Here is a 57,671-nt window from a genome sequence, read left to right on the forward strand (position 1 = left end):
CCTGTTAATTTGACTATTAAAGACGACCAGAATACTGGTAGATATATTACAAAAGTTGAAAGTAAGGCTTATTATGATGTGGAAACAGAAATAGTTAATCCCGAATTTCCTTATACAATGGATCTGCGTCGCTACAAGAAAAAGGGATTTTAATATAAAGAATTGGAACTAGTTCAATTAGGACAAATGATTGAATCATATCTTACAGAAAGGATGTTCAATAATGCGCCATTTCTAGATGAAATGGCCACCGATCAAGGCAAAATCCAACCGCATTGGGAAAGAATAGCTAAATATTACGAGCAGATAGGTGCGGAGAAAATGAGGCAATTTCAGGAAGAAGTTAGCCGACAACTCCGTGAAAATGGAGTAACATATAATGTTTATGGTGATCCTGACGGAATGAACCGCCCCTGGATTTTGGATCCAGTTCCACTGATTTTTGATACTCAGGAATGGGAAGGTATAGAAAAAGGTTTAATTCAAAGGACGGAACTTTTAAACCTGATATTGAATGACTTATATGGTTCCCAAACTTTGATTAAAGAAGGTTTATTACCTTTTGAATTGATATATAATCACCGGGGATTTCTAAGACAGGCACAAGATATTAAGTTGGAGGGTGATCAGCAATTGATCCAATATTCCTCTGATTTAGCGAGAGGCCCTAATGGAAAGATGTGGGTTTTGCATGATCGTACTGATGCACCTTCTGGCTCAGGTTATACTTTTGAGAATAGAGCTGCGATGACTCGGGTTTTTCCTGAATTGATTCGAGAAAATCATGTTCGTAAAATCACCTCTTATTATCAGACTTTTAAAAACACTTTAACAAGCCTAACTAATAATAAGGAAAATCCAAGAGTAGTATTGCTCTCTCCAGGGCCGACTAATGAAACTTTTTTTGAGCATGCCTATATATCTTCATTTATGGGTTTTACGCTGGCTTTTGGGGAAGATTTAACGGTCAGTGAAGGATATGTTTGGCTAAAAACCATTAAGGGTCTTGAAAAAGTAGATGTAATTATCCGCCGTGTGGATGATGTCTTCTGTGATCCACTTGAATTTAAAAGTAATTCCCATTTAGGTGTTGTTGGATTAATGGAAGCGGTTAGACAGAAAAAAGTTTTAGTGATCAATCCCCTAGGGTGTAGAATTCTTGAGAATCCCGGCATCATGGCGTTTTTACCTAAAATCTCAAGACACTTGCTTGGTGAGGAACTAAAATTGCCATCTGTTGCAACTTGGTGGTGTGGGCAGCCAAAGGAATTGACTTATGTCTTTGATAACATTGAGTCTCTGGTTATCCGAAATATATATAGAGGTACAAATCATAAATCACTATTCGGGGGTGATTTATCGAAAGAGAAAATTAAAGCCCTTAAAAAAGAGATTCAGCGTAACCCATCAATGTTTGTTGGTCAGGAGATGGTTGATTTTTCCACTTCTCCTTCTTGGATTAATAATAAACTGGAAGCTAGAAATGCTGTGTTTAGAAGTTATGTAGTAGCAGATTCAGAGCATAAAAGCTATAAAGTAATGCCTGGAGGGCTTGCAAGGAGTTCTCCGGAAAAAGGAGCGTTTTTAGTATCCAATCAATCTGGAGGAATTAGTAAAGACACTTGGGTTTTAGGAAAGTCAAAAGAGATTGTTTCAACTTTTACCAAACCAGTGAAAGTTCAGCCTTTAGTTCGAAATGTTTTGCCAAGTCGGACAGGTGAAAGGTTATTTTGGCTTGGTAGATATTTAGAAAGGTCTGCTTATGCGGTTCGATTGATGCGGATGACGCTTCTTTCTTACAATGAAGCAGATGAGGATATCCATGTGCACGAGTCCCCAGTTTTAAGTTCTTTATTAAAAACACTTACCAAAATGACAGGGACTTTACCAGGATTTATGGAAAAGGGCCATCTGATGAACCCGGAACCTGAGCTATTAGACCTTGTTCACAATGTGGAAAAACCGGGAAGTATTGCTTATTCGATTCAATCTTTTTTAACCAATGCCTATGCAGTCAGAGATCGTCTGAGTTTAGATACGTGGAGGATTCTAGATAATATTACTGAAGAGTTGACAAACATGCGTCAATCGAATACCTCCTTAACAAAAGCTTACCATAGTCTGGATAATATGGTGGTAAAATTAATGGCATTTTATGGTTTGAATATAGATAACATGACTCGGGAACCTACCTGGCATTTATTAAATATTGGAAGGTTTATTGAGTCTGCTGCGAATAATTGTACGATACTGAGAGGCATGTTAAGTCAATCTTTTGACTCGGAATCTAATAAGGAGCTGATGGAAGACACATTACGATGTAATGAAAGTCTGGTTACATACCGATATCGATATAGATCTAATTTGGAAATGCCTGGAGTGCTCAGCCTGTTGATTTTACATGAAGACAATCCAAGATCCTTGATTTTCCAACTATTGGAAATTGACCATCATTTGAAAGCTTTACCAATAAAAGATGATCATGAAATGTTTGGTTTCGAAAGGAAAAAGCTGTTAGAGGCAATTACAAAAATAAGACTTTGTGATATCGACCAACTTTCAGTGCCAAACCCTTTAACACAAGAATTTGATAATCTCATAGCTTTATTGGACCAAATAATTGAGCTCTTGCATGATACATCAGATTTGATTTATGAAAAATATTTTAGTCATACTGGATCGGAGTACAGCATGATTCAAACTTCAGTAATTCCAGAAATATGAAATATCAGATTATTCATATTACAGATTATATCTACAAGTTTCCGGCGAGGCTTTGTCATAATTTGATGTTTCAGATTCCACAAGATTCAGAATTTCAAAATGTTGAGAAATATCTTTGTGAAATAAGTCCAAAACCAAGTTCGGAAGTAGAGAGAATTGATTTCTTTGGAAATAAGTATTTGTATTTCTCTGTTGAAAGGTCTCATAAAAAGTTGACAGTGACTTCTCAGAGCATTTTGGAACTGCGATCCCCTTCATGGATGAAAGTCAATCCAAAATTAACCAAACCTTGGGAGCAAGTGGTAAATTGGTTGCACAGTACAAATGCGCCTAATGAGGTACGTCAATACTATTTGGAATCGAACCATGTGACATTTATTGACGGGATCAAGGAGTATGCTTTAAAATCATTCAAGCCTGGGCGACCAATTATGGAGGCAATGCAAGACTTAAATAGTAGAATCTTCCATGATTTTGCATTTACTCCAGGTTTTACTGATATCAGTACTCCATTGCAAAAAGTCTTTGACCACAAAAAAGGCGTTTGTCAGGATTTTGCACATTTTTCATTGGCTTGTTTGAGAGTTTTGGGTTTAGCAGCCAGATATGTCAGTGGATATATAGAAACTTTGCCTCCTCCAGGTAAACCAAAATTAATCGGTTCAGATGCATCCCATGCCTGGATTGCAATTTATATACCTGACCATGGTTGGGTAGAATTTGATGCCACAAATAATCTACTTGTAAATGATAAACATCTGAGAATAGCTATAGGCCGTGATTTCGCAGATATCACCCCTCTAAAAGGCATAGTTTACAGTGGAAGTGAACAGGAAATGAAAGTAAGTGTAGATGTTACTAAATTGGAAGAAGAAAGTGTTTTGTAGTTATTCTATGGTAATAGTAAAGGACTTTCTATCACGTTTTAATGGGGCAAGTTGAAGTATACCTTCTTTGTTTTTAAAATCGTGATTACTCTGTGAACTGTCTGCAATTCCAAGCCAAGGTTCAATACAAACAAATGGTGCTGCGGGTTTTGCCCAAATTCCAAGATATTCAAAGTCTTTAAATTCCAGAGATAAAATTGGGCCATTTATTACGTGATTCAATGACACTTTCTTTGATTTTAAATGCTTGAAAATCAAAGCATCATTATCAAATAAGTGTTTATTGAGGGTTAGTTTAGAACTATTGTCAAGAATCTTTTTTTGCTTATCACTAACCAAGCCATTTTCATCTAATAACCAAGTGCTATCAGTTTCTTTCTCGGGAAAAGACAAAAAGTAATCCTCGTATTTTTCTTCTGGGTGAAGTGGACAATTAAAAGCTGGATGCCCACCTACTGAGTAATACATGGTCTCTTCCCCAAGGTTTTCGATAATATGTTCAACCTTGATTGAATTGTCTGATAAAGTAAAAATCACATCAAATTGAAATTGAAAGGGATATTTTTGAAAAGTCTCCTCATCCCAGGAAAACCGAAATTGTAAGGTGTTTTCCGTGGAATGAATCAAATTGATTTTGTCAGAATTCCTGACAAGTCCATGCTTTGGAATAAAATATTTTTCTCCGTTTATCAAAGTATAGCAATCTTTCAAGATGCCAATGATTGGGAATAAAACCGGAGCATGACTAGCCCAAATTGTTGGATCTGCCTGCCAAATATATTCCAAACCGGTTTTTTTTGATTTAATAGAGCTAAGTTCTATTCCGATTTTTGTAATTTGAATACTTAGAGAATTGGACTGCAAAGAATATTTCATTCACGAAAATAATTAAAGGCAAGATTTATTATTGATCAATCTGCAAAGAATATTAAAAAGAATTTTCTTTAGTCTATCATTATTTTCGGTATGAAACAGTTAAACTGGCATGTCTTATGAACTAATATGTAAGAATCATCCTTGAAATGGGTTGGAATTATATATTATGCCTTTAATTATTAGAATAGTAAAATAAAAGAGGTAATGAGTTCAACAAAATGAGGATTTACTCAACAATTGAATGTTTTATAAGTATTGTATTAATCAATCAATACATCTAGTTAAAACCGAATACGAAAAATCAACTATAATTAAAATTTAATTTATGATGGGAATAAGAAATTTTAAAGCATTGCTTTTAGTAGCTTCAGCTTCTATTATACTTTTCTCTTGCGAAGAAAAAGAGGAAAGTCCTCAGTTTTCTCAAAGTGAGGTAAGTTTATTTGCAACTGTTGACTTTAGCTTTAACAATCCTGATCCAAATGCTAGAACAACTGATTTGGTTGTGAATAACTTTGCAGTAAAGGATGTAAAGCTTTCTATTGATAATGTTAAGCTTATACTAAGAGGAACAAATGAAGGAAGTAAAAAGCCAAGTATTGTTCAGATTAGAGAGAGAGACCCTCAATTATTACATTTGGTTAAAGATGGAGAGCCTCTAATGGCTCCTATAGGAACTGTAATGGCTTATGATGGGATTTATGGAAAACTTGACTTTGATTTAATTCAGGCAAAAGATGTCCCTGAAGATGATGAAATGTATGGTTTATCTGTAATTGCCAAGGTCGAATGGTCTGGTATTCCTGCGATCTTTTATTTAGATCTTGAAGATCAAGTTAGTTTGATGTTTAATAAAGGAATTGAAGTTGATGGTGCTCAGGACTTTATCCTTACCATGTATGTAGATAGATTCTTTGATGGACTTACCCCAGATATGGTGAAAAATGAAAATGGAGACGGAGTGATCGAAGTTGGCCCAAATAATCTGGACGGAAATCAAGCACTTTATGAGGCAGTTTCAGCAAATATTGCGTCTTCTTTAGACTTTAGAAATGGTAGCTTCAAAGAGTAGTTTTAATAATTAGAGTTAAAAATAACTTCTAAAAGCATCCGCTAAAATCACTAATTGGTTTTTACCGGATGCTTTTTTTTATGGTAGTTTTGTAAAGTCTATATCTGGAGCTACTCCGGTGGCAGGACGTTGGTGCATACTTTGTAATTCCGAATTTGTATCAAAAAAGCCGCCGTTTCTCAAATAGAATTTCCCTTCTAAAGCTCCACCGGCAAAATCTTTTCTATAACCTCGGTTCGCAATATCATCACCAGTAAATCTTGCTTCTGTTAGTTCAACCCATTCTCCTTGAGAACTTTTAGCCCATTGACTTTGATAAAAAACACTACGACCAATATTCCCATAGGAAGGATTGAAATTTTCTAAAAAGGAGTGAGGTCGTTTGTACCAAGTATCAGTTTTAGGTCTTAAAAAACTAGCAATCAATATCCATTCCCCAACCTCAGGATCTAAAAAATAGGCAGTATAGATTGTATTTCCATTTCCATCCGGTTCAACCGAGTTTAGAAATTTATAGGTTTGACCAGCTTTCCAGAAATATTTCAAGTAACTCTGCCCACCTGAACCTTCGTTTCCAAACTCTCCTGTGTAGACATTATGCCCTTTTTTTAATAACCTTATCTTTTCTTCTTCAGGTATTTCCTCTGGATTATCTGTGTTAAATGGACTCCATACAGAAAACAAAATCCTTCTTTCAATATCTGAATTTACCTGTATTCCAAAATATCCTTCACCAAATCCATTAGCCATAAAATAAGACCCAATTGGATCTTGACCTTCTGGAATAGTCATTTCATTATAAAACCATTTGAAATTCCTATCCTCTGGTAATGAATAACTTAAGTGAACCGATGGTCCTCTTCGCCCCCAATAGAACCTATTGTCTATATTATCTTTTACAAAGTCTAATTCTAGATCTCCATCGAATGAAATAATCAAGTTTTTAATCTTAGTAAAATCATTTCCTGATTTTTGAAGTCCCTTTAGTTTTATCTCATTGTAGCCGGAGGATAGATTCAATTCTGCTACTTCAACAATCCCAGTTTGTCCAGCATCTAGTTTAAATATTTCGGATTGATTGAGTTCAATTAAAATTTCTGCTTCATTCTTTTGGGGCAAAATTTCAAGAGAAAATAAAACATCCTTTGCCGTTCCAGATTTGAAATAAATACTGAATTCACTATCAGAATCAGCCCAAGACATGATTCCTTCATCACCGATTTTTTCTCTATAATCTCCTTTTGTCTGAAAAGTATTTCCTCCTATGGGAATGCTTATAGATTTTGAATAATTACTTCTTGGTTTATCTATGGTTGCAGAACAAGCCAGAAATAGACTCAAGGTAAATATCAAGATTAAAGGAAATTGATGTTTCATTGGTGTTTTGGATTTTAATCAAAGATAAATACCAAAACCAAATTGAGGTATTGAATCAAAAGTAAATCCCTAAATAATAGGATTTAGAAACTCCAACCTAATCCAAAGTATAAGGATTCTGGAAAACCCAAGCCAGTTCTGAGCATAAAATGTTTTCCTGGTCGCTGTAATCTATATCCAGCTGATGCAGCAATCACAGGAACTTCTGAAGAGTTTTCATTAAAGCCGAAATTTGGCCCAGCACTTATTTCAAAATGGCTAGCTTTTTTTCCAGTAAAGATTCCATATTGTGCATAAAAATAGTTCCCATTTCCTCCCCATACTCCATAGGCTCCCAGGCCGGCTCTCAGGTAAGTGGCAGTTACAAATTTACCTTTAGGAAAAGAAAGTATTCTCTCATAGTTTGAAGTTGCTGCCGCATATAAGCCAGCAAATCCTAATGTTCCCTGTAAAGAATTTTTATAAAATTCTGAACTAGTTTCTGTGTCTTGAGCTTTTGACTCAGAAAAGGAAGTAAAATAACAGATCGAAAAGATCATAAAACAGTAGTACAATTTCATGAGAAGGTTAGTTTGGGTGAATTTTTCTATTATTCTTCGAAAAAGTACAATAGTCTATGAAAAGTACAATAAAAATATAGTACTGCAACACTTATTTTTCTAATAAAAAAATTAAATATTAAAAGAATAATAAGTTGATTAAAATACTGATATGGCCTGTTTCTTTTCAAGAACCATTCATCAAATTCCGTATTCTTTATTGGGGTTCTTGGAAGTAAGTTCTTTTCGCTTTGATAATGATTATATTACTTTTATTAAAAATGTATTTGATAAAAAAGTCAACCAAAAATCGATTTAAAGTATTTAATTCTAGAATCTTATGAAGAAAATTTACCCTCTAATTTTACTTTTTATCATCAGTTTAATTTTTATTGGTTGTAGAAAAAATGAATATGGATTTACTAAAAAAGACATTCAAAGTGGTCAAAAGCTAATAGGTTTAAATTTTAAAAACCCTGAAATAGAAACCATGTATGGATATTTGGGAAGAAATAAAGCAGGGTATGATAGCTTAAGAAAGTTTCAAACTACTAATGAAACTTTCCCTGCTATGATGTTTGATCCACACCCATATGGTTTTGTGTTTCCTGAGAAAGGTGAGATTCCAAATTATTCTATTCCTGAAGGAATTGAATTGCCTGAAAATTTTCAAGAGATAGCTTTTTATACTATTCCCCAATTAGCATCCCTGATAAAGTATAAAAAAATAAGTTCTGAGGATTTGACTAAGTTTTTCATTTCAAGGATTAAAAAGTACGATGGAAAATTAGAATCCGTCATTACAATAACCGAAGATTTAGCTTTAAGTCAGGCCAGAAAAGCTGATCTTGAAATAGCTGAGGGTAATTACAAGGGGATTCTTCACGGTATTCCCTATGGTGTAAAAGATTTGATGGCTGTTGAGGGGTATCTGACCACATGGGGTGCAGCACCTTATCAGGATCAAGAAATAGCATACACAGCTTCAGTAGTGAAAAAGCTTGAAGATGAAGGTGCTGTATTAGTTGCAAAATTGGTTTCCGGATCTTTAGCCAGAGGAGATGTGTGGTTCGGAGGGAAAACAAAAAATCCATGGGATCTTTCACAAGGTGCTAGTGGATCATCTGCAGGGTCTGGCTCGGCCACTTCAGCTGGCTTAGTTCCTTTTGCTTTAGGTACAGAAACTTTGGGGTCCATCACCTCTCCAGCAACTAGAAATGGGGTTACGGGACTTCGTCCTACCTATGGGAGAGTAAGTCGCTATGGTGTGATGAGTTTAAGTTGGTCAATGGACAAAATTGGACCACTCGCAAGAAATGCAGAAGATTGCGAAATTATATTTTCAGCTATTTTGGGTAAAGATCCCAAAGATCCAAGTACCAATGATGTTCCATTTAACTATGTCTCAAGAAGTCCAAAGGAATTTAAAGTTGCTTTATTAAAAGATGATTTGGATTCTGATACAACCATCACTGGAGATAATCTCAGAGCTTCCTTGCAAATTTTTAAAGAAATGGGGATTGAACCAGATTCAATCTCATTACCGAAGGAATTCCCTTATGCCAGTTTTGATATTATTTTAAGATCAGAGGCAGGAGCATTTTTTGACGAGTTGGTTCGTTCTGGAAATGTGGACTTAATGGTAGAACAGAGTGAAGGATCTCGAGCAAACTCACTTAGACAATCAAGGTTTATCCCAGCTGTTGAATATTTGCAAGCAAATAGACAGCGAAGACAATTAATAGAAGAAGTAAACAAACTATTTAAAGAATATGATGTAATAATTGCTCCTAGTTATAGAAGTAGACAACTATTGATCACAAATTTAACTGGACATCCCGTCATTAGTGTTCCTAACGGCTTTGATAAAAAGGATCGTCCAACGAGTTTTACTTTGATCGGAAATCTATATGATGAAGGAAGCATTTTATCTTTGGCAAAAGCATTTCAAGATTCTACGGATTACGATGAAAAACATCCTCCAAAATTTATTGATTGAGATCAGTTAATTATAAATCATTGGGAAAAGTAATTTTTCACTTGATAGTGACTTCTTGTAAATTAAAAATATGCTCTCAAAAATTATAAGCGAAGGGCAAATTGAAAGTTTATATCCCATCAAGATACGAAAGCTTTCAAATACGCATTGGACCCCGGCAGACATTGCGAAAAAGGCAATTGAATTTTTAACTGAAGGCGGAAGGAAATCTGTTTTGGACTTGGGTTCTGGATCAGGTAAATTTTGTATAATAGCTTCTGCAAGTTCAGATGCTGAAATAGTAGGCGTGGAACAAAGAGAAAATTTGGTCCATTTATCTCGAAAAATCGCAAATATTCTTCAATTGGAGAATGTGAGATTTATTCATGCCGACTTATTAAATGTGAATTTCAATGATTATGATTCATTTTATTTTTTTAATGTATTCGAAGAGTTAATTAATTCAAAAGATAAACTTGACAAGTCTCAAGTTTTAGACGAAAATACTCGAGAGCAAAACATTCAAGTCATCAAACTAAAGTTTCATGAGAAATGCATAGGAACACGGATTGTCACTTATTGTGGAGAAAATGAAGAAATTCCCAACAGCTTTAGGTTATTAAAATCTGAGAATAAGGGGAATTTGAAATTTTGGGAAAAATTTTGCTGAGCTATTTTGGGGGTAAATCCAGAATTTAACTAGTTAGATCTACAAATGTCACAGATCGATGAAGCTTAAATCTAATTAAGTTTGAATTAGAGACTTCAACTATTCCATTGTTAGTTTAATTATTAGAAGGCAAATTCCTGTTTGAAATTTTCACTTATTAAAACTTTTCTCATTTAATAATTGTAATAAGTCGTATGAGAATCCTTTTCCTTTTGACTGTTTATTTAATGCTTTCAAATAATGAAGCATTTGGGCAAGAGGTGTTTTATGATTTAACTCCAAATGGAGAATACTTTTCCTCAAGAGATTATCAATACTTTGAAGTGGTGGATCAACGAAAAGATCGATCCAAAATAGGAGTGATGTTTGACTCTCAAGGGAAAAACCGAGCAGTCAAATTAAAAGGGTCTCTGGAAAAAGATATGCTTGAGCTTTTTCAGAAGAAAGTAAAATCCAATTCGAATACGCTACACCGGATACAAGTACATGTTGATGAATTAAAATTAAGTGAGAATTTTAATTCCGCTACAAAACTGTATGAAGGAGGTATTGAGATGAAATTGAGCTACTTTTTGATTGGTAGGGCAGACCCAATTGCTTTGGTGGATTATTCAGGCTCATTAAACTATCGGAGAACAGCTAATCGGAGTGATCAGGTCAGGTATGTAGTTAATGGGATTTTTCATAAATCCCTGGAATTTTTTGATTCCTGGGTTAGCGCCCAAAACCTTGGAAACCCAAGTTTAGCTAAGTCAGTTCGCTTGGAAATCACTGACATCAGGAGAGAAAGTACAAGTGATACCGTTTTTTATGATCCCGGACGACCCTTGAACTGGGGAGATTTTAAAGATTCTCCACAAGTCACCAGTAAATTCAATGCGACTATCTTCGCAAGTTTTTCAATGGCAGGAACATCAGTCATGGACAACGGTACCATTGTCCAGGGATTGGATTTCAAAGTATACATGCTTCCAAAACAATCATGGGTAAAGCATGCCAGTGATTATGGAATTGTACATGAACAATTACATTTTGATGCAGTGAGGATAGCGGTAGATCGATTGATCTACAGGCTAAAAAACATAGAATTAGACCCCGAATTTTTTCAGGCCACCTTGAATGAGGAATACCTCGATGCTTTAAGAGAACTTTCTAAAATTCAAGAATTATATGATGGACAGACCCAGCATGGATTGAATAAAGTCCAACAGGCCCAATGGGAAACGAGGATTAAAAAAGCTCTTGCTGGAGATTGGGAAGATCTTGAAAAGATATTGGACCAAAAAAAATAAACAAGCTCTTTGAAATCAATTCTTACTTTCTAATTCGTATAGAATTTAATAACTTCTTGAGTTCAACAAGAGATCTAATTAAAAGTACTCTTGTCAATTTTCGGACATCTTTTCACTACAAACCTTAATTTAAATGAAATACAATTTTATAGGAAATACAGGATTATTGGTCTCAGAACTCTGCTTTGGAACCATGACATTTGGAGGGCAAAATGCTGGGATGTGGGATAATATCGGAAAGCTTCAGCAAAAGGAAGTTAATGAAATGCTTTCTGCTGTAATAGAATCAGGAATCAACTTTATCGACACGGCAAATGTATATTCCTTTGGCCAATCTGAACAACTTTTAGGTCAAGGATTGATTGATCTTAAAGTAAAGCGAGAGGAAATTATCATTGCTACCAAGGTTTTGGCAAGAATGAATGAAAAGCCTAATAGTACTGGACTTTCCCGTTACCATATTTTTAATTCAGTAGAGGCCAGTTTGAAAAGACTTCAACTTGACTATGTTGACATCTTGTACGTTCATGGGGTGGATCCTGCAACCTCACTGGAAGAGACAGTTCGTGCTTTAAATGATATTGTCGAATCCGGAAAGGTTCGTTATATCTCCATTTGTAATTGGCCTGCATGGATGGTCGCCAAAGCTCAAGCAATCGCTCATTTCAATGGCTATCACAAGTTTATCGGTTTACAATATTACTATGCAGCTGTGAGCAGGGATATCGAACATGAACTGGTTCCCATGGCACAAGATCATAACTTGGCGATCTTCCCTTGGAGTCCCTTAGCAGGTGGATTTCTTACTGGGAAATTTACCAGAGAAGGAGCTGATTCAGGTTCAAGAAGAGCAAATTTTGATTTTCCTCCAATAGACAAGGAGAAAGCTTATGACTTGGTAGATGTCATGGCAGAAATAGCCAAAAGCCACAAAGCAAGTATAGCTCAAATAGCCTTGGCTTGGGTGAGACAACAGCCTGGAATTACCAGTACAATTATTGGTGCTAAAACTCTTGATCAATTACATGATAATATCGCTTCAACTGATATTCATTTGACTTCAGAGGATCTTTCCAAAATAGATGAAATCAGTCCATTGCCCATGCAATATCCTGGTTGGATGGTAGAAAGACAATCTGCGTATAGGAAATAAACTCTTGATCAAAAAAAAACAGCTGGTTTCTTATTCATTAGAAGCCAGCTGTTTTTTTATATAAATTGAATTTAGGATTCAATAGCCTATTTTTTCTCATATATCAGATGATATTTCCAAATTTATTTAAATCTCCCTTTCCAATGGTCTAGTTAAACAAGTCGGCCCTCCACAGCCTTTTTGACTTATTTCATGCCCTTCGTATTCAATTACTTGGCATCCAGCTTCTTTCAAACGAGCCACGCTAATAGGGTTTCCTTTTACTATCAGACAAGTTCTTGGTGCCAAAGCCAATACATTGCAACCCATAGAATCAAATTCATCTTCAAGACACTCAACCAAAGTGAAACCTCTTTTTATAAGTTCCTCTCTAAAATAAATGGGCATTAAAGGAGAATAAACCATTGCCAGATCTTTATCTAAAGGACTTATTATCGACATTAAATGAAAGACGTCTGATGGTCCCTTGTAATGAGGGAGTTCAACTTGTATAACTTCAATTCCTCTTGGTTCTAGGAAATTCCGAAGCTGCTTTATTCCTGACAAATTGGTTCGGTAGGTATGGCCAACTGCTAGAGTTTTCTCATCCAGCCAACACATATCTCCTCCTTCGCACGTTCCAGGTGCTTCAATTTTACCTAGAATCCTTATACCCTTTTTATTGCAATAGCTCTCAATGGCTAAAGGTTCTGTTCTTCTCGCCACCTTTCCCATATTACATAGGATTATTCCAAAGTCAGTGGCGAGGGCAGCATCTCGGCAATAGATGGAGTCCAGACTCGTCTTTGATGCTGGAAGCAAGTGAACTTCAGCCCCTAAATCTTCAAAATATTGTTGGAATGTAGAATACTCTTCTTTTGCTTTGGACAAAGAAACTGGAGAGAGGTAATTCAACTCTTCCCATTCTGAAGCTATTTTTTCGGTTGATTCAAAAGCAGATTCTGCTGGTTTGAGGATGACTTGTTTAATCAATCCGTAGTCAGAGTGGCAAGTTTTCATTTTTGCTGTCTTTTATTGTAAATATAAACTGGTACTCCCAATAGCATTCCGACAGTTCCCCATACTATCGCTTCAGTTCCCGAGCCAAAGAACACCCAAATACTAAATCCTAGTCCCAATACTGAAATGACTTTGCTTTTGAAGGTCCAAGTAAAACCCAGTTTTTCTCCGTAGGAAAAATAGGTGTAGACCAAGGCTGCAGATAAATAGAAAAACAGGGAAGTAATTGTGCTAAGTAAAATCATAAAAGAATATAGGCTGGCAAATCCCTTAGTCATATTTAAGATCAAAAGAATAGTTACAAAAATGCTGGAAACAATAATTCCTGTACTGGGTGAATTATTCTTATTTCTAAAAGCAAGAGCCTTTGGCAGTAATCCATCTTTTGCCATTGATTGCGCAATTTGTCCTTGGATCAAAATCCAACCATTTAGAGCACCAAAGGTGGAAATACAAGCTCCTGCTGCGACCCAGTATTTTGCTCCTCCTCCAAATATTCTGGTTGCAGCATCACTAAGAGGGGCTAGGCTTGTAGCTACTTCATTTGGGGGCAAGACACCAAACAAGGAGATAGAACTAAACATGTATAGAAACACGACCAATCCAACTCCGATAATAGTGCCTTTGGAGATATTTTTCTCTGGGATTTTAATATTATCTGCTGGGATCGTTGCTGCTTCAATACCGAGAAAAGCATAAAAGCAGAGTACGGAAGCACCTAAAACTGCTTGGGCAGAAGATGTCCTTGAAAGGTTAAAGGGTCGGAAATGTTCTAGATTGAAAAAGAAAACCCCACCAACTGCAACAACCAAAACAGGGATAATTTTCAAGGCAGTAGTGAGTACTTGTAAATTTCCCCCAGTTCGTATCGACTGGCTATTAATACCTGTAAGTAACCAAATCACAGCCAAACCAATGATTGGTGATAGATAAGCTGATTGACCTATAACTGGAAAGAAAACACTCAGATAGCCTGTGAAAGTTAAAGCTATAGCAACATTGGTACTCCAAAGCGAAAGCCAAAAACCCCAGGCAACCAAAAAAGCAGGGAAATCTCCGAATGCCCTTTTTGTATAGGCGTAGGATCCACCACTCTCAGGAACTACTTTGCTTAGCCTACCCATAATGTGTGCTAGAACTATCGCCCCGAGAGCCGCCACAATCCAACCCAAAATACTGATTCCTCCAAATTGAGCGAGGGCTGATGGGAGGGTGAAAATCCCTGAACCGATCATTCCACCGGCGACTAAGGATATGACTGTGATTAGTCCAAGTTGTCTTGGGGAGGAAGTTTTATTCAAAAGAAAAATATGGATTGGTGAGATTTAACTAATTTGTCAGATTGGAAAGTTAAAAATATATGTCGAAATCCTATACCATTAACCCTGATATCACCATCGCAGAAACACTTCCTTCCTCATTTTATCGATCGCAGGAAGTATTTGAGGCATTATTGGACAAAGTCTTTGCAAAGACTTGGCAATTTATTGGAGATAAGTCCATGGTAGGGCTTACACAACAAGTCAAACCAATTTCATTTTTGGAGTTTGGCTTAGAAGAACCTCTTTTACTTACAAATGAAGGAAATCAACTTTCCTGTATTTCTAATGTATGCACACATCGCGGCAATATCCTTTGTCATGACCCTTGTAAAACCAGACAAATTACCTGTGCTTACCATGGTAGAAGATTCAATCTAAAAGGGGAGTTTCAGCATATGCCTGAATTTAAAGAAGCGAAAGGTTTCCCTCGTAAGGAAGATGACTTGCATCGCTTCCCACTCAAACAGTGGGGGCCTTGGCTTTTTACAGCCTTAGACGATTCTTTAGACTTTCAATCAGTGCTGGATTTGATGCAGAGAAAAGTTGGCTTTTTACCTTTAGATGATTTCAAAGAAGATAAAAGTCGAAATAAGGACTATCTAGTTAATGCTCATTGGGCGCTATACTGTGATAATTACCTAGAGGGATTCCATATTCCTTTTGTTCATGATGGTTTAAATGCAGTTTTGGATTATAAAAAATACGAGACACAACTCTATCCATTTTGTAATCTACAAGTTGGTCATGTATCAGGAGGGGAGCATGTGTTTGACTTACCAAAAGATCATGAAGATTATGGACATCAGATTTCTGCCTACTACTTCTGGATTTTCCCAAATATCATGTTCAACTTTTATCCTTGGGGCTGCTCGATTAATGTAGTAAAGCCCATTTCTATCAATCGAACCAAAATAAGCTTTATCACTTATGTACTGGATGAGTCCAAACTTGATACTGGAGCGGGTGCTGCTCTAGACAAAGTTGAGCGCGAGGATGAATTTGTAGTAGAAGGGGTTTTTAAAGGAATGTCTTCAAGGGTTTATAAGACTGGTCGTTTTTCTCCAAAAATGGAAAAGGGAGTTCATCAGTTTCAAGGATTACTTGCGGAATTTCTAGGAAAGGAATAGAAAATTTAAGGTCATTTTAAGCTTGATTAGAATCATTTTTTTAAATGAGTGGAAGCTTCTCACTAGTAGCTTTTATCTTTAACAAACAATGCTCTATGTGACTTTAAATTATGAAATCGGGAGGCAAACAGCTGATATTAAATTTTAAAATTAAGAAAGTTACATCGACTGATATAATGAATTTCTAGTGATAGGTAAGGTTTCAATCGCCGCTTGTAGTTCCTCAGACAAATTTCCATACATGTCTCCCGAGAAATCTGAAATCTGAAAAATCTTTCCGAGCAATTCACCAACATTTGTAATATGTGCCAAAACTGCATCCGAATTCTTATAAGTTTCTAGAACATGACAAACAGTACCTTCTTCATTTAAATACCATTCATAGCGTTCAGCACCGGTTTCATTGGCTTTTACTCTAGCAATGCATTGAGGGATTAAATCTTTAAATTCTGACTCCTTTCCAGGATGAATATGGAACCTTGCAATTAGATGTATATTTTTCATGTTTTTTGGTGTTTGGTAGTCTTTAAGCTATTGAAAATAAAAAGGAAAAACAATGTTGTTTCTATTTATAATTGAAAGGTTTTTAAAAATTGAACAACCAATCCTTTATCAAAATAGTCAAGATAATCTTCCCGAATTTCTATTTATTTAATTCGTCTTTAAGCGCCTCGAATCCTGAAACCACATCAAAAAGTTCTTCATCAATCATGGATTGGCGGATGCTATGAAATTTATGATTCAGCGTATCTAATAATTCATCTATGTTTTTCTCTGCACGCTGCATTGCTGCCAATCGACTTGCATTTTCACTAGCCAAGGATTCAGCACTAGCTCTGAATAGACTTATGAATAAATATTCACGAATTAATGCAAGCAAAGTGGCTTTTTCACTTCCTGCTACTTGAGGGATTAGTTTACTAGGCCACTCAGTTTCAGATAAATTGGATTTCCAGTTTTCGACGATCGGAAACAATTGCTGAATTTTTTGAGAATAACCAGTTCCTTTCAGATTGGGTTGATTGTGAAAAATATATACATGATCGACATCGTTGACTTCTATACTTCCTTCACTTTTTAATAAAATTTGACTCACTAGTGGAGTAATAGCCTTGACAGATCCTGGAACAGAAAATAAAGCTTTGATGTCGAAGCCACGATCCTCTAAAACTGCTTTGATGCGATCTCCAACCGCCCAGATTATTTTTGTTCCTTTAATTTTATCGAGGTGTTCAGAAACGAAATCTGAAAGACTATTATTAAACTGTCCTACCAGTCCTTGATCTGAACCAAAAACGATGGCACAAGTAGATCTTCTTTCTTTTTCCGTGATTTTTTTCTCCTCCTGCCTCTCTTTGAAATAGGCAATAATTCCAAGGTTAATAGTCCGGTTATAATCTCCTAAAGAGTTAACAGCTTGTTCATATTGTCCAATATTTGATGCCGCCATGGCTTTCATGGTACGGACTACAGATTTAAGATCCTCAGCTCCTGTTAGTTTTCTCCGTATGTCAGCCAAAGTCTCCATTAATTTGATTCAATTGGGTCTGGTTTCTCCTGAAATGGCTCTAAAACTTTTTCTACCAGTTTTAATATTATTTCCTTATCCTCTTTGCTAATACTTTTTATAGATGCTAATCTTTCCAATACATCACTAGGTAGTTCAGAGCTTTTCCTTTGTAAGAATGTCTCCGCTTCCTGAATTTTATGAATAGGAATTGTATCAAAATAATCATTGGTTAAGGCCAATAGTACAATTATTTGCTCCGCTACAGACATGGGCTGAAGTTCCTGTTGAATCAACCAAGATCTGATTCGCTCTCCATGTATGATGGTTTTTCGGGTATCTTCATCCAACCGGGTACCAAAGCGAGCATAATTTTCCAACTCTTCAAATTGTGAATAGGCTAATTTCAGATTCCCTGTAACAGTGCGATAATCAGGTAATTGTGCCTTTCCACCTACACGGGAGACCGATTTGCCTACATCAACCGCAGGTAATATTCCTAATTCAAATAATTTGGGAGATAGATAGATCTGTCCATCCGTAATCGAAATCAGATTGGTAGGAATATAAGCTGATATATTTTGTGCTTCGGTTTCAATAATAGGTAATGCTGTTAAGGAACCTCCTCCGAGTTCCTTATTTAAATGAGTGGCTCTTTCCAATAACCTTGAATGGATATAGAAAATATCTCCTGGAAAAGCTTCCCGTCCAGGAGGCCTTCTGAGTAAAAGTGATAATTCTCGATAGGCTCTTGCATGATGCGTAAGATCATCATAGACAATTAATGCATCTTGGCCTTTTTCCATAAAATATTCAGCAATGCTAGTGGCTGCATAAGGTGCAATGTACTTGAGCCCTGGAGGGTCGTTTCCTTCTGTTACCACAACCACCGTATAGTCTAATGCTCCTTTTTCTTTTAGGTTAGCAATTACTTTTGCGACAGAAGAAGATCTTTGGCCAATAGCGCAATAAACACAGATAACATTTTTACCTTTTTGGTTGATTATGGTATCAAGAGCAATAGCAGATTTCCCAGTTTGCCTATCTCCAAGAATCAATTCTCGTTGACCCCGCCCTATAGGAATCAACGCATCAATTACTTTCAAACCTGTCTGTAAGGGAACAGTTACAGCATCTCTATCCATAATAGCTGTGGCTGGCCGCTCTATCGGTAGTCTGGTAGAACCTAGTGTTTCTTTTTTTCCATCTAATGGTTCCCCTAATGGATTAATGATCCTACCGATCAGAGGTTCTCCAACGGGAATATCCATCACTCGATTGGTCCGAGTTACTTCATCACCAACATTTATTAAAGATTCACTTCCTAGAAGAATGACCCCGATTTCATCCCTATCCAGATTGTATGCAATACCAAAAAGTCCACTTGAAAACCGTAATAACTCCTCATACCCAACCCCTGGAAGTCCTGAAACTTTTACAATTCCAGAAGACACACTTACCACCTTACCAACTTCACGTAGGCTGAAAGAAAACTTGTGATTTTCTCTACTCTCTTTAAGCTGGGAAAAAACGTCAGAATCAGTAGTATCTATCGATGTTTTATTCATGTGTCAAGAGGAAGTTTTCTCATCATTATTTTTCTCGCTTTTTTCAAAAATCTGGTCTTCCAAATCACTGAGAAACCCTGAAATTGACCAGGATATTTTATAATCCTTCGTACTTAATTCTATTCCGGCTATTAACTCAGGAGCAACTTCATATTGTATTTTAATCTTTGATTTGAGTAAATCATTTACTTGATTCTGAATTGCATTTTGTTGCTCTTTAGAAAGACTAAAAGCACTTTTCAATAAAACACCATTGTTTTTGAAGGCGGAAATGAAATCATCTAATTCCTTATTTTTTAGTGATTTTAAATTCTTGATAAAAGTAAGAGTTGCTTGTTGTTCTAAATCAGAACTTGCCAGTTCGCTGAGAGCTTTTCTAGAAACAGCGAATACTTCATCCTGAATCTTTAGCGAAATGGCAGCTTCTCTATTAATTAGCTTTTCTCTAGAAGACTTTTCCAATTTGTTTTTTAGAATTTCGGCTTCTTTTCTGGCTTTTTCCAGGAGTTCTTTCTTTTGCTCTTTAGATTCAGAAATGGCTTTATCAAGAAGGGCCTTCTTTTCTAAATCAAAATTTGTGATTTTTTCCCTATAAATTTTTTGTTCTTTCTGTGCTTCGGCCTCCTTTACTTCAGCATCCTTTAACTTGGCGACAATAGATTTTTCCCTTTTATCAATAGCATTTAAGATCGGTTTATATAAAAACCGCTTCAGGAGCCAAACCAATAAGAAAAAATTGAGTATTTGGGCGATAAATGTAAACCAGTTGATTTCCATTATGTCCTCTTATTGAGCTATGATGTAATTCCAAAAGGGATTGGCAAAAATGAGAATCATAGACACTACAAAACAGTAGATTGCTGTCGATTCTATCATGGCTAAACCTACAAATAAGGTTCTTGTAATAGTAGATGAAGCATCAGGCTGCTGCGCAATAGAACCCAAAGCACTTGAAACAGCCCTACCTTCTGCCAATGCCGGAAACATACAGCCAATTCCTGTTGTCAGGCCTGCTGTAATAATTGAAACGATCCCAATAATTGTTAAACTATCCATTTTAAATCTCCTCTAATTGTTTGTTATTGTTTTTTGATTTTTTATCACTCACCGCTGCAGCGATATAAACTGTCGCGAGAACACTGAAAATATATGCCTGTACAACTCCCGTTAGCAAACCAAGCGCTGTCATTATAACCGGGAAGAAAAAAGGTGCTACGCTTAGCAAAACTGCTACGATCATTCCCCCGCTCATGATGTTTCCAAATAACCTAACCGTCAATGCTAATGTCCTTGAAATCTCACTGATGATATTGAAAGGAAGCATAATAACTGTCGGTGAAAGATAGGTTTTTAAATAAGCCAAGAGACCACTTTCACTTATCCCAAAAAAGGGCACAGCTAAAAGCACAGAAACAGCTAAAGCACCAGTAGTAGATAGAGAGCCAGTTGGCGGGGAGTACCAAGGAATAATAATCAAGAAGTTTGAAACCAGAATAAATAGAAAAAGGGTCCCTATAAATCCTATGTATTTTTTAGGCTCTTTAATCCCGACCTCTTTGATTTGATTGCTAATTCCAAGCACAATAATCTCAAGAGCATATTGCCATCTTGAAATTTGAATGGAGGATTTCAATTTCCTAGTAATTAAAAAAGAAGTAATTACCAGCAATAGCATAATCGCCCAAGTTGTAACCAGGGTTAGATTAATGGTAATAAATCCATATTCCCAAAAAATCGTCTCATCAGGACTAAGCTCCATGAGTTATTTGTTTTTGTTTCGAATCAATCCTTTTAGTGAAGCGAATTACAAGGAACCTTGCAAGTATAAATCCTGATAGACAAACAAGCATTCGAATTAAATCACCCATACCAACGAAATAAAAACCTGTTAATACTACCATTAATCGTAGCGTCAGACTTCCAAAAAACCATAAAGCAGGTATTTTTATTTGGGTTGCTTTTCTTACAGTAAACCACAAGCCTCCGAAGAAAAAGATTCCCAAAATTACACCTACCAATAGTGCCAATATGATCCAAATCACTTCATTCATTTTTATCGCTTTTTTCGTTTATTTCATCATGTTCTTTTTTGATCCAGTTCCAGGCCATTAAACAACCTAGAAGAAGACCAGCCACCAATAGACTTAGGGTCCAAGAGAAAGATTGAGGATAACGAGAATCTAACCAAATCCCCAAAAGAGCACCGCTCATAGTTGGCACTACTACTGACCATCCTACAATCCCAAAAAGACCTAAACCTGCCCATACACTCCTTTTATCCTTTTGTGCAGCTATTTTTCTTCTTTCCTTGTCTGCTACTTGATGAGAAAGAGATGGCGTATTTTTTATATTCTTTTGGTCCATGTCATTTCTTGCCAAATTTCTCAAGTTGCATCATAAGCGAACTTTCCAGCTTTGCCATTACAGATCTGTTATTCTTCTCTGCTTCATCTATCTGCTTAAATTCTTTCTCAACGGATTCATGTAGCTTCCCTAAATCAGCACCACTTACAGCTTTTCTCACTGATACTAAAACTTCAGTTCCTGCCTTGATCAGAATTCCTTCATCTATTGCTAAATAATGCACCCGGTCTGTTTCATAGGTGAAAATTCCTGGAACTAACGCTGCTACACAATCCAATCGCTGAGGGAGTAGACCATATGACCCCCCACTTGTTTCCATTACTATTCTTTTGACATTTTTAATTTCTGTCAATACATGAAATGGAAGCAATATTTTTAGCGTCATCAGCATGTTACTTTTCTTCTGTTACTTCTTCCTTTGTTTTATCTGTATTAGCTTTTTGTATTGCTTCTTCAATATTCCCAATCATATAAAAGGCACTTTCAGGAAATTCCTTGAACTCATCAGACAGAATTCTTTCACATCCGTCCAATGCGTTTTCTAGGCTTACCTCTTTTCCTTCTATTCCACTAAATTTGGTCGTAGTGAAGAAGGGTTGGGTCAGGAAACGCTCCAACCTTCTAGCTCTATTGACAATGTTGTGATCTTCGGTTGATAATTGTTCCAAACCTAGCATAGCTATAATATCCTTAAGCTCTTCGTAATGAGCCAATGTTTTTCTTATTTTTTGTGCTAGTTCATAATGTCTTCTACCAATAATGCCAGGTGTTGCCATTTTTGAATTGGATTGCAATAAATCAATTGCAGGATATAGTCCTTCACTTGCTTTTTTCCTGGAGAGAACAATAGTCGCAGATAGGTGGGAAAAAGTATGAACTGCTGCTGGGTCTGTTAAATCATCGGCAGGTACATAAACTGCCTGAATTGAGGTGATTGCACCGGTAGTTGTGTTGGCTATCCGTTCTTCCAATTGTGATAATTCCGTACCCAGAGAGGGCTGATACCCTAAGCGTGAAGGCATTTGTCCAAGTAATCCCGAAACTTCCATTCCTGCTTGGATAAATCGGAAGATGTTATCAATTAATAATAAAACATCTTTGTTCTCCTCGTCACGAAAATATTCTGCCATAGTCAAAGCAGCATGGCCAACCCTAAATCTTGCTCCGGGAGGTTCATTCATTTGCCCAAAAAGCATCACCATATTATCCAGAACACCTGCAGTTTTCATATCCTGATAAAGCTCATGTCCTTCCCGGCATCTTTCACCAATCCCACAAAACATACTCACGCCTTCATTATGACCCACCATATTATGGATCATTTCGGTTAGCAGAACTGTTTTCCCAACACCAGCTCCTCCAAATAATCCCGCTTTTCCACCACGTTCTAAAGGTATTAATACATCAATCGCTTTTATTCCGGTAAGAAAGATTTCTGATTTTGTAGACCTGTTGTCCAGGGAAGGCGGTGCTTTATGGATTTTACTCCACTTTACATCTTTAAGCTCACCCTGATGATCGATTGTATTCCCAAAAACGTCAAACATTCTCCCCATGATGTTTTTTCCAACTGGAACCGTTAATTCACTTCCATCTGTTTCTACCAGCATTCCTCTGGTTAATCCTTGGGTGGGATTTAAGGCGATACCTCTTACTCTTCGGGCATCTAGCTGAGCTAAAACCTCAATAATGATTTTTTTATCTTTTCCTGTATGGAGAATCGTGTTTATAGGAGGCAAAAAGTCTTTAAAATCAATATCAACCACACTTCCACGTATGCTGGTGATTTCGCCTATTTTCACTTTTCCTTTCAATGCGATCTTCTGAATTAAATTTTTTTTATCTGAAATAAAAACATGTTAAACATCATTGAATTTTAAAACTACGCTCATTTAATAGTTTATTAGTTGAGTAAATCCAGTATAAAAAATGATTTATATCAGTTCTAATATTCAGTCTATTTGTGTTACATCCACTTTATCTAAAGTTAAAAAATTGAAAATAAATAAGCTTAAAGTAATAGGGTAAAGATTTCAATAAATCCCATTCTTTTAAATACATCAGGTAGAAAAAAAATACAGTTTATCTCTTTTGGTAGATAGTAAGTAAAAATCACGTTCCTGCCGTAACGCACTGTATTATTTAAAGTATTAGGTATTTAATCTAAGCTTTGGTCTCAGGTGATTTGAAATATATAAAATAGCCACATGTTTAAATTTTTCAGAAAAATTCGCCTCAAATTCATTGAAGAAGAAAATACAGGTAAATACCTTAAATATGCTATTGGAGAGATTATCCTGGTGGTTATCGGTATTCTTATCGCCTTGCAACTTAACAACTGGAATGTGGAGTTGAGCAACAAAAAGAAGCTGAAAAACAATGTGGCAATTCTTATCGAAAACCTACAACGAGATAGTAGTCAAATCGTGAGAGATCAGAGAAGAATGGAAAGAGATAGACTTGTTTTGGATGATTACGAAAAAAGAATTTCAGCTTCTCAGGCAAACCTCGATACACTCATCAAAATAGCAAGCAAAGAATATAGCCCTACAGTAAATACAATCGAATTCACCAATAAAAGTGCCTATACCACAATGGTTCAATCTGGAGAGATTAATCTTTTTGAAAAAGAATTACTTCAGGAAATTTATGCTGTCTATAGTTTCCAATCTCGTGTAGAGGTAGGAAGCGAAAATGCTTATGACATTTATATGTATGCTGTCAATGAGTACCGAAGTACCTATACTTTTAATACTGATATTGACATTGTTTCCAGTGGCAAGTTGTACAATAAAATATGGGAAAATATAGACCCAGCTGACTTTATTGCCAAGTTCAATACCATGGCTGCTGGGAAACGATTGAATTACAGACAGACTGAATTTGGGCTTCAAAGGGAGGCTGATGTGATCAATGGATTGCTTCCGAAGTTGAGGGAGATAATCAAGGAGTAAGAATTAGTAAATTTGTTGATCTCCAAATTGGATGAGATTCATTTTGCTATTCATAGCAGACAATTAAAGTTCTAATATTCAGTTTAAGAATACTGTGAACGAGATTTTTTTGTCAAAAACACATCCATTTACTCCTGTTTTTTCTGTTCTATTGACATATTTAGGGTATTACTAAGAACTCATGTATCATTTAGTGTTTGACCGTCTATTTTAAAATTGCCTTAACTTGTTTCAACCAAACATCAAACCATGCAACATTTAAAATTTTATTCTTTGTCCATTATTCTCTGGACGTTTATTATTTCGTCTTCTCTTGCCCAAAAAACAGATTTTACTACTGAAGATGCCATCAAAGTAAAAAGTCTAGGCAGTCAAGCCTTATCTGATGATGGAAAATACCTAGTAGGTATAATCAATGATCGAAGTGCAAGATTTGATACAGATCATTTTAGATTTCAGGACCCTAGTTACCACAATGTTTATCCAGGTGAATTAGTTATTATCGATACTGAGGATGCATCTGAATTAAGGCCCTATTCTGGGGAAGTTAGGGTTACGGCTATCGCTTGGGCCCCAAACAATATTGAAGTGGCTTTTTTGGAACAAAGGGATAATAAGCTCCATCTTATGGTCTATGATGCTTCCAGAAAAAAGCTTAAAGAAATAAAGATTTCTGGAGACCCATTGCTTGCTGATTCGGAACTCATCTGGATGAGCGATAGTAAATCACTACTCGTTCATACAAGAGAATCAAATTGGATGGAAAAGGCAATGGAGGTTTATAATGAGGCTACCAAAGGCCCAATCGTAGTTTATGATGGTTCTAAGCCATTCTTAAAGTGGGACGAAATCCGAAATTATAATAACCTCACGGAAATCCATCAGGTAAATTTATTAAATGGAAAATCCGAAAAGCTATTACCTGAATCATTCTATAATGGTATCCATTTAACTTCAGATGCGCAGTATCTTATTTTTAATGAAATCTTCCCTTTAAAAACTTCCTATGACAGGGATTCAGGAACTGAATATCAGATTGCTTATTTAAACCTAGAAACAACGGATTCTGCAAAAGTCATTTACCCTAGAAATGAAAAAAGACGGAATTTCAATTGGTCAGAAAGTAAAACCAAGTATGCATGGGTGGATTCTGGGTATGTCTACGTTCAATCATTAGGGGAAGAAGAAGCAAGAAACCTGACAAAAGGTAAGGCCTATTCGGATGAGGAGAATAAAAAGGAAGTTAAGTTTTCGGTTGAGGCGTGGAGTCCAAAAGAAGGTCAATTGGTTTTGAGTTCCGAAAAAGGATATTGGTTAGTAGATGCAATTGGAAATAACTTAGAAATGGTCTATGAATTTCCAGAGGATAAAGAAAAGGCTCCAGATTTAGACCTTCTCAACTGGTCGCCTGATGAGCGTTATCTATATTTTAGTTATTCAGAAAAAGATAAGTGGGCGAGAGGTTTTACAAGGTTTGATTTAGAGTCCAGACAAATGGAAGACCTCTTGATTGATAGTAATTTGTACACAGGTGTTCGATATTCAAAAGATGGGACTAAGGCAATAGTAAATGTTTCTGACGGAGATATGCCTTCAAATGTCATGGCCACTGATATGAATTTCAATTCGATGAAGCCCCTTACAGATCTTAATCCATGGATAGCGAATAAGAAGTTGACTCGCTCTGAATTAATAACCTATCGTGATACGGATGGCAAGGAACTCAAGGGTATATTATATTATCCGGTGGATTACGAACCCGGTAAAAAGTACCCGTTGGTTTGCGAGATTTATGAAACTTTTTTCAATAATGGCTTTAATCCAACTATGAATTTGATTGCCAATCATGGGTATTTCGCACTACGACCATCGGTAGATCTGGAGATAGGTTATCCAGGAGAGGCTTGGGTAAAAGGGATTACCTCAGCCATAAATAAATTGGTTGATGAAGGGAAAGTAGATAATGAAAAAGTAGGCGTACAGGGTGGAAGTTATGGTGGTTATGCAACTTCCTTATTGATAACTCAAACAGATCGATTTGCTGCGGCAATCAATATTTCCGGAAAAGTAAATATTATCAGCTTTTTGGGGGATAGTCCTAAAATAGGAACTCGAAATTATGCTGCGGCAGAAGTCGGCCAAGACCGAATCGGAGGGACGCTTTGGGATGATCCACTGAAATATTTTGCTACGACAGCCGTATTACATGCCGACCGAATCAAAACTCCCCACCTTATACTTACCGGAGAAGGAGATTGGAATGTACCAGGAACTAATTCCCGAGAACTATATTATGCGATGCGCCGATTGGGCAAAGATGTTGTTTGGGTGAATTACCTAAATGGAGGACATGGAGCAGGAGTGGCAAGTACCGAAAGCGATTTTCATGATCATATAAAACGCATCTTTGATTTCTATGAAAAACATTTTTCAGAAGAGAAGGAAAAAGCTGATTCTTCAGATGAGCCAAAGTAAGGTATTTGCCCGTCAATCAGGTAAAAGCATAGTCTAATTAGAAATAAAATAGGCTCTTTCATATCTAAAATGAAGGAGCCTATTCTCAAAATTGACCAGATTAAATTGGGCAATTCTAAAACACTAGGTAAAGTCTCTGAACTCTATTCTTAAATATTTAATAAGTGACTTTTAAAATTCTTAGAAATTAAACCTTGCTGAAAGAAGAACAATTCTTGTTTCCTGTTTTGAGTAGAAATCCTGTGAAAAGCTATTAGTTAAAGAATTTCCGGCATATCTTCTTGTGTCAAACACATCTCTAACACTTAGGGTAATACTTCCTCTTCTTTCCATAAAAGACTTTTGGATACTGCTATCGATATAATAAACAGCTAAACTTTTTCCCTGTGCCTGAATTTCAGGAGATTCGTAATTTGCAGCAATCTGAAAATTGAATCCTAATGGAAGCTTAAAGTCCTGATTCAGTTTTGCATTCCAAGTAAATCCTTCATTGGTAAATTCCTCACTGATATTAGATGCGTTCACTGCTATTCTTGAGAATGTCAATCCACCATTCAGAGAGTACCAATCTGCGATTTCTGCTGTTCCGATAAATTCCACTCCATACAATTCTGCGAAAAGTAAATTGTCTGGTTGAGAATAAGAGATCCCATCTTCCACAATAGTGATAAAGTCAATCTGATTATTGATTTTTCTGTAAAACAGATTTGTAGTCAAACTGGTCTTTTCAAAATTTGCCAAATGACCTAATTCAAATGAATTAATCATTTCTGGAATCAGGTTTGGATTACCTCTTCTGACATTCAAACTATCCGTAATATTAGGGAAGGGGTTTAATCTCCAAGCTCTTGGTCTATCAATTCTTCTGCTATAGGTAAACTTAATTCCGTGATTATCATTTAGGTTATACAATCCCTGTACACTTGGGAAAAGATTAAAATAGCGCTGCTGATTGGCTTCATCAGAATTATATAAATAGGTGTCTACCTGAGTAAACTCACCTCGAAGACCAAAGCCATATTCAAATTTTGACTTACTTCCAGAATATAAAAGATATCCAGCATGTATTTGATCTTGGTACAAAAATCTATTGCTCACAGTAGGGTCTGTGACAAAATCCTGACTTCCTTCGTCTAAGCGTTGATACTGAAAATCATTATCAAATTCCCTAATATTTGATTTCAATCCGGTTTCAAAGGTTCCGTTTTCCAAGGGTTTGATATAATCTGCCTGAACCACTGTCACATTTCTTACCTCATCGGTAAAAGCTCGTTCTCTTCCCGTTAAGTTTTCAGGTAATGGTTCGAGTGTATTATTAAAAATTTCAATGTTCTGCGTTTTAAATTGATTTCGATAGGAATGACTTGCAGTAGCTCGAAATAGATGTCCTTTTTCTTTAAAATTATGCTCAAAGATCAAGGCATTGTCCAAACCATCATCCGTTTCATTTTCGTCATTTCTTCGGACATATTCAAAATCCTGTCCATTCCGAAGTTGCTCCGCAAAAAGTGTATTCAGATCAAAACTTTCATTTGCTTGAAATACCCCTTCATAGCTTAAGGTATTGTTACCAAAGGTATAGTCCACCCCAAAATTCAGATTGTTACCAATTCTCAGATCTGAACTTTTTGTGTTTTGTTCAAGAGTTTCGTTATCCTCAAAAATATTTTGGGTAGAATTACGCTCGCCAACTCCTTTCCAATTTCTGTGATTGTAGCCAGCATAGAAATTGAATTTGAAATTTCTATGATTAATTCGTCCCCCTACATTGGATCTGTTCCTTGTGCCATATGTTCCTTCAAATCCCCCGTGGGTTCCTAATTCAATCCCTTTTTTCAAAACAATATCAATAACTCCCCCTTCTGCTTCAGCATCATAACGGGCATTTGGGTTATTAATGATTTTGATTTCTTCGACCACGCTTGCAGGTAGTTGATCTAAATTTTGAGTAAGAGAAGAGTTTCTACCATTGATTAAGATATTTGTATTGGAACTTCCTCTCAAGGAAATCCCTCCATCTTCGCTTACCGAAACAGATGGGGTATTTCTTAATATGTCTAATAAAGTTCCACCAGCATTTGCAAGGTTATTCTCGGGAGTGACAATCAATCCTTCCAAGCTAGTTCGAACGGGAAGTTTTGAGGTTTCAACTATTACTTCCTGCAGGTCCTGTCCTTCACTTATAAATGATAATTCTCCTAATTCCGTGGATCCATTTACTTGAATATCTGAAATGACCAGATCTTGATACCCTATGAAGAATGCTTTTAATACATATTTACCTGAGGAAACAGTTAATATAAATTCTCCACTTTCATTGGTATCTGAATAAGCTTCCGGAGTGGTGCTATCGGTTGATTCGAATAATGCTACTTGCGCATAACTTACAGGTTCATTTGTTTTGGAATCAATCAATTTGCCTGAAAGCTGAGAGCTTTGAGCATAAAGCTCTAAAGGATTGATAATCAGAAGAAAAAAAACTAAAATTAAGGAGTTAATAAAAGTCGACCTTTTACCAGAAAGAAATAAAATATTTTTCATTTTGCTGTAACTGTATTGTCATTCATTAACTTTTCTAATTGACAAATAGGTAACAAGCAGGTACTTTAGTTGTTTAATTTTTTTGATCAGTGGTAGATTATCTCAAAAAACATATTGAATAAAAGTGTCTATTGTTTTTTTTCTTAAAAACCTTAATCCAGAGCAACAAGCAAATATTATATTCTAGCATATAATTGATGCATTTCTGTTAAAAGTTTTAATCTGACCCTTTCAAATGAACGGCTCTATTTTTACGGTTGGTTGGCAAGTCAATCCAAGCATAACTAGTAATCCTGAAAAGACAGTCTTAAATTGCGTCTTTCGCATCTTCCAGATGTCTTTTTAAAATCACCAAATCAACATTGAAGTCCATGAATTTGAAACACGAGGTTAAATCTTTCCAGGAACTAACAATTGATGAACTTTACGAATTGCTAAAGTTGAGGAGTGAGGTGTTTGTGGTTGAGCAAAACTGTGTTTTTTTGGATCAGGATGATAAAGATCAAAAATGTCATCATCTGATGTTATTCTTGGATGATCAATTAGTAGGTTATAGTAGATTGGTACCTCCAGGTTTATCTTATCCAGAAATGGCAATCGGTAGGGTGGTTTCTTCTCCTGCTATGAGAGGAAAAGGTTTCGGCAGAAAAGTGATGGAGCTTTCCATTCAGAGTTGTGAAAAGCTTTTTGGAAAAGGAAATATCCGGATTGGGGCACAGACTTATGCGCTTGGTTTTTATTCTTCTTTGGGTTTTGTCTCAGATGGAGATCCATATGATGAAGATGGGATAGAGCATATTGAGATGGTAAGAAAGTCCATTTTACCTTAACCTTTCCTTTTTGCTTTATTTTCTTAAGAATCCCACTTCTGTTCTTCTTTTTTAAAAACTTGAAATTAATCTAAAATCATGAGTGATTAAGAGGAATCATGTTTGGGTGTTTCTTTAGTAAAACTGAATTTTTTATTGATGTTAGTTCGAATCACAAAATTATTTTCATTTTTCAATAAACATTTTATAACAATTTATTCACTCATGGGTTACAATTATTGAATAGCGTAATAGGGCAATAATTTTGTCCGAAGAAATAGATTTTAATGAGTACTAGAATAGCCAAAAAAACGAAATTTCATCCACTTTCTAGTTGGGATATTTCGAATCCTATATATAATTCCATCAGTAAAAAAACAGAAGATTTAGAAGTCCTTCGGAAGATTTCATTAATAAATAATTGGAATGTTGATTTCGCAAAAGAGTTAGCAATTCATTATGAAACATTAGTTCTTACTGATTTGGATCAGAAAATCTTATGGGTAAATAATGGTTTTGAAAAGATGACCGGTTATCCACCTGAATTTGCGATAGGGAAGAGGCCAGCTTTTCTTCAAGGCCCAAACACATCCGATGCTGTTAAGGCAAGAATTCGAAAGAAATTAAGTAATGGAGATAGGATTTCGGATATAGTTACCAACTATAAGAAAAATGGTAAAGAGTATGAATGCGAGATAACCATTATTCCTCTTTTCGATGCGGATCAAGTGATTACTCATTACTTAGCATTAGAACGAGAAGCAGCTTAAGAAATTTAAGAATTATATAATATTAGAGTAGGTTAGATTAAAGTTGAAATCACCATTATTTTTCCGCTTGTCTTTGGCAAGCGGAATTTTTTATTTGAAAACCAGTTTACAGTGAATTTTTTTATCCAAACTCATTAAAAATCTTAAGACAGTATTCAAGAGTCTTCGCCGTGATTTTTATTAGTTAGGTGTATTAACGAACTCCCTCAACGAAGTACATCTTCATATTTCCTTTATTCTTAACATAAATCTCGCCCCGATCCGAAAAATAAAATTTATCTAAAATCAATTGATGCGTGTCTTCTGAGATATTGATCTTTCCAACTTCTGAATTAGACTCCATCCTTGAGGCACAATTTACCGTGTCTCCCCAGATATCATAGGCAAATTTCTTTTTACCCACCACTCCAGCTACTACCTGACCAGAACTAATTCCAACTCTCATATCAAATCGAATGAGCTGATCATCTTTTATTTTTTTAGATTTTTCTACAAAATCAACCATTTCCAGTGCTGCTAAAACAATCCGTTCGGCATGGTCTTCTTGAGGAAAAGGAAGGCCTGAAGCACACATATAGGAATCACCCAAGGTTTTGATTTTTTCTAGTTCATACTTTTCTACAATTTGATCGAAATATGAAAAATAATAATCAAGGCTTTGGACCAGTACTTCTGGAGAAAGATGCTCTGCATGAATGGTGAAACTTTTAAAATCAGTGAACATGACTGACACAGAATCAAATCGTTGTGCTTTAACTTTTCCAAATTCTTTGAGCTCATTTACTGTTTCTACCGGCAAGATATTCTTCAATAAATGGTCAGATTTATTTCGCTCATCTTCTATGATAAGATTGGTTTTCTTAATAAAGGAGTTTTTTCTATAAAGTACCGCGGCAAGAATGCCTATCAGCATCAAAGCAAAAGCGGTAGAAAAAATAATGATTTTTTGATTTCGGTCTTTTTGGTTGTAAATCTGGTTTAAAAGATCTACCTCTTTTTGTTTCTGTGAAACTTCAAATTTTCGGGTTTCTTGTGCGATTTTTTCTATTTCTTCTAGATTTCTAATACTATCTCTAACCGCGATATATTTTAAATGGTAAAATAAGGCAGAGTCCCGATTACCGTATTTATTGTGAAGTTCGAAAAGCTTTAGGCTCGCATCCGCTGTTTCTTTTTTTAACTTATGTTTTTCGGCAAGATTTAGACTTTTTTGCGCATGAAATAAGGCTTTTTCAAGATTATTTTCTTCAATGTCAATATCGGACAAAAATAAATTGTAAACAGATACCGCATAGAAATCCTCATTTTTTTCAAGCATCTCATTCGCTTCATTTAGGGATTCTCTGGCTAAATCATTTTTTTGCTGCTTAGAATAAACCATCCCTAGATTTCCTAAGGAATACCCTATTCCTAATTCAAAATTCAATGAAGTGAATATTTCTTTAGCCTCTCTAAAATTTTGGATAGCCTTTTGGAGATTGTTAGCATAAAAATAACTGTCTCCAGTGTTTAAAAGCGCTTTTCCCAAGGATAAGGAGTCTTTTAAGTTTCGTATCTCTTGAATACCCTGATCATAATAATAATCCGAAGTTTCATAATCCTTTATATTGGAATATGTGTCTCCTATACTGATATATATTGCCCCAATTTTTTCGCCTTGATCAAATCTTTGGGCAAGTTCTATACTTGTGAAATAGGATTCTAATGCTTCTGAATAGTCTCCTTTTAACTTATAACCATTTCCTTTTTGCAAGAATCCACTTACTAAAAATTCTCCTACTGAATCTTTACTGGCTCTTTCGATCAGTTTATTGGAGTAGTAAATAACATCTTCTGGGCTTGATTGAGATATGGCTATTTCATCCAAGAGTCTAAGCTCATCTTCAAATTGGACACTACCATATACCCTTACTAAACTATCATAAACACTTACTAAACTATCAGCTTTTGCTTGTTCTTGAGCAAATCCTATTTGTTCCTTTTGCAAAAGGAAGAAGAAAATAAGGAAAAAATAAGGCCAAAATCTAAACATTGCTTGACTTTTAAGTCATTCTAAGTTTTGGATCAATTACATAGGTTTTAGAGTTCCGATAGTTATCAGTTATATTGAATATGATGTTGTATTTATAGATGTCATTCGGGCTACCTTTAGTTGGAGTGGCTAAAATCAAATTCCGGGTAGGTAGGAGTGGATCAAATTCAAAAAACTCACAGGGACTTGTTTTCTTTTCTGAAACACATATCAATTCCATGGTGTAGTCCCTTCTTTCAGTGTTGTCTTCATATTCAATTTGCCAAACTATAGCTCCTCCCATTTTTACATCTGTAGTAAAACTATTCTTAGGTTGACCATAATCTGAATCTCCACCTTGATCTTCAAGTTTAGTATTGTCGATAACTGCACATTCATCAGCAGGTGGATAACTAGCTTTAAATAAATCAGCAACCCTGACTGTAATTCTGATGACATTTCCAGCTTTTAAAAGTTGGTTTGGAGTAGATGATAACATAGGTATTAGAGTTTTTTTGGTGTAAAAAATGAATGTTTAAATGTTTTTTATAATTGATTGTTTTAAAAATCTGAAACATCAATTATTCCTATAAGACATAAATAAGATACAAAAAAAATATTATAAAAAAATTAAATGTGTATTACAAAGGTGTTTTTGGGTGCTTTAATGGAAATCTATTTTTCTAAACTTAGTTTATAGATCTAAAAGTTGGAAAAATTTAGCTTACCATATCTTTTATCCTTCGATTCTCCTTCTTCATTTACAGATTGTTTGTATGAATTAAATTCATTTCATTACTTCCTCTTGATATTAATCTTTGGATCGTGTATAAAACATGAAACCTTCTTTAATCTTTTACCTCCTTTTTTTCATTGGGATAACTTCCTCTTGGCTCCTAATACAGGATGATGATTTTAATTTATTGCAACAATCCAAAACAAGATTAGGAAGGGAAGGTGCTGCTGAATTTTTCTATTGGGAATTTCAAGATCAAGCAAGTGTATGGGCTCAGGCGCCCAAAGGCCTGACTGGTGTTCAATCCTTTCAGGATTCATTGGAAAGGCTCTTAGGGGTAGCTCAATTCCAACAAGTGGTGGAAAAAGAGCAGACACAAAGGTATCCAAAAGATAGTTTGCTTCATGTAAAAAATGGAGACCATTACAATGCTATGTTGGTTCATACAGGAGCCGCTGGGAAAGTCCGGCCTATGAATTCATTAGAAGCACAAATCCTGAATTACCAACTGGAGAAGTATCCACTTTTGACCCATCCCACCGAGTTCCATGCTTTCATAGCCTATTATCCGGACCGCAAAACTTATCGTGTCTATTTTGCTTCCAGTGATCAACCTTGGCCACCCAAACCGATTTTGCTGATTTAACAAGTAGAGGAAGATCTCAAAAATGGTTGGAAGCTGAGGTATCATTTGCACAACCATTATGAGCCAGCCAGCAATGGATATTTAGGAATATTGGCTCCGAGCATGGCAGATGCACAGTATTATAAAATGCTTGCTGATAACTACCAAGTGGAACAAGCACTGATCACAAATGGCATGCACACGGTGGTGATTAATGCCAAAGATTTTGGCAGATTTGAGTCTCATTAAGAGGAAACTCATGCTTAATGCCATTTTAATAGACAGCCAAGCTCCAGTGATTTTTTTATGTCTATTATAAAAATCGTAAATTATAGAGGTAGTTAAATTATAAAAAACCCAAAATAACAAACGATGGATAAGTTAGATAAACTCGATATGATGGATAAAATTCTTCGGGAATTTGAAGATTTGAGAAACAGTCAAACCTCTGTTTTAAAGAAAATATCCAAAATAGAGGCGGATAATATCAACTTGGGAGTCAAAATTTTAGAAGAAAAGTTACCAGATATATTTTTTGCAGTGGATAACAACCTCAGTTTGGTAACGGATCTGGAAGAACAATTTCAGGAAGTACGTGATAAGTTCTATAAAGACAACAATTTGAAAGCCCTTCAGGAAGATAGACCTTAGCCCTTCTATCAGATGCAATTGCCGATTATATCTATTAAGGCAGCTCCGGTTTCGTCTCTGGATGCTTTTCCCAGTATTGTACGATGGAAGGCATGTACTCATCGCTTTCAATGGTGCCCTGTAAATCCGCTTTCTGGCCAATATATAGATAGACTTTGTTGTCTTCCACTTTTTCTACGGTCAAAGCATCCTTTTCAAGGATTGTTTTCACTTTTTCCCAGTCTTTGGGATCGGTAACAAAGGTTTCGAAACGTATATAGAACTCTTCCCCAATGGGTGGAATAGGATAGTCCCCAGGAATTTCTGCGCTGATCCTCGGTTCTGTTGGTATGATAAGTTTCAGACTCATAGCGATTTCAGGTTTATTAAAGCTACTCATCCTAAAGCAGAAAGACAATATAGAATCGATTTCCCAATAGTTGTTAGCAATGATTTACGCCAGATTTGTTTACTTGTATGTCCTAGAAATTCTTTTAAATATTGATCATGAAAAAACAGCTCATCACTTTCCTTGCATTTTTCCTGAGCCTTGTCGCATTTGGACAGGAGCCCCAGGATATCAATGTATCAAGTTTCAATTTAAGAATGGATACGCCCAGAGACAGTATGAATGCCTGGCCGAATAGAAAAGAGATGGTGAAGTCCTTAATCCAATACCATGACTTTGACATCATAGGGACGCAGGAAGGATTTATTCATCAATTGAATGACTTACTGGAAATGCCTGGTTTTGCTTTTATCGGAGGGGGTAGAGATGATGGAAAGCAGGCAGGAGAGCATTCCGCAATTCTTTATAAGACTGATCGCTTTAAGGTGTTGGAATCCGGAGATTTTTGGTTGAGGGAAAATCCTGATGAACCCGGATTGGGTTGGGATGCCACCTGCTGCAATCGGATTGCCTCTTGGGGTCTTTTCAAAGATAGAGCGAGTGGACATGAGTTTTATGTTTTCAATGCCCATTTTGATCATCAAGGCGTGATTGCAAGAAAAGAATCCGGAAAGTTGATGGTGAAAAAAATCCAAGAGATTGCCCAAGATAAGCCTGTGATCTGCACGGGAGATTTTAACAGCACTCCGGATACCGAGCAAATGATTTCGCTTGCAACGCTCCTACAGGATTCCTACAAAGTATCTAAAATGCCTCCTTATGGCCCTGTGGGAACAACTAATGCATTTGTGTTTACTGCCCCTATGAAGAATAGAATTGACTACGTATTTGTAAGCGATGATTTTGTGGTTTCTAAGTATGCCGTGTTGACGGATGCCCTAAACCAGCGCTATCCATCCGATCATCTGCCGGTTGTAGCCACGGTTCATTTTAAAAAATAGGGGAGGATAGGTTTTTCTTTAGAAGTTGAGAAAATTTGACCTCCAGTAGTGGTGATATTTTATACTGATATATACCAAAAAATAGCCCAAGAGAAAGATCTTAGGCTATTGATTTAGATATTAGTCTTATGGGTTCACTAACAAGATTGATTTCGAGACTTTCATTTTCCCATCTACCATGACGACGGCATTGGTATAGCTCCCCGTCATATCTACCATTTCAGTTCCTGCTGTGCCAGTAATATGATACGTACCTTTTGCTATAATTGAACCATCAGCTTCTACTTCTGATTCACCTGGCATAATAGAAACTTTAAAATCGGATGTAGCAAATTCATCCATCATACCAGCCTCTATTTCGGCTGCACCGCTGTAATGTCTTCCATCACTAAAATCTCGTACAGCATCTGCTGTGTACATACTTATAAGCTTCTTTACATTCTTCTTATTGTATGCCTTCCCATAGTCTTTTGTAAGTTTGGCTATCTTCTTTTCGTAGTCTTGAATCAAGCTTTATAGACTTTGAAGAAAGTGATTAAGTCTGAATGAAAACTAGGCAGACCTTTTTGGATTCACATACCTGAATACTGCTTAAATTTTTTAAGAAAAGGTGCCATGCTAAAAAAAATAGCCCAAGATTTTAATCTCGAGCTATTTTAAATTAGTAGGGTTCTTGAGTTTTGCTTTTAGCTTTCTTTAACCCATGACAATCAGGGTTATTCCTCCTTTGATCTGACCATTTAATAAATTGGTGTTGACCAATTCGAAACCTGCGGCCTGACCTTCTTTCAAACCTAAATAAGGAATGGGAATTTCCATTTCTGTCACCTGTACCATTTTATTCATGGCTTTAAATGATTCCAGCGATTTTTTATGATCAGAAAAACTGCTTCTTCCTGCGTTGACGCTTTGGATAATGGCTTCGGTCTCTTTTAACAAGGCCGCTTGTCGTTTTAAATCCATTCCTCCTTTACCTGCAGACTTGATCATCCACCTTTCTTTCTCCCATGCTACAGATACTTTGTTCCTCGTTTTTCCGGTTACCTTAGGCATGATTTGATTCAACACATCAGTTTTAGAGATAGGGACGATCTTCAAATCCAATAATGCCGGATGCTGTAATGCCATCATGTTTTCCAACGACATGGCTCTAAATTCCAGAGATTCAAAGGCATTAATCTGATGTACCAAATTAAACTGGTAGGGAACAGTTTGTGCCACGAAATTCAGATTCTTTTGTGCAATATGTCTGTCTATCCTTGGATCCAAGGCAAATAAATCAAATGGTTTATCTAAGGGGCTAAAAGACCAAGTCCTGGCGAAGAGGCATTTATGGCCAGATTCAGTTGGAGGAACCTGATATAGAAAATTTGCATCTCCATTTCCTGCAGGTAGGAGTATTGAACCCAACTGGGTCACTCCCAAATATTGAGCAACAGAAGTATTAAAGCCCAAGGTTGGATTGGTGAGAAAAAATTCCACTTTGGGGTAAGGAATCATTAGATCCCCGCGATTATGCAGACTACAACGGATATTATATGTCTTTCCACCTTCTAATTGGGTGGTATACACTCCCAAGTTATTAACTGGGCTGATTTGAATATCCGGAGAATTCCAGAAGGTAATTCCAGAAAACGGACGGACACCAATATCTCCAGGGTAGGAGCGCATGTAAAGAAAAGAGCTTTCTTTGAAGGTATCAGGATTTGGGTTTTTATCCCGATTGCCTCGGTATATCTTTTTCAACCTACCCGCTATATCGTTGGTATAACCCTTTCTTTCTTTTCGGAGGCCAGCTAACATTTCCATGGCCATTTTAATGTTTTTGGACATTTTGATCTGGTTTTAAATTATCCTTGAATTGATTAAAAAATTATTTTCTCAGTGATCGATGAAGTCAAGGTTCACCGGCGTGATAGGTTGCCCGTTCTTTTGCTGGGCATGCTGAAGTAATTCCTTTGGCTCTTCATAGGAATTTTGTCCACTTGCATCCTTTTGGGTCCAACAGGTGTAGCCATAACCCCGATCTGCATCCAAATTGAAGTCAGGGATTTTTTTCTTGTTTTGCACGGCGTCATACAGGTATTCTGCCAAAGTCAGCCCATTCCCCAACGTAGGGATTCGCTTGTATTTCCTGAAGTAGGCCCTGATGTAATCCGTCAGTTTTGATTCATCTCCTTCCAACTCTGTCAAAAATTCAATAAACTCTTTTTCAAGAGGGATGTCATCAAAAGCATAATGAAGAGGTGTCTGTGCGAAATAAGAATCCGGAGCTCCAACAGCAAAATTGGGTTCAGAGGCAGCAGGATCTTCAGGAGGATAAGCCAGATGCTTTTCCCGGTGAAACAATTGGTCGAGAAATCCACCCCCGTCTAAAAGTACCTTCAGTTTGGGGAGTGAATTTTTTAGATCTGCCGCATTGAATCCAAAAGGATCGTTGAATGCAGTGTTTTTGAATTGTTCAAACCTAGGTTCATTCAAATGTTCCTGCACTGGAAAAGCCAAACCGTTTAGAGAAACTCCCAATCTGAAATTTTGAAAGGCATTGTAGAGATGCTCATAAATCAAACTTGCCGCATATCGAATTCCAGCCGTGGTCAGGGTGGTTAAAGCGCCCAAAACCGCATCAATCAAAGAAGCTGCCGCTGCTACAGCTGCTATCACCAATGCTGCTAGCATGATAAAAATTGCCAGAATATTGAAGTCTCCGGCTATATCTGCTGCATCCTCCAAGAAATCGCCAATATCACCTAGGTTGTCCATGGCAGTTTCCCAGACTTCTTCCAATTCGGCAGTCAGGGAATAGGGAACAGGATCCGGAAGGGTTCCTGTTTCCGTCGCACTTCTCAACCATCGATAGTAGAGACGATAAGAGGCATCCACATCATCAGGAGAGATTTTTCTTCCATACTCATTGTCATTGCTAGCCCCTGATTCAAATACCTCATTTAGAGTTTTGGAAATTAGGTTTGCCAGGTCTCCCGGTAAAACAGAATGAGGATCTGGAACGGGGTCCTCTGCACCGATAGGAGCGATGGTTCCCTCAAAATTAAAGTTATAAAGTGCATGCAATTGGGATCGGTTCCAATCCAAACCTGTATGTGCCTGGAAGTTGAAAACATCCTGATAATTCTCTCCGGTCTTATGTCGCTGGGATTGGGTTCTATAAGGCCCACCATCATTGATATTGACAAAAGGGTGGCCCACAGTATCTCCACTGACATGGGTCAGATAACCGATGGCATATAAATGCAAGGGGGAATTTGGATCTGTTTTTTCCAAAAGAGCTCTGGCAAACCTACCTGTTTTTCGGTAGTGCATCGCATCAAACCACCACCATTCTCCTTTTGGCTGTCCATCCCGATAAGGATGCCCGAGTACATCAAATACATTGAAATCCGTGATAAACTTTTTGACCATTTCCATCAGGGTAGCCAAAAGGGCATCGACTACAGCCTGCATGTCTGTAAACAGCTGTTCCAATTCACTTAAGGTAGAAGAATTTTCCACCACCGCATCTGCCGCAGCGCCCAGTGCATCGATGGCATCGATGATAGGTTGCGGGACGATGGATTTGAGGGTTTCCTTGAATTCATCTAAAAAATCATAGACTTCATAATAAGCTTTTACAGCATCCCCAATGGGAACGGAGCTCCAGTCTTTGGTATTGAAAAACAAGAAATCGGGCCCCTGACAACCCAGAAAGAGGTAGGGGAAATTATCACTGTCGGCAAGTAAAGCTTGGAGTCTGGCATAGTCTGCATTTTCTCCTAACCCTGTGCCTGCTTGGATTTTTTGCTTCAAGGCATTGGCCATGATATGGTGCATTGCTGGTCCTGGCATAGTAAAATGGTTTTAAAGTGAAAAAAAATATTTCGCTGACGCCCTAATTGTGGAATTAAAGTTCCAGGAACTTTTAATCCCAAAAAAACTAGGAACGTCTGATTTCAATCCTTCCAACTCATCAATTAGGATTATAAAAAAATCTAATCGATCTGTGGATCAGCAAGTCTTATCTGGCTTAAAGAAAAAGGAAAGTAAAAATTCATTTCTAATTAAAAAACCAAAGATAATTCTTACTAAGGGATTGAAAATCAGTAGTTAAGTTAAAAATTGTATTTGGGAATAGCAATTTCAACTGCAACAAAATCAGAAATGATTTTCTTAAAGAGAAGGAGTGATTTGGAAAGTAATTTTGATTTAACCCAAAGAAAGTTTTTCTTAAGCTTGATAGAGATATGTAGGAATGGGCTCGTTCAAATTCCTTAAATTCAGGATTGACTTTCCTGTTTTAATGTTTCCAATTCTATTCCACCAATCCATTCAAACTTCTCGTTGCATAAAAAGCAATCGCTAAAGTCCCTGTCTTCAAATGAACCGTTCTCAATTAAGAACTTGATTGTTTTGATTGTAGAATCTTCGTAGCTCATGCTTCCCCACGTCAAGCTTACTTTTCTAAATACTAGCAATTGCCTTTTATACTCAGCTAATTTAATCTCACCTCCTAATATTTTATGATAGTTATCAAAATGTCTGGCATCACCTAATGCTAGGAATACTTCATTGGTAACTGGTAAGAACTCGTTGTAAAGATCAGCGATTGAACTACCCAATTTTACCAAAGCATTGGCAGCCTCTTTAGGGGTAGAATAAAAAGAATCTACTTCCAAAGAAGAATAATCAAATCTTTCAAGGATTCCTTGTGTTTGATCAAAACCAAGTTTATAGGGTTTTTCAGGATTGTCAAAATTATCTTCCGTCAAGTACATTCGAAACTCTCCTGAGTATCCGCTTAATTCCAAGTAATTATTTTCTTCATCATTTTCAGAGATTTTCCAAGGATGTAAGACAGGAGGTAAATAGGATAGATACATAGGATTTTGTTAATTTCATTGTCAGAAGTAATAGATTTAATATAGTCAGAAAAACTTAAAAATGTAGGCTATAATCAACAATTAATACCTTAGAACTAGTCAATGGATATAAAAGAAAGTTTTGGTAAAAGAGTACAGAAACTAAGAAAGTCCAAGGGGATTTCTCAGGAGAAGCTTGCTTTTCTTTCAGGTTTGGACCGTTCATATATTTCAGGAATCGAGCAAGGAAAGAGAAATGCTTCACTTGAGGTAATGGAAAAACTTTCTATAGCCCTAACTATCCATATAAAGGAATTTTTTGAAGAATAAACCATACATAAAGCCCAAAGTAGCAGTTCCTAGATTCTCTGAGGAAAACGGCTTTTATACAACCAAAGCCCGCTCTTTCAATATGTCTCAAATTAAAGGTAAAAATACCAAGCCTGAGAAGTTACTGAAGAAGGCTTTATGGCATGCAGGAGTGAGGTTTAAAACTCCAAAGAAGCCACTTTTTGGTAAACCTGATATCACCCTCAAAAAATACAAACTGGTCATTTTTGTAGATGGAACTTTCTGGCATGGCTACGATTGGGAAAATCGCAAACATGCCATAAAATCCAACCAGGAGTTCTGGATCGCTAAAATCGAACGAAATATGCAACGAGACCAAGAGGTAAACAACTATTTCCAAGAGAAAGGTTGGACCATTATAAGGTTTTGGGATTTTGAGGTGAAGGAGGAGTTGGGGGCATGTTTAAAATATTTATTGAACTACATTATCTATTAAGGGATTGTTTTTCAGATTTTTATATGTCATTTGAAATTACCAATGAAAAAATACCCTGTACTGGGTATTTCAGACCCTAAAAAGATTAACTAACTTATGCATTATTTAATCTATTACTAATTAGTATTTCTCAAGAACATTAATGATTCCTATTATCGATTTATTTGCTGGACCTGGTGGCTTGGGAGAGGGATTTATGAGTCTTACTAATGAAAATAATCAATCCTTATTTGATATTAAACTGTCTATAGAAAAAGATGAAAATGCCCACAAAACACTAACTCTAAGAAGTTTTTACAGACAATTTAAAAAGAAAGGTAGAGCTATTCCTGAGGAATATTACAAATCAATTAAAGAGAAGAACCTAAAAAAAAGAGAAAAGCTGATTGAAAAAATGTTGGATTCTTTTCCTGAAGGAAAAAAAGCAAGGGAAGAAGCTTGTCTTTTAGAATTAGGTTCAAAAGAGTGGCCAGCAGAACGAGTTGATGAATTAATAAAAAGCAGGTTAGGAAAGAATACAAAGAATTGGGTTTTGATTGGTGGACCTCCTTGTCAGGCCTATTCCAATGTTGGGAGATCAAGAGTAGGGGGGATTGATCCAGATGATCATAGAGTTTATCTCTATAAAGAGTATCTCAGGATTATAGAAAAGCATCACCCTGCTGTTTTTGTCATGGAAAACGTCCAAGGGCTTCTTTCGGCAAAAGTAGGGGATGAGAAAGTATTTGATTGGATGAAAAAGGATCTTCAGGTGAATGGATTGTATTCTATTCATTCGCTTGTCAAACCCATTGAAAATGATAGAGATTTTTTAATTAAAGCCGAAGATTATGGGGTTCCTCAGAAAAGGCATAGAGTAATTCTTCTTGGAATTAGGTCTGATTTTAAACATGATGGTGAATACCTAATAAAGAAAGAACCAGTAAAACTTGAATCTGTCATTGGATTATTGCCTAAAGTAAGAAGTGGAATCAGTCGTTCTTTTGAAAAATATCATCCTTATGAAAAATATAAAAATGGAAGCCCTAAAAGAGTTTACAAGAACATAGAAGATGATGATGCAAAATGGTATGATCTAATATCAACTCAGATCTCTAAACTTAGAATTTGGGGAGATATGCCACTCAATGGACTCAGTAAGGGGCCGATTAGTTATCCAAATGGCACAGGTTCTGAATTTTTAGAATGTGAGAAGTCAATTGAAAAAAATCACCCCTTAAAATCATGGTTTTTAGACCCCAAACTTCGAGGAATACCAAATCACGAATCCAGAGCACATTTAACCCAGGACTTGATGAGGTATATGTTTGCCAGTCTTTATGTTGAAAAAAATGGAACATTTCCAAGACTAGAGGATTATGCGAAACATCATTCAGATTTAATCCCCGATCACGCAAATGTCAAATCTGGTAAATTCACTGATCGATTTAGGGTTCAAGTAGCTGATCAACCAGCTACAACTGTGACCAGTCATATATCTAAAGACGGCCATTATTTCATTCACTATGACCCTAAACAATGTCGCTCATTATCAGTGAGGGAGGCGGCTCGGATTCAGACTTTTCCTGACAATTACTTGTTTAGGGGAAGTAGAACTCAGCAATTTCATCAAGTGGGAAATGCGGTTCCACCTTATCTAGCATATCAATTAGCAAAATTAGTTCACCAAATTTTGAAGAAGTAAGAATGCCTAAGACCAGAAAAATTAAAAGTGAAGATGCTTCTCCCAACCCAGAATATCTTATCAAATCCATCGCAGAGCAAGGGTATAGCTTAGAAACATCGTTGGCTGATCTTATGGATAACTCAATATCCGCTAATGCAGACAAAATTGAAGTTTTAATTGATACCGAATCTGAACCATTTAAATTGTTTTTAGCTGACAACGGGGAAGGAATGACTGAAGAGGAATTAGCGAATAACATGCGATTTCCAAGCAATTCTCCAGAAGAATTAAGAAATGATTTCGATCTCGGTCGCTTTGGTCTAGGAATGAAGACAGCCTCTTTTTCTCAGACTAGAAAGTTTACTGTTCTGTCTAAAAAAAGGGGAGACAAAAAGTATCATGGAAGAACCTGGGACGTCGACTTTTTGAAGAAAAATGGCTGGAAAATTATCATCAACTCAGATGAAGAGGTGGCGAATATTATGTATCAATACAATCGCCTCTCGAGAGAATACTTAAACAAATTCGATGATTTTGAAGCAAATACAATTATTGTTTGGGATGGCTTGTACAAGTTCGAGGAATACTTAAATGAGGAAAACAGAAGGGATTCATTAAAAAAAGAAGTAACTGAAGTAACTTCCGATTATCTAGCGTTGGTGTTCCACAGATTCATGGAGAGAAACCTAAACCCTTTACAAATCAGGATTAACAACACCCGAGTTAATCCCTTTAATCCTTTCCCTGAGGAGGAAAAAGACTTTAGAGAAATTGAACCCAAACAAAGCTCATTTAGGTCTGATGTTGTTAAAATCCAAGGATTTGTTTTGCCTTCAAGAGCAATCGCCGAAGTTAAAAAAGGACTAACGAAATGGACTACTCGTTACAGAGGACTCATGGACATGGAAGGTCTATACATTTATCGAGCAGATAGAATAATATTATTTGGAGGATGGAATGGAATAGTAAAAAAGGCCCCTAGACTCCAACTCGCCAGACTGAAAGTGGAGGTTGGTAACAGTGTAGATCATTTACTTCATTTAAATGTTGCAAAATCTCAAATAGTTGTTCCACACGAACTCAGAAAGGCATTTGAGGGCTACATAGAAGAGCTAAAAATTGAAGCAGAAAGGGAGTACTATAATCGCGGAATACGGAAGTTTTCAGGTAAAAAGTCCCACGACAATGTTCAATTATTTGATCGAAGCTATTCGAACAAAGGGTCTGTCTTGGAGGTGAACAAGAATTTTCCCTTGGTTAAAAACCTACAGGATTCACTTGATGATAAGCAAAGGTCTCAATTAAACTTGTTACTTCGGATGATCAACACACGGGTCAATAATATTAGACATGTACACGAAGAAAAAGAATTCCTTGGGATTGAAGAGAAAGATGGCCTCTCTGTTGATGAATTGAAGAATAACATACTGGATTTACAATCAAATGGTGTGTCGAACGAAATAATCAAGGAAGACATTATTCCTCATTTAGGCTACAAATATTCTTCCCTGCCAGATAGCATTAAATCAATATTAAATTAACCGAACGATGAATTACATTGACGTCTTTAGAAAGATTATAAAGGAACAAGTGAACAAGTCCAATGGGGATAAAAAATTCATTGACAACTTATTTAATCAAATCAAAGATGAGGTTATATCCATTTATGGACCAAATTCCTTGGTTGGGCTTCCACAAGTTGATGAAACTACTCTGAAAAGTTATTATGACACTGCCAAAAACGAATATTTATCAGTAAATCCTATTGACCCAGGTTTGAGTCATTCATTAACAAAAAAAGGGTTCAAGACATGGCTCACTGAAGAAAGAGAAAAGAGCATAAGCTGGGACTATTCAGATAGATACTTTAAACACTTGAAAAACCTAGGAAGATCTGAGAAGGTCATAGATGAAACAATTAACTCCAGCTTGTCGATTCTTCGTAAAATGGCCGACCCTAAATCAGGGGCCCCCATTTATAACAAAGGATTGGTTGTCGGAGCAGTACAATCAGGAAAAACAGGGAACTTCAATGCAGTAATTAATAGAGCAATTGATGCCGGTTATGAAATAGTCATAGTTCTAGCCGGTATTATGGAAGACTTAAGAAGTCAAACGCAACAAAGGATCGAAAAGGACATAATTGGAGAGGGTAAAATTGACTCGGGTGAACCTACTGGGACAAAAGGGGTGGGTAAAATAAGACGCTTTGGCGTTCGGGGTGATGAAAAGGTTATTCAGGTAAAATCTTTAACATCCGAAACAAAAGACTTTGGAAAGGCCGTAAAGGAACTAGATCATACTTTAAATGATAAATACGTGCTAGTCTGTAAAAAGAACGTAAGTGTACTAAAAAACCTAATAATTTGGTTACATAATTCTCTTGAGTCAGGCAAAGACAAACACAATATCCCCCTACTAATTATAGATGATGAGGCGGACAATGCGTCCCTTAATAACATGGGTGCTAAAGGAAGAAATTATGCTAGTAAAACGAATGGGCACATCAGGGCAATCTTAGAGCTATTTCATGTTAAATCGTACCTAGGTTACACCGCAACACCGTTCGCCAATGTTTTACAGGATCGAAATGTATCTCCTGAAAACGATTGGGAAATTAAGTACAAGTTCAAAGGTGATGATGTTGAAAAACTATTGAAAAGGGTAGACAATATCTTTCCAGATGACTTTATTGAACTATTAAGCCCGCCGTCAAATTATGTGGGTGCTAAGCAAATATTTGAGACAATAACACCGATTGAAAACCAAACCGATGAAAATGAAAAAATACCATTAATCGCCCCACCTGTAGATGACTTTATAGAATATTTTCCATCTCGTGTCTATCAGAACAGAGATGGGGAAATTGTTGGCGTTGAGAACATAAGAAATAGAGCCGAATGGGATGAAAAATTTGGGTTCGGTGGTTATCTTGATTTTGATTCATACAATGAGTATAGAAAAGAAACTTGGGCGCCAAGAAAAGAGGACCCTTTTCCAAAAGAATTGCCAGAGTCATTAAAGACTGCTATTAAGTGCTTCATAATTGCTCTAGCAATAAGAGAATTCAGAATTCCAAGTATGGTGAATTCAGACCTTTATCAGCCGCACAACACTATGCTTGTGCATGTTTCGCGGTTCACATTTTGGCAAAATACAACGAAAACACTAATAGAGAAATACGTAAATGAAATAGTTTCAAAAATAAATAATGATCGCCCAAGCAGCTCAAACTCAATTTATACTGATTTAGAAAAATTATGGTACAGTAATTACGGATTTGCTCATATTGTCCAAAATGTAAAGAGCTACCTGCCTAGGGGTTACGAAGATGAATTCATGTCTCCATTAGTTTTTGACTCGTTGGTTCCAGTATTTATAAGTGCAGTTAGAGGTATAGAGATAAAAGCAATAAATAGCCACACAAAAGACACTTTAGAATATCCGAAGAATTCTCCAAAAAAAATTATTGCTATTGGTGGTAACCGACTTTCAAGAGGTTTTACTCTGGAAGGTCTAACTATTAATTATTTCATTCGAGTGACAAATTACTCAGATGCATTACTTCAAATGGGAAGATGGTTTGGATACAGACCAGGGTATTTGGATTGTTGTAAAATTTTCACGTCTAAAGACTCTTTAGATAAGTTTAATGATACAACTCGCTGTATCGAAGAATTAGAATCTGAATTTATTAAAATGGAGGACCAAGGCAAGACTCCTGAAAAATTTGTTCTTCGTGTAAGAAAGCACCCTGGAACCCTGAAAATTACGAGACCGGCCATTTTAAAAAACGCTAAAGAGGTTAAGTGGTCATATCAGGATTCTCTTGTAATGACTACACAGCTGAAGGTTGATAAGAAAAGTATAGAAGATATCTGGAATAATTTCAAAAATAATATCGCCCCAAGGTTTCAAGAATCAGAACGAGATGATATTCTCAAGTATAAGACGGATGCTCGAGAAGTTATAAGAATTTTAAAAACCCAACCGAACAATTTTAACGACAATGACCCAGAATATCTGACGAAGTTTATTGAACTCTGCTTTGATAAAGGGTATTTATCAAATTGGACAATTGCTTTGAAAACTACTGGGGCATCGCCAAATAAAAAATCTAAAGAAGAAATCGGTTTGTCTAATTCTATTTCAAAAAATGTCATTGAATTGTCGAAAAGGTCGGGACCTACAAATGACGATGACGTACGCAAATTTTTAAATGAATCATTATTTAAAGCGAGTAGCAAAAGTGCTAATATCATTTCGGCAAACACTGATATGTCCATCCTTCTGTCAAAGGATGAAAAATCAAAAGCTGAGAGTGATTTTTACAAGCATAAAGCGTCCGAAATTATGAAAAGGAACAAGGGTATTAGTCTCGATACTGCAATGAATGAGGCAAAGACGAAAACCGTTCCCGAAAGGTATTATCGAGGAATGATGAAAGAAACAGAAGGGCTACTTATGATCTATCTGTTCGATTCATACTATGCCTTTAATCAAGAGTTCACCAACAATAAAGACCCACAAAAAAAGAAAGAATTAGAGGAGCTCTTCAGAGTTTATGTTCAAGCAAATGAAATTGATCTGAAAATTCCCTTGGTAGGTTATGCTATTGAATTTCCTCCAATAGATAATGACCCTGGGGGAGTTTATTTGCAGGGTGACTATGATTTAAACGAAGAGTGTGAGATTTGCGGTGAGGTTGATTGCATTTGTAATGACAACGAGGACGAATTAGAAGGTATATCAGACTACAATGAATAATTCTGAACTAAAATCTAAATGGGAAGATATAGCGACTTCCTCAGAAAAGAAAGGCTTTAAAGCTCTCCGAATTACAGCAACTTGTATTCCTGATCTGTTTATTGCATTAGACACTGAAGGGTTTCGTTGCCTAATATTCTTTCTACCCGCAGGTTTAGATGTTGATACTAGAGGTTTAGACAAAAACAAATTGCACCTTAGCTATATTCCCTCCAAATCAGTACTTTTTATCAAGTTAAAAGATTCTGAGTTTTTTGATTTATTTGATGATCTTATTCTATCGATATACTCGAAGATTAATTCAATATCTAATCCGAAAAAAGCTTCGCATGAATTTATCGCAACATTTTATAAATGGTCATATTTTTTTGAAGATACACTCAAAAAAAAGCTAGGAGAAGAACAAGTTCAGGGATTATTTGGAGAGTTGTTTGTTTTGAGGGAATTTGTCGAACAATGTGACCCATTAAAAATTAATTCTGTTCTATCTTCCTGGAAGGGGCCTTACGACGCGCCGAATGACTTTATACTTGATAATAAGAATCTTGAGGTTAAAACCAAAAGAGAAGCACTGCCAAGTGTTAAAATTTCAAGTGAATTTCAGTTAGAACCAGAACACAGTAAAGGACTTGAATTAGTGGTTCTTTCAGTAAAACTGGACCTAACAATTGGTCAATCTATCCATAATTTGCTATCACAACTGGTTCAAAAAATAAGGGAAAAGGCGGGTGATCTTACAATATTGTTTCAAGCGTTGACCCAGAAAGGACTAACCATCGATTCGCTTAGAGATTACAATAACCACAGGTTTATTGTTAGTAACAAATGTACATACGATTGCACTGTCAAAGGATTTCCTAGACTATCCACTTCAAACATTCCTAAAGAAGTAAGCGATCTGAGATATACTTTAAAAATTAAGAGTCTTAACGACTTTTTAATCGAAGAAAAAAAATATTAAAATGATTCTAGAAGAGTTTTTTAAATACCGCCAAGAACTTCTTGATTTATCAAAAGACGACGAGGGCTTTATACAAGAATCTTTGCTCTTATCTCAGGTCTTACCATCAATGCTAGACTCCAAGCTAATTGATTCGGAAGATGCGAATGGCTCATACTTTAAATCAAGGCCAAATAAGCTTAAGATAAACGCATACTGCGTCAATGAATCTGGAGAGAGGTTACAGCTTTTCATGATAAACGAAGCATCCATCGATCTTTCTGCAACGAACAAAGATCTCCAGATTTCCCAAAAATTATACTACGAAAATGAATTCAAAAGAGGTACAAACTTTATAAACAAGGCAATTAAAGGTCATTTGAATGACGAAATACAAGATTCAAGCCCCGCACGAGCTCTCATATCTAAAATGTCATCGTCTGAGGGGGCGGATCAATTTGATGTAGTTGAGTTGTTTTTAATCACAGCCACAGCCACGATTAATTCACGAACTGCAACACCTCAACCACTGAGAATGGAATTTGAAAATGAGTCTATGATCGTTTCATACTCAAAGAATAGAGAGAAGACGAAAAAAGAATTGCTAATTAAGAAAAGGCTAATCGATCTAAATTTCCTCCATAATGTCCTAATTTCTCAAGGGAACAGAGAGGCACTCGAAGTCGACTTTAAAAAAATGTTTGGCGAGCCTCTGTCAGCAATTCAAGCCGCTGATGAAGAACATTTCGCATCCTACCTCTGTGTTCTACCAGCTAAAATAATTGCTGGATTATATAAGGAGTATAGTTCGCGTCTTCTTGAAAAAAACGTGCGATCATTCCTTCAATTCAGAGGGGTGAATAAAGGCATTCGAGAAACCATCAGAAAGGAACCTGAAAAATTCGTGGCATATAACAATGGTCTAACTATAACTGCTACCAAGGCTGATATTGAAAATCAAGCAGGAAGTACCACAATTAACTCTCTTACTGATTTTCAGATAGTTAACGGGGGGCAAACTACATGTACTATATATTTTACACAAAAGGATGGTTTTGATATAAGTAATGTTAAAGTGATGGCAAAAATCAATGTTGCTAAAAAAACTACTGAAGAGGAACTTGAGGAACTGATTTCTAACATCAGTAACTATTCAAATGCCCAATCAAAAGTTTCCAAGGTTGATTTACGTTCTAGAAATCCACAACTCATCAAACTAAAAGCCTTAAGTGAAAGTGTCATCACGCCATCTGGATTGAAATGGTTCTTTGAACGGGCGAAGGGAGAGTTTAACACCATGGTTAGAGCAAAAGGCCAAAACAAAAATCAAATTCTCAAAGAGTTCCCGACAGCTAGACGATTTTCTAAAGAATTATTAGCAAAATACTATTGCGCATGGGGAGAACAGCCATACTTGGTTAAACGTGGTGGAGAAAAAGTTTTTAGGTATTTCATAGAAGAAATATCCGGGGAAGGTAGCTCAAAAAAGCCAGCTAATGTAAATAGAAGTTTTTACGAAGAATTAATAGCCAAAGTCATTTTGTTTAGGTCTTTGGAAAAACTCTATGGCCAAGGGAAAAATTCAATGGGGCAACTTCGATCAGTAGCCGTTCCTTATTCTATCTCAATACTTTATAAGTACATGGACGGAACTAAATCGAGCATGCCATTCGATTTGTTAAAAATTTGGCTAAGTGAAAAACTGGAAGATGATTTGGAAGCATTCTTCAATGAGCTATTAATGTTGATGAATGATCTTGTTAAAAAATACTCTCAGAGTGATGACTACGGGGAGTATTCAAAAAAACCGGAATTGTGGGCTGATATTGTTGAGTCAAGTGAAATCAGGGAGTTCATGTCAAGCTTAAACTCAATTGAAATCATTAATAAGTATGGGATTTCAAGGGATGAGTTGAAGAAACGTAATAAGGCTCAATCCGAAATCGTAGAAGTAGATTTTCATGAGATAAACAGAAATGTTCTAATTCACACAAATAATCAAGAGTATTATAAATCTATTCGATCAAAAATGGATGAAGATATTGATGAACACGATAAAAGAAAAATCACATCAATTATAAATCGAATTGCTTCTAAAAAGGATATCGAAGTTGATTTAATCGATTATGAAAATGACTTAATCAATCGAATTCGTGTGAAGAGGCCGGAAATTTTCGACCAATTAAGGACAGAATATGATACTGCTCTAAATGACACTCTCGATTTTATTATTAGAAAATACAATAGTGCCGTTGAGTCCGCAGAAAGTACAGTTTCTGAATTTAATAAAGTTGAAATGATTGCGATATCAAAAAAGGTTAAGTATGCTTCCGTATTTGGCCAAATTGGAAAGAAATTAGACAAAGGTATTGCTCCAAATATTCAAGATTTAATATATGCTTCGGAATATTTCAAAGCTCGAAAACCGGAGCAGAAAAAGAAAGAGGCGTCGCAAATTACATTAACAGATACTCTTCTCCGAAGAATGTCCGAGTGGGAGGCACAGAATAGGGTACTATCCAACAAGGAGAGGACCTATGTTGCCGATTTTGCTTATGGTCTGAAGAACAGGAATGATTTTCACAACCAAAACTTGAAACGTCATCTTGAAACATTGATAAAAAACGGATTCGATATTTAAAGGGTATATGGCAGAACGATCTAGGGAATTAATTCAAGTAGGATATTACCTATCAAAATACGGAAAAGAAGGCCCTCCCGTAAGGTTAAATACAGATAAATGGAATGAGGCTTATAGAATGTTTTATGACACTTTAAATGATGGTAGAACTGTGTTAGAATTTGAGCATAGTCTAAAAAACTCAAGAGATGCTTTTGACAGTTACTTTCCTGATACTAACAGACAAGGATGGAAAGATGAAGAAGGTAAACCAGCAAAGCTAACAGGGGTTTCGGAAGAGGTTTATCATTATTTTTTTAATAAAAATGAAAGTTTTGTTTGGTCTATAATCGAGCCATTTTTAGACCTAAGTATTAAGATAAAACCTATTGTTTTCAAAGATTTAATTTCGGAAGATATGGCGGGGAGTAATTCAAATTTAACAAGAACAGAAGGTGGTATAAAAGTTAGAATATCAAAGTCTATTGAAAGAAACTCAAAATTGAGACAAGAAGCCTTAAATATACACGGATATAAATGTCAAGTATGTAGTTTTGATTTTGAACTAATATATGGTGAATGGGGGAAGGAGTTTGCTGAAGTACATCATGTTAAACCATTGTCAGAATTAAAAGGTCAAAAGCAAGAAACTAACTCTAAAACTGACTTGGCGGTCTTGTGCGCTAACTGTCATAGGATGGTGCATCGTAAAAATGGGATTACTTTAACATTGGATGAATTAAGGTTGAAAATTGTTAAATAATAGAATCATTTTAACTTAACATAACTTTATGATTAAGTGATTTCATCTTCAATTATCTAAATTTTTATTCTTTATGAAAGTTTTAACCAAATCCAGGTTTAAACTTGGTCTGGAATGCCCCAATAAATTATTCTATACTAGAAAGGATGAATATCCTGATAGTAAATCGATTGATTCATTTTTAAAGGCATTGGCCCAAGGAGGATTTCAAGTAGAGGAATTAGCTCGCATGCATTATCCTGATGGAATTTTGATCGAAGGAAATGATTGGGACTACAAATTACTTTGGGAACAGACACAGGAATTATTAAGACAAGAAAACGTAATAATTTTTGAAGCGGCTTTCCTTTTTGATGGGCTTTTTGTCCGTACTGATATTTTGGTGAAGAAGGGAAATAGGGTTGAATTAATAGAGGTAAAATCTAAGTCCTTTGACCCTACAGACGACTTTCTATTTGTTGGAACAAGGGGAGGGATGGTCTCTTCTTGGAAACCTTACCTCTTTGATGTCGCTTTCCAGAAGTTTGTGATACAGTCCTGTTTTCCGGATTGGCGAATTAAGTCATTTATGATGATGGCTGACAAGTCAAAAAAAGCAAGTATTGATGGATTAAATCAGCTTTTTAGAATTAGTAAAAAAGGAGAGGGGCGAACTGGAATAAAAAAGAAAGTTACAAGTTTAGAGGAAACTGGTGATTCAGTTTTGGGAAGGAAGGATGTTACTGGGATTATCCAGGATATTGAGGAGAATAAATTCATTTATCATGATAATCTTCCTTTCCAGGATTCAATCAAACTTTTTAAGGATAAATATGAAAAAGATGAATATGCTGCATGGCCTACTTCATTTAGTGCTTGCAAAGCCTGTGAATTCAAATGTTCTAGTGATGAATTGATTCAAGGTAAAAAATCAGGATTCAGGGAATGTTTTATTAAACAGCATAAATGGGTTGACAGTGATTTTGAGAAACCAAACAACTTTGATATTTACAATTTTAGGAAAGGAGGGAAGATATTTGATCAAGGAATTATTTTTAAGAATGAGCTTACAGAAGATCTAATTGGATTAAAGACTCAACCTGAAAATCTTAGCACCTCTCATAGACAATGGCTTCAGATTGAAAAGGAGACAAATAATGACCCATCAATTTATGTGGATAAAGAGGGATTGAAACAGGAAATGGATTCGTGGACCTTTCCACTTCATTTTATCGACTTTGAAACTAGTACAGTTGCCTTGCCATTTTATAAGGGAATGAGTCCCTATGAACAAGTAGCATTTCAGTATTCACACCATATTTATTATGAAGACGGAAGTATCCATCATGCCTCAGAATACATCAATAATCAGGCAGGGGTATTTCCAAATTTCGAATTTATCAGGAAGTTAAAAACCAGCCTAGAGTCCGATAGAGGTACTATTTTCAAATATTCAAACCATGAAAACACGATCCTAAATGCAATCTACATCCAGTTACTAAATTCGAATGAAGCTGATAAAGATGAGTTAATGGCTTTCATTCAAGATATATCTCATTCAAAAAAGGAGAGTACTATTAAATGGACAGGGGATAGGGATATGGTGGATTTATGGGAAGTTGAAAAGAACTTTTATTATAACCCTTTGACCAAAGGTTCCAATTCGATAAAAGCTGTGCTACCAGCCTCATTGGCTTCAAGCCAAATGTTGCAGGAAAAATATTCGCAGCCTATTGGAAAAATTAATGTTTCCAGTAGAAATTTCCATGAAAGTCATGTTTGGTTACAAACTGAAAATGGAAAAGTAACTAACCCATATAAAATGCTGCCGCCCCTCTTCGAAAACTGGACGGATGAACAATTAGAGTCTACTTTATCTGAAATGGAAGGTGTTAATGATGGAGGAGCAGCTCTAACGGCATATGGAAAATTACAATATACTGATATGGAGCAAATTGAAATTGATGAATTGACTAAAGCCCTTTTAAAATATTGCGAGTTGGATACTTTAGCCATGGTAATGATATATGAGCATTTTAGGGAACTTTTAGACAGTATTGAATAATCCCTACGCCAACTCCCTTAAATCCACCGGTACCACTCTGGAAACTCCTGCTTCAATCATGGTAATGCCATAGATAATATCCGTGCTGGCCATGGTGCGCTTGTTATGGGTGACGATAATAAACTGGGACTCGCCGCTAAACTGCTGGATAATCTGGTTGAACTTATCAATATTCGCATCATCCAGCGGAGCATCCACCTCATCAAAAATACAGAAAGGCGCAGGCTTTAAGAGGTAAATTGAAAAGAGTAGGGAAGTGGCTGTCAGCGTCTTCTCACCTCCAGAAAGTTGATTGATTGTCAAGGGTCGCTTTCCCTTGGGCTTGGCCATAATCTCGATGGCAGACTCCAAAGGATTATCCGGATCCACCAAGGTCAGATCACAATCATCCTGCTCGGTAAAGAGGGAGCGGAAGACTTTGATAAAGTTCTCCTTGATCTTCCCGAATGCATCCAGAAAGGTCTCCTTCGCTACCTGATCGATTTCTTTGATGGTATTCAGCAGGGATTCCTTGGCTTTGATCAGATCCTCTTTTTGGCCGCTGATAAAATCATACCGTACCTTAATCTCATCATACGCTTCCATGGCCATCGGGTTAATAGGACCGATGCGCTCCAGTTTCTCTTTTTGCTTCCGTACCAGTTCGCGGAGATCCTCTTCTTTAAATTCCAAAAACTCCTCGTCCAGGTTGGGATTTTCTTCCATCAGCTGATCCAGATCCAGTTCGAATTCCACGCTCAAGCGCTCCTTCATCCCGGTCATTTTCAGCTTGGTCTCGTTGACAGTATTTTGCAGCTCATGCAGCAGCTCATCATGGGCTTCCTTGCTCTTTTGCATTCCCCGGATTTTCTGATCTGTTTGATCGATCAGTTCACGGGAACCATAATATTCCTTTTCTGCTTCCTGAACGCCCTTTTCGATACCTTCTTTCTCTGCATACAACTCGATCAGCTCATCGTCCTTAACTTCATTATTATCCAGCAAAGACTTGATCTCTGTATCCAGATTGCTGAGTTCGGCCTGGGATTTTTCGATTCGTTCCTTCGAACTCTCATACGCATTCTGCTTGAATTCAATTTCCTGGTCCAGTGAATTTACGCGGTTGAGTTGCTGGTGATATAAAATGTTTTCCTGATTGAAAGCCTGGGATTTTTCAGAGAGCTTGGCGGATTCCTCCTCCAAGTTTTCATTCAGTGCTTCCAGATCTTCCTGTGCAGCTTCGTATTCCGCTTTCTCCTCAAAAAGTCTTGGTTGAATTCCAGTCAAGCTTTCTTCCAGACTGGCAATTCGATCTAAAATATCCTCCCGCTTGTTGGCATTGCTGCTCAGGAGTTCTCCTAGCTGTTCTTTTTTGGTTCGAACGGAAACATAATTCTGATTGATTTCATTGATCTCTTTCTGGCTTTCTTCCAAGGTTTTCTTGTAGCTGACTTCCTTCAGCTTCATCAGATCTGAAAGCTTTTTATCCAGGTCATTACGCGTAGCGGAAACCTTCTTATTCAGGTCTTTGATCTCCTTGTCCAGCTTTTCCAGATTCTTGGCCCGACCGATTCTTTTTCCTTCGAAAAGTCCTACAGAACCACCGGAAAGGCTGAATTTACGCTTCGTGAATTTGCCGCTTTCGGAAATAAAGATTGCATCATTATCCTGCGGAAAGTCCTTGCGATCACCCTGCACGATGTAGACATTGTCCAGAATAAAGTTGATCAGACGGGAATATTTTACATCAAACTCTATGATCTCTGTTGCAGCAATGGCATTGGAGAAAAGCTTGGTTTGACTGGGCTTAAAGCGTTCAAAATGCTCTAGAACAAAGAAATTTGCTTTGCCTCGGGCGGTATCAGAAAGCAGGTTAATCGCGGTGATGGCTTGTTGCTCTGTTTCTACCACGTAATAATTCATATAGCCCTCCAGGTAATTCTCGATCGTCACCCGGTATTTTTCATCCGTAGTCAGCAGATCGGAGAGGAGGGGCACATCCTTGCCCCAGGAATTATTCTTTTTGAGAAACTTGATGGCTTCAGGGAAACCCTCGAGATTCTCGACCAGGGATTTGGTCAGATTGTATTCGTTCTGTTTGGAATCCAGTTTTCTGGAAGATTGGGTGAGTTCCTCCCGGATCATTTCGATCACGCGGTTGGTATCCTCGATCTTCTGATCCAAATCTTCTTGCTTCGCCTTCATTACTTCGTAGGCCTGAGTAGCTGTATCCAATTCAGATTTGAGTTGGATCAGTTTTTCTTCAAAATCCACCAAAGATGCCTCCTGCGAGGAATCATCAGAGGAAGTCCGCTCCAATTCCTGCTTCAGCGTAGAAAGCTGGATTTGCTTGATTTCCTGCTCTTTGCCGAGTTGGTAGACCTTTTCCTTCAGTTGCTCAAAAGAGGCAGTTAAGGTTTTTTGCTTGAGCTGATGTTCTGAGTGAACTTGCTTCTGACTTTCATATGCTTCCCGAAGTTCGCCGACTATGACCTCTTTTTCCGCTAGCATTTTAGCGGCAGATTCCTGCTCATGCTTGAGCGATCGAATAGAGAAACCTGCGCGATCGTTAGACTTTCTATCTGCATCAATCTGGTCCCGAAGCTTTTGAGATCGGTCTTCCAGAAAGCGCAGGCGCTCGTTCTTGATTTTCTTCTCCGATTCGAAAGTTCGGATTTTGTTAACGTGGTCGTTGAGTGTTTTTTGGCGTGAGGCCAGTAGTTTCTCTTTGGTGATCAGATCTGCTTTGAGCTGATTCAACAAGGCTTCACGATCTGCAATCTGGGTTTGTAATTGCAGCTTTCTGTCATTTTCCTCTTGGATCTTCTGGTTGGTTGCCAAAAGAGAGGAAGTATATTTTTCTATGCTTTTCTTAGCCAGGTTGATGCTGGCCACT

At 36.6% G+C, this 57,671-nt stretch carries 50 protein-coding genes (2 of these 50 cut by a window edge); 26 read left to right on the top strand and 24 right to left on the bottom strand.

What is annotated here, in order from left to right:
- The 3 genes in view from AAGF08_RS13125 to AAGF08_RS13135 are tightly spaced (at most 33 nt apart) and all read left to right on the top strand, a layout consistent with a single transcriptional unit that may run on beyond the window.
- A protein-coding gene (locus AAGF08_RS13125) for a transglutaminase family protein (protein ID WP_343511671.1) crosses the window boundary here: on the top strand, positions 1 to 153 show its 3' portion. It extends 3,195 nt beyond the left edge of the window; 153 of the gene's 3,348 nt are visible here — the last part of the coding sequence; its start codon lies off the left edge, out of view; the stop codon is at positions 151 to 153.
- Positions 154 to 186: 33 nt separating this feature from the next.
- The gene (locus AAGF08_RS13130; RefSeq protein ID WP_343511672.1) at positions 187 to 2,724 is read left to right on the top strand and encodes a circularly permuted type 2 ATP-grasp protein; all 2,538 of its coding nucleotides are present in this window, start codon (positions 187 to 189) and stop codon (positions 2,722 to 2,724) included.
- Positions 2,721 to 3,611 carry a transglutaminase family protein gene (locus tag AAGF08_RS13135; protein WP_343511673.1) on the top strand — a complete coding sequence of 297 codons (891 nt, stop codon included), beginning with the start codon at positions 2,721 to 2,723 and terminating at the stop codon, positions 3,609 to 3,611. Before AAGF08_RS13130 ends, AAGF08_RS13135 begins: the two co-directional genes overlap by 4 nt.
- On the opposite strand, the gene AAGF08_RS13140 is transcribed toward AAGF08_RS13135, so the two are convergent.
- Positions 3,612 to 4,487 carry an aldose 1-epimerase family protein gene (locus tag AAGF08_RS13140; RefSeq protein ID WP_343511674.1) on the bottom strand — a complete coding sequence of 292 codons (876 nt, stop codon included), beginning with the start codon at positions 4,485 to 4,487 and terminating at the stop codon, positions 3,612 to 3,614. It lies immediately after the preceding gene.
- Between the two features lie 325 nt (positions 4,488 to 4,812).
- Here AAGF08_RS13140 and AAGF08_RS13145 point away from each other — a divergent pair, with 325 nt between their 5' ends.
- A complete protein-coding gene (locus AAGF08_RS13145) occupies positions 4,813 to 5,559 on the top strand; it encodes a hypothetical protein (RefSeq protein ID WP_343511675.1) in 747 nt (248 codons plus the stop codon).
- 78 nt (positions 5,560 to 5,637) lie between these two features.
- Here AAGF08_RS13145 and AAGF08_RS13150 read toward each other — a convergent pair whose 3' ends face one another.
- Both AAGF08_RS13150 and AAGF08_RS13155 read right to left on the bottom strand, forming a co-directional pair.
- The gene (locus tag AAGF08_RS13150; protein ID WP_343511676.1) at positions 5,638 to 6,936 is read right to left on the bottom strand and encodes a DUF3472 domain-containing protein; all 1,299 of its coding nucleotides are present in this window, start codon (positions 6,934 to 6,936) and stop codon (positions 5,638 to 5,640) included.
- An 83-nt stretch (positions 6,937 to 7,019) separates the two neighbouring features.
- A complete protein-coding gene (locus tag AAGF08_RS13155; protein ID WP_343511677.1) occupies positions 7,020 to 7,496 on the bottom strand; it encodes a hypothetical protein in 477 nt (158 codons plus the stop codon).
- A gap of 319 nt (positions 7,497 to 7,815) precedes the next feature.
- Here AAGF08_RS13155 and AAGF08_RS13160 point away from each other — a divergent pair, with 319 nt between their 5' ends.
- The 4 genes from AAGF08_RS13160 to AAGF08_RS13175 all read left to right on the top strand — a co-directional run bounded on the left by AAGF08_RS13160 (position 7,816) and on the right by AAGF08_RS13175 (position 12,568).
- Positions 7,816 to 9,474 (top strand): amidase, encoded by a 1,659-nt coding sequence (locus AAGF08_RS13160; protein ID WP_343511678.1) that lies wholly within the window; start codon positions 7,816 to 7,818, stop codon positions 9,472 to 9,474.
- Positions 9,475 to 9,544: 70 nt separating this feature from the next.
- Positions 9,545 to 10,123, top strand: a complete 579-nt coding sequence (locus tag AAGF08_RS13165) for a class I SAM-dependent methyltransferase (protein ID WP_343511679.1) — start codon at positions 9,545 to 9,547, stop codon at positions 10,121 to 10,123.
- Between the two features lie 194 nt (positions 10,124 to 10,317).
- On the top strand, positions 10,318 to 11,415 hold the full coding sequence (locus tag AAGF08_RS13170) for a hypothetical protein (protein ID WP_343511680.1): 1,098 nt from the start codon (positions 10,318 to 10,320) through the stop codon (positions 11,413 to 11,415).
- Between the two features lie 133 nt (positions 11,416 to 11,548).
- Positions 11,549 to 12,568, top strand: a complete 1,020-nt coding sequence (locus AAGF08_RS13175; RefSeq protein WP_343511681.1) for an aldo/keto reductase — start codon at positions 11,549 to 11,551, stop codon at positions 12,566 to 12,568.
- A 126-nt stretch (positions 12,569 to 12,694) separates the two neighbouring features.
- Here AAGF08_RS13175 and AAGF08_RS13180 read toward each other — a convergent pair whose 3' ends face one another.
- Both AAGF08_RS13180 and AAGF08_RS13185 read right to left on the bottom strand, forming a co-directional pair.
- Positions 12,695 to 13,567 carry an arginine deiminase family protein gene (locus AAGF08_RS13180; RefSeq protein WP_343511682.1) on the bottom strand — a complete coding sequence of 291 codons (873 nt, stop codon included), beginning with the start codon at positions 13,565 to 13,567 and terminating at the stop codon, positions 12,695 to 12,697.
- Positions 13,564 to 14,868, bottom strand: coding sequence for an amino acid permease (locus AAGF08_RS13185; RefSeq protein WP_343511683.1), 1,305 nt, complete (start codon positions 14,866 to 14,868; stop codon positions 13,564 to 13,566). Before AAGF08_RS13185 ends, AAGF08_RS13180 begins: the two co-directional genes overlap by 4 nt.
- A gap of 59 nt (positions 14,869 to 14,927) precedes the next feature.
- Here AAGF08_RS13185 and AAGF08_RS13190 point away from each other — a divergent pair, with 59 nt between their 5' ends.
- Positions 14,928 to 16,016 carry an aromatic ring-hydroxylating dioxygenase subunit alpha gene (locus AAGF08_RS13190; protein ID WP_343511684.1) on the top strand — a complete coding sequence of 363 codons (1,089 nt, stop codon included), beginning with the start codon at positions 14,928 to 14,930 and terminating at the stop codon, positions 16,014 to 16,016.
- Between the two features lie 159 nt (positions 16,017 to 16,175).
- Here the strand turns inward: AAGF08_RS13190 and AAGF08_RS13195 are convergent, their stop codons facing one another.
- From AAGF08_RS13195 to atpD, 10 genes are all read right to left on the bottom strand, one after another.
- Complete coding sequence (locus tag AAGF08_RS13195; protein ID WP_343511686.1) at positions 16,176 to 16,520, bottom strand: antibiotic biosynthesis monooxygenase; 345 nt, start codon at positions 16,518 to 16,520, stop codon at positions 16,176 to 16,178.
- A 139-nt stretch (positions 16,521 to 16,659) separates the two neighbouring features.
- The gene (locus tag AAGF08_RS13200) at positions 16,660 to 17,544 is read right to left on the bottom strand and encodes a F0F1 ATP synthase subunit gamma (RefSeq protein WP_343511687.1); all 885 of its coding nucleotides are present in this window, start codon (positions 17,542 to 17,544) and stop codon (positions 16,660 to 16,662) included.
- The gene (locus AAGF08_RS13205) at positions 17,544 to 19,091 is read right to left on the bottom strand and encodes an alternate F1F0 ATPase, F1 subunit alpha (RefSeq protein ID WP_343511688.1); all 1,548 of its coding nucleotides are present in this window, start codon (positions 19,089 to 19,091) and stop codon (positions 17,544 to 17,546) included. Before AAGF08_RS13205 ends, AAGF08_RS13200 begins: the two co-directional genes overlap by 1 nt.
- Before the next feature lie 3 nt (positions 19,092 to 19,094).
- Positions 19,095 to 19,868, bottom strand: a complete 774-nt coding sequence (locus AAGF08_RS13210; protein WP_343511689.1) for a F0F1 ATP synthase subunit delta — start codon at positions 19,866 to 19,868, stop codon at positions 19,095 to 19,097.
- A gap of 9 nt (positions 19,869 to 19,877) precedes the next feature.
- A complete protein-coding gene (locus tag AAGF08_RS13215; RefSeq protein ID WP_343511690.1) occupies positions 19,878 to 20,147 on the bottom strand; it encodes a F0F1 ATP synthase subunit C in 270 nt (89 codons plus the stop codon).
- Position 20,148: 1 nt separating this feature from the next.
- Positions 20,149 to 20,850 (bottom strand): F0F1 ATP synthase subunit A, encoded by a 702-nt coding sequence (locus AAGF08_RS13220; protein WP_343511691.1) that lies wholly within the window; start codon positions 20,848 to 20,850, stop codon positions 20,149 to 20,151.
- Complete coding sequence (locus tag AAGF08_RS13225; RefSeq protein ID WP_343511692.1) at positions 20,840 to 21,142, bottom strand: ATP synthase subunit I; 303 nt, start codon at positions 21,140 to 21,142, stop codon at positions 20,840 to 20,842. The genes AAGF08_RS13220 and AAGF08_RS13225 overlap by 11 nt, the downstream gene beginning before the upstream one ends.
- Entirely contained in the window at positions 21,135 to 21,455 is a 321-nt protein-coding gene (locus AAGF08_RS13230) for an AtpZ/AtpI family protein (protein ID WP_343511693.1), read from the bottom strand. Before AAGF08_RS13230 ends, AAGF08_RS13225 begins: the two co-directional genes overlap by 8 nt.
- A 1-nt stretch (position 21,456) precedes the next feature.
- Positions 21,457 to 21,840, bottom strand: a complete 384-nt coding sequence (locus tag AAGF08_RS13235) for a F0F1 ATP synthase subunit epsilon (protein WP_343511694.1) — start codon at positions 21,838 to 21,840, stop codon at positions 21,457 to 21,459.
- Positions 21,841 to 21,847: 7 nt separating this feature from the next.
- Positions 21,848 to 23,275, bottom strand: coding sequence for a F0F1 ATP synthase subunit beta (gene atpD / locus AAGF08_RS13240; protein ID WP_343511727.1), 1,428 nt, complete (start codon positions 23,273 to 23,275; stop codon positions 21,848 to 21,850).
- A gap of 387 nt (positions 23,276 to 23,662) precedes the next feature.
- On the opposite strand from atpD, the gene AAGF08_RS13245 reads away from it, so the two are divergent.
- The gene (locus AAGF08_RS13245) at positions 23,663 to 24,409 is read left to right on the top strand and encodes a DUF6090 family protein (RefSeq protein ID WP_343511695.1); all 747 of its coding nucleotides are present in this window, start codon (positions 23,663 to 23,665) and stop codon (positions 24,407 to 24,409) included.
- A gap of 249 nt (positions 24,410 to 24,658) precedes the next feature.
- Positions 24,659 to 26,884: a prolyl oligopeptidase family serine peptidase gene (locus AAGF08_RS13250; protein WP_343511696.1), complete on the top strand. Its 2,226-nt coding sequence runs from the start codon at positions 24,659 to 24,661 to the stop codon at positions 26,882 to 26,884.
- 180 nt (positions 26,885 to 27,064) lie between these two features.
- Here the strand turns inward: AAGF08_RS13250 and AAGF08_RS13255 are convergent, their stop codons facing one another.
- Entirely contained in the window at positions 27,065 to 29,425 is a 2,361-nt protein-coding gene (locus tag AAGF08_RS13255; protein ID WP_343511697.1) for a TonB-dependent receptor, read from the bottom strand.
- A gap of 371 nt (positions 29,426 to 29,796) precedes the next feature.
- Between AAGF08_RS13255 and AAGF08_RS13260 the strand changes: the two genes are divergently transcribed.
- Positions 29,797 to 30,255: a GNAT family N-acetyltransferase gene (locus tag AAGF08_RS13260; protein ID WP_343511698.1), complete on the top strand. Its 459-nt coding sequence runs from the start codon at positions 29,797 to 29,799 to the stop codon at positions 30,253 to 30,255.
- 266 nt (positions 30,256 to 30,521) lie between these two features.
- Positions 30,522 to 31,004, top strand: a complete 483-nt coding sequence (locus AAGF08_RS13265; RefSeq protein ID WP_343511699.1) for a PAS domain-containing protein — start codon at positions 30,522 to 30,524, stop codon at positions 31,002 to 31,004.
- A gap of 193 nt (positions 31,005 to 31,197) precedes the next feature.
- On the opposite strand, the gene AAGF08_RS13270 is transcribed toward AAGF08_RS13265, so the two are convergent.
- Positions 31,198 to 33,036, bottom strand: coding sequence for an adenylate/guanylate cyclase domain-containing protein (locus tag AAGF08_RS13270; RefSeq protein WP_343511700.1), 1,839 nt, complete (start codon positions 33,034 to 33,036; stop codon positions 31,198 to 31,200).
- A gap of 10 nt (positions 33,037 to 33,046) precedes the next feature.
- On the bottom strand, positions 33,047 to 33,514 hold the full coding sequence (locus AAGF08_RS13275) for a hypothetical protein (protein WP_343511701.1): 468 nt from the start codon (positions 33,512 to 33,514) through the stop codon (positions 33,047 to 33,049).
- A 337-nt stretch (positions 33,515 to 33,851) separates the two neighbouring features.
- Between AAGF08_RS13275 and AAGF08_RS13280 the strand changes: the two genes are divergently transcribed.
- From AAGF08_RS13280 to AAGF08_RS13290, 3 genes are all read left to right on the top strand, one after another.
- On the top strand, positions 33,852 to 34,397 hold the full coding sequence (locus tag AAGF08_RS13280) for a hypothetical protein (protein WP_343511703.1): 546 nt from the start codon (positions 33,852 to 33,854) through the stop codon (positions 34,395 to 34,397).
- A gap of 45 nt (positions 34,398 to 34,442) precedes the next feature.
- Positions 34,443 to 34,625 (top strand): hypothetical protein, encoded by a 183-nt coding sequence (locus AAGF08_RS13285; RefSeq protein ID WP_343511704.1) that lies wholly within the window; start codon positions 34,443 to 34,445, stop codon positions 34,623 to 34,625.
- A 123-nt stretch (positions 34,626 to 34,748) separates the two neighbouring features.
- Positions 34,749 to 35,027 (top strand): hypothetical protein, encoded by a 279-nt coding sequence (locus tag AAGF08_RS13290; protein WP_343511705.1) that lies wholly within the window; start codon positions 34,749 to 34,751, stop codon positions 35,025 to 35,027.
- 34 nt (positions 35,028 to 35,061) lie between these two features.
- Here the strand turns inward: AAGF08_RS13290 and AAGF08_RS13295 are convergent, their stop codons facing one another.
- Positions 35,062 to 35,376, bottom strand: coding sequence for a hypothetical protein (locus tag AAGF08_RS13295; RefSeq protein ID WP_343511706.1), 315 nt, complete (start codon positions 35,374 to 35,376; stop codon positions 35,062 to 35,064).
- A gap of 137 nt (positions 35,377 to 35,513) precedes the next feature.
- Between AAGF08_RS13295 and AAGF08_RS13300 the strand changes: the two genes are divergently transcribed.
- Positions 35,514 to 36,356 carry an endonuclease/exonuclease/phosphatase family protein gene (locus AAGF08_RS13300; protein ID WP_343511707.1) on the top strand — a complete coding sequence of 281 codons (843 nt, stop codon included), beginning with the start codon at positions 35,514 to 35,516 and terminating at the stop codon, positions 36,354 to 36,356.
- Between the two features lie 126 nt (positions 36,357 to 36,482).
- Here AAGF08_RS13300 and AAGF08_RS13305 read toward each other — a convergent pair whose 3' ends face one another.
- From AAGF08_RS13305 to AAGF08_RS13320, 4 genes are all read right to left on the bottom strand, one after another.
- Positions 36,483 to 36,866, bottom strand: coding sequence for a nuclear transport factor 2 family protein (locus AAGF08_RS13305; RefSeq protein ID WP_343511708.1), 384 nt, complete (start codon positions 36,864 to 36,866; stop codon positions 36,483 to 36,485).
- Between the two features lie 186 nt (positions 36,867 to 37,052).
- Positions 37,053 to 38,189, bottom strand: a complete 1,137-nt coding sequence (locus AAGF08_RS13310; RefSeq protein WP_343511709.1) for a hypothetical protein — start codon at positions 38,187 to 38,189, stop codon at positions 37,053 to 37,055.
- A gap of 48 nt (positions 38,190 to 38,237) precedes the next feature.
- Positions 38,238 to 40,199: a hypothetical protein gene (locus tag AAGF08_RS13315; RefSeq protein WP_343511710.1), complete on the bottom strand. Its 1,962-nt coding sequence runs from the start codon at positions 40,197 to 40,199 to the stop codon at positions 38,238 to 38,240.
- Between the two features lie 428 nt (positions 40,200 to 40,627).
- A complete protein-coding gene (locus AAGF08_RS13320) occupies positions 40,628 to 41,230 on the bottom strand; it encodes a hypothetical protein (RefSeq protein WP_343511712.1) in 603 nt (200 codons plus the stop codon).
- A 102-nt stretch (positions 41,231 to 41,332) separates the two neighbouring features.
- Here AAGF08_RS13320 and AAGF08_RS13325 point away from each other — a divergent pair, with 102 nt between their 5' ends.
- From AAGF08_RS13325 to AAGF08_RS13365, 9 genes are all read left to right on the top strand, one after another.
- A complete protein-coding gene (locus AAGF08_RS13325) occupies positions 41,333 to 41,539 on the top strand; it encodes a helix-turn-helix transcriptional regulator (RefSeq protein ID WP_343511713.1) in 207 nt (68 codons plus the stop codon).
- Positions 41,529 to 41,996: a very short patch repair endonuclease gene (locus AAGF08_RS13330; protein ID WP_343511714.1), complete on the top strand. Its 468-nt coding sequence runs from the start codon at positions 41,529 to 41,531 to the stop codon at positions 41,994 to 41,996. Before AAGF08_RS13325 ends, AAGF08_RS13330 begins: the two co-directional genes overlap by 11 nt.
- 142 nt (positions 41,997 to 42,138) lie before the next feature.
- A complete protein-coding gene (locus tag AAGF08_RS13335) occupies positions 42,139 to 43,680 on the top strand; it encodes a DNA cytosine methyltransferase (RefSeq protein ID WP_343511715.1) in 1,542 nt (513 codons plus the stop codon).
- 2 nt (positions 43,681 to 43,682) lie between these two features.
- Positions 43,683 to 45,203, top strand: coding sequence for an ATP-binding protein (locus AAGF08_RS13340; protein ID WP_343511716.1), 1,521 nt, complete (start codon positions 43,683 to 43,685; stop codon positions 45,201 to 45,203).
- Between the two features lie 7 nt (positions 45,204 to 45,210).
- Positions 45,211 to 48,429 (top strand): Z1 domain-containing protein, encoded by a 3,219-nt coding sequence (locus AAGF08_RS13345; RefSeq protein WP_343511717.1) that lies wholly within the window; start codon positions 45,211 to 45,213, stop codon positions 48,427 to 48,429.
- The gene (locus AAGF08_RS13350) at positions 48,422 to 49,390 is read left to right on the top strand and encodes a PD-(D/E)XK motif protein (protein WP_343511718.1); all 969 of its coding nucleotides are present in this window, start codon (positions 48,422 to 48,424) and stop codon (positions 49,388 to 49,390) included. The genes AAGF08_RS13345 and AAGF08_RS13350 overlap by 8 nt, the downstream gene beginning before the upstream one ends.
- Position 49,391: 1 nt before the next feature.
- Positions 49,392 to 52,010 carry an AIPR family protein gene (locus AAGF08_RS13355; protein ID WP_343511719.1) on the top strand — a complete coding sequence of 873 codons (2,619 nt, stop codon included), beginning with the start codon at positions 49,392 to 49,394 and terminating at the stop codon, positions 52,008 to 52,010.
- 7 nt (positions 52,011 to 52,017) lie between these two features.
- Entirely contained in the window at positions 52,018 to 52,752 is a 735-nt protein-coding gene (locus AAGF08_RS13360; RefSeq protein ID WP_343511720.1) for an HNH endonuclease, read from the top strand.
- Between the two features lie 73 nt (positions 52,753 to 52,825).
- Entirely contained in the window at positions 52,826 to 54,796 is a 1,971-nt protein-coding gene (locus AAGF08_RS13365; RefSeq protein WP_343511722.1) for a DUF2779 domain-containing protein, read from the top strand.
- 3 nt (positions 54,797 to 54,799) lie between these two features.
- On the opposite strand, the gene smc is transcribed toward AAGF08_RS13365, so the two are convergent.
- Positions 54,800 to 57,671, bottom strand: partial view of a chromosome segregation protein SMC gene (gene smc, locus AAGF08_RS13370; protein ID WP_343511723.1) — the 3' portion only. 668 nt of this gene lie beyond the right edge of the window; 2,872 of the gene's 3,540 nt are visible here — the last part of the coding sequence; its start codon lies off the right edge, out of view — the gene reads right to left on this strand; it ends in the stop codon at positions 54,800 to 54,802.

Source organism: Algoriphagus sp. SE2, from assembly GCF_039563885.1.
Taxonomy (GTDB): Bacteria; Bacteroidota; Bacteroidia; order Cytophagales; family Cyclobacteriaceae; genus Algoriphagus.

What these genes read in the sequence shown, in the direction of transcription:
- AAGF08_RS13315 (WP_343511710.1), bottom strand. Translation starts at nt 40,199, where the DNA reads ATGCCAGGACCAGCAATGCACCATATCATGGCCAATGCCTTGAAGCAA.
- AAGF08_RS13145 (WP_343511675.1), top strand. Translation starts at nt 4,813, where the DNA reads ATGATGGGAATAAGAAATTTTAAAGCATTGCTTTTAGTAGCTTCAGCT.
- AAGF08_RS13165 (WP_343511679.1), top strand. Translation starts at nt 9,545, where the DNA reads ATGCTCTCAAAAATTATAAGCGAAGGGCAAATTGAAAGTTTATATCCC.
- AAGF08_RS13200 (WP_343511687.1), bottom strand. Translation starts at nt 17,544, where the DNA reads ATGGAGACTTTGGCTGACATACGGAGAAAACTAACAGGAGCTGAGGAT.
- AAGF08_RS13310 (WP_343511709.1), bottom strand. Translation starts at nt 38,189, where the DNA reads ATGTCCAAAAACATTAAAATGGCCATGGAAATGTTAGCTGGCCTCCGA.
- AAGF08_RS13160 (WP_343511678.1), top strand. Translation starts at nt 7,816, where the DNA reads ATGAAGAAAATTTACCCTCTAATTTTACTTTTTATCATCAGTTTAATT.
- AAGF08_RS13345 (WP_343511717.1), top strand. Translation starts at nt 45,211, where the DNA reads ATGAATTACATTGACGTCTTTAGAAAGATTATAAAGGAACAAGTGAAC.
- AAGF08_RS13265 (WP_343511699.1), top strand. Translation starts at nt 30,522, where the DNA reads ATGAGTACTAGAATAGCCAAAAAAACGAAATTTCATCCACTTTCTAGT.
- AAGF08_RS13270 (WP_343511700.1), bottom strand. Translation starts at nt 33,036, where the DNA reads ATGTTTAGATTTTGGCCTTATTTTTTCCTTATTTTCTTCTTCCTTTTG.
- AAGF08_RS13175 (WP_343511681.1), top strand. Translation starts at nt 11,549, where the DNA reads ATGAAATACAATTTTATAGGAAATACAGGATTATTGGTCTCAGAACTC.
- AAGF08_RS13150 (WP_343511676.1), bottom strand. Translation starts at nt 6,936, where the DNA reads ATGAAACATCAATTTCCTTTAATCTTGATATTTACCTTGAGTCTATTT.
- AAGF08_RS13365 (WP_343511722.1), top strand. Translation starts at nt 52,826, where the DNA reads ATGAAAGTTTTAACCAAATCCAGGTTTAAACTTGGTCTGGAATGCCCC.
- AAGF08_RS13225 (WP_343511692.1), bottom strand. Translation starts at nt 21,142, where the DNA reads ATGAATGAAGTGATTTGGATCATATTGGCACTATTGGTAGGTGTAATT.
- AAGF08_RS13195 (WP_343511686.1), bottom strand. Translation starts at nt 16,520, where the DNA reads ATGAAAAATATACATCTAATTGCAAGGTTCCATATTCATCCTGGAAAG.
- AAGF08_RS13350 (WP_343511718.1), top strand. Translation starts at nt 48,422, where the DNA reads ATGAATAATTCTGAACTAAAATCTAAATGGGAAGATATAGCGACTTCC.
- AAGF08_RS13300 (WP_343511707.1), top strand. Translation starts at nt 35,514, where the DNA reads ATGAAAAAACAGCTCATCACTTTCCTTGCATTTTTCCTGAGCCTTGTC.
- AAGF08_RS13220 (WP_343511691.1), bottom strand. Translation starts at nt 20,850, where the DNA reads ATGGAGCTTAGTCCTGATGAGACGATTTTTTGGGAATATGGATTTATT.
- AAGF08_RS13190 (WP_343511684.1), top strand. Translation starts at nt 14,928, where the DNA reads ATGTCGAAATCCTATACCATTAACCCTGATATCACCATCGCAGAAACA.
- AAGF08_RS13180 (WP_343511682.1), bottom strand. Translation starts at nt 13,567, where the DNA reads ATGAAAACTTGCCACTCTGACTACGGATTGATTAAACAAGTCATCCTC.
- AAGF08_RS13155 (WP_343511677.1), bottom strand. Translation starts at nt 7,496, where the DNA reads ATGAAATTGTACTACTGTTTTATGATCTTTTCGATCTGTTATTTTACT.
- AAGF08_RS13205 (WP_343511688.1), bottom strand. Translation starts at nt 19,091, where the DNA reads ATGAATAAAACATCGATAGATACTACTGATTCTGACGTTTTTTCCCAG.
- AAGF08_RS13140 (WP_343511674.1), bottom strand. Translation starts at nt 4,487, where the DNA reads ATGAAATATTCTTTGCAGTCCAATTCTCTAAGTATTCAAATTACAAAA.
- AAGF08_RS13170 (WP_343511680.1), top strand. Translation starts at nt 10,318, where the DNA reads ATGAGAATCCTTTTCCTTTTGACTGTTTATTTAATGCTTTCAAATAAT.
- AAGF08_RS13130 (WP_343511672.1), top strand. Translation starts at nt 187, where the DNA reads ATGATTGAATCATATCTTACAGAAAGGATGTTCAATAATGCGCCATTT.
- AAGF08_RS13245 (WP_343511695.1), top strand. Translation starts at nt 23,663, where the DNA reads ATGTTTAAATTTTTCAGAAAAATTCGCCTCAAATTCATTGAAGAAGAA.
- AAGF08_RS13295 (WP_343511706.1), bottom strand. Translation starts at nt 35,376, where the DNA reads ATGAGTCTGAAACTTATCATACCAACAGAACCGAGGATCAGCGCAGAA.
- AAGF08_RS13355 (WP_343511719.1), top strand. Translation starts at nt 49,392, where the DNA reads ATGATTCTAGAAGAGTTTTTTAAATACCGCCAAGAACTTCTTGATTTA.
- AAGF08_RS13275 (WP_343511701.1), bottom strand. Translation starts at nt 33,514, where the DNA reads ATGTTATCATCTACTCCAAACCAACTTTTAAAAGCTGGAAATGTCATC.
- AAGF08_RS13325 (WP_343511713.1), top strand. Translation starts at nt 41,333, where the DNA reads ATGGATATAAAAGAAAGTTTTGGTAAAAGAGTACAGAAACTAAGAAAG.
- AAGF08_RS13340 (WP_343511716.1), top strand. Translation starts at nt 43,683, where the DNA reads ATGCCTAAGACCAGAAAAATTAAAAGTGAAGATGCTTCTCCCAACCCA.
- AAGF08_RS13290 (WP_343511705.1), top strand. Translation starts at nt 34,749, where the DNA reads ATGGATAAGTTAGATAAACTCGATATGATGGATAAAATTCTTCGGGAA.
- AAGF08_RS13135 (WP_343511673.1), top strand. Translation starts at nt 2,721, where the DNA reads ATGAAATATCAGATTATTCATATTACAGATTATATCTACAAGTTTCCG.
- AAGF08_RS13360 (WP_343511720.1), top strand. Translation starts at nt 52,018, where the DNA reads ATGGCAGAACGATCTAGGGAATTAATTCAAGTAGGATATTACCTATCA.
- AAGF08_RS13260 (WP_343511698.1), top strand. Translation starts at nt 29,797, where the DNA reads ATGAATTTGAAACACGAGGTTAAATCTTTCCAGGAACTAACAATTGAT.
- AAGF08_RS13255 (WP_343511697.1), bottom strand. Translation starts at nt 29,425, where the DNA reads ATGAAAAATATTTTATTTCTTTCTGGTAAAAGGTCGACTTTTATTAAC.
- AAGF08_RS13215 (WP_343511690.1), bottom strand. Translation starts at nt 20,147, where the DNA reads ATGGATAGTTTAACAATTATTGGGATCGTTTCAATTATTACAGCAGGC.
- AAGF08_RS13250 (WP_343511696.1), top strand. Translation starts at nt 24,659, where the DNA reads ATGCAACATTTAAAATTTTATTCTTTGTCCATTATTCTCTGGACGTTT.
- AAGF08_RS13320 (WP_343511712.1), bottom strand. Translation starts at nt 41,230, where the DNA reads ATGTATCTATCCTATTTACCTCCTGTCTTACATCCTTGGAAAATCTCT.
- AAGF08_RS13210 (WP_343511689.1), bottom strand. Translation starts at nt 19,868, where the DNA reads ATGGAAATCAACTGGTTTACATTTATCGCCCAAATACTCAATTTTTTC.
- AAGF08_RS13230 (WP_343511693.1), bottom strand. Translation starts at nt 21,455, where the DNA reads ATGGACCAAAAGAATATAAAAAATACGCCATCTCTTTCTCATCAAGTA.
- AAGF08_RS13235 (WP_343511694.1), bottom strand. Translation starts at nt 21,840, where the DNA reads ATGACGCTAAAAATATTGCTTCCATTTCATGTATTGACAGAAATTAAA.
- AAGF08_RS13280 (WP_343511703.1), top strand. Translation starts at nt 33,852, where the DNA reads ATGAAACCTTCTTTAATCTTTTACCTCCTTTTTTTCATTGGGATAACT.
- AAGF08_RS13335 (WP_343511715.1), top strand. Translation starts at nt 42,139, where the DNA reads ATGATTCCTATTATCGATTTATTTGCTGGACCTGGTGGCTTGGGAGAG.